This is a genomic window from Bartonella sp. MR100HLJHH (genome assembly GCF_042194215.1).
Taxonomy (GTDB): Bacteria; Pseudomonadota; Alphaproteobacteria; order Rhizobiales; family Rhizobiaceae; genus Bartonella; species Bartonella grahamii.
Map to the genome: position 1 here is coordinate 192,664 of NZ_JBHIMR010000002.1, position 57,671 is coordinate 250,334.

Sequence of the window (57,671 nt, forward strand, 5' to 3'; positions counted from 1 at the left end):
AGCAGTATCCGTTGAGGGGAAGGGTGCACTCTTTTGAGGGCTGGAGTGCATCCTCTACAGTTTGGATGCTGCTTTATCAGGGTTGAGCAGTATCCGTTGAGGGGAAGGATGCACTCTTTTGAGGGCTGGAGTGCATCCTCTACAGTTTGGATGCTGCTTTATCAGGGTTGAGCAGTATCCGTTGAGGGGAAGGGTGCACTCTTTTGAGGGCTGGAGTGCATCCTCTACAGTTTGGATGCTGCTTTATCAGGGTTGAGCAGTATCCGTTGAGGGGAAGGATGCACTCTTTTGAAGGCGGAGTGCATCCTCTACAGTTTGGATGCTGCTTCATGAGAGTGAGCAGTATCCAAAGGGAAAGGCCTATTCCGTAAAAAACAGGGATAGCCAAAAGATTTGTTTTTATATTTTTATTGATAGGTTGCAGTATTTGTTAGGGCTATTCATTCTTTATTCTCAACATTTAAGATGATTATGTGATCAGGGTTGTTCGTCAATACAATCGTAAAAGACGCTGAGTATTTTTATAATAATTAAGATATTTTTGTGCCTTTTTATTGTTTTTTTTATGTTTACACAAGATTTACACTGCTTTTCAACAGTTTGTTTTTTTGCTTCGCTAATGGCGTTGGTTAAACACTTTAATTATTTTAACTGTTTCAACACCGCCTTAAAATAACAGTGCTTTATAATATGACAAAATGAGCTGTATAACGTTTGATTCTTGAGGGATGCTAGAAAGAGGGGGGTGTTAGGAGAGATGTTGTATATATTTTTAGTTTATCTTTTAAAGCAGGAAGATCAACATATTTGAGAAGAATATGAAGTGCTATGGATAAAGCTTCCCTCCGTCTTTCCGAGATCTATGTTTTATGCGGTTTGACGGTTAAAGAGCAATAGCTGAATGGAATCACGCTTGCTTTATGTTTTTATCCTCACGCTTTAGATTTTTTCTCGTGGGGATGCCAGTTTTTTAATGGGGTTTTACGCGCCTTACGTAAAACAGAATGTTCTAAACAGAATATACTTGTGTTGCACATTTACGTCCTTATTTAAAAAACATCATGTTGTCTTATCTCACAATAATGTTGGTGAATGGGGATGTTGGTGAATGGGATAATGGGGAAATCTCTCGTGAAGTGGAGAAGCCCTTCTTTAAAAGCTCATAAGGGGAAAGCCAGCACTATCATACTATTCTAGTGCCTAATGTGATGACAGCCTTTAGTGCTTGAGCGTGTTTATAAGAGGCATTTTGATTCTTTATCTTTGAAGTGTTTTATTTCATATGTCTCTCATGTTGGTAATGTGCAAAAGACATGGCGTTGATTCTTGCAACCTGAAATAAATTTAAAATGAGAGAACCCTTATGATATTCGGGTCTCTTATTTTAATATGAAGAACGGGTGATTATAATTATAAATCAATATGGTGTCGTGATACATCAACCTTTTGGTGGGGTACAGGATAAAGAAAGTCATTAAATATAAGTCATTCTGTTATGTCGTAAAACACTGTCATTTGCGGTTTGGTGATATGAGAGCCAGCCGCCTTGGATATATTGAAGTGTTTTTTTAAGGGTGCGGTGGATTTTTAGGGCAGAGCTTGTTTTGTCGCACCTTGAGTTTAGCTGAAAACCCTGAATGGAAAATCAAGAGTGAAGTCTATCCAAGCTGTTTGTAGATCAGATTGGGTTAAAAAGCTTTGTTCTTTGAGGATGGAACGCAAGCCAATTTGACAAAAGAATGATCCATTTTGCGGGGAGATTTTATGGAGGAATATAACAAAGCTCATAAGAGAGTGATTTAAGACAATACAGTTATAAAAAAGTACAGTCGTAAAAAAAAGTCCCCTGTTGTAATCAGAGGACTAAAAGCAGGAGAATTTTAACATTGGCTAGTAGGACATGTTAAAAAAATGAACTCAAAAGACTGTATTCAATCCACAAATTCATACTTACAAAACTATTACGCTATAATTAGCAGAGAATTGAAAAGATATCAATATAAAAAATACTTTTTACAAAAAAGAAGATTATGTCATTTTGCATTAAAAATTAATGAATACTTTTTTCAATTGAATATTTATTTTGAGATTCGATATTAATTAAACAATTAAACTGTATTTAAAGCTGTTATGATGCATGCAAGCATCTTAAACAAAACGTATTCTTCAATAAAAAACGAATAAACGTAAAAGCACCCCATGATTACAGGACTGGTGTGGGGGAAGGATTTTTGTTTTTAAGGGTGCGGAGTGTATTTTGAGTGGGTGTGGAGTGAAGTATTGTCCTTTTGGGTGTGTGGGGGGGTGAGGGGATGGAAGAGGTGGGGGGGAGCTTCTGGATGGTTGAGCCCGTCTGGGGGGCTTTAGAGGGGGCAGCAACATGGGAGGTAGCTTAGAATGGCGAGGAGGGGGATTATTCAGAATGTTTATGGTTTGCATATCCCCAATGAAATGCTAACAAGTCTAAACAATCTCGTAAATGATCGGCAAGGGAATTTTGTTTGCGTTTTGAAGAACTTAATTCTTTGATTGCTTGTCCATAGCCGATAACGCGTTCAAGCAGTGAATAGCCAAGAATACCCAGTTGAACTTTGATTGTTTTTAAATGATTGGATGCTTCTATTTGACGTTCAATGGGGTGTGTGTACCCTTGGCTACAGGAAACCTTTTCACGGGTGTAGTCAAGGCTCATGTGGAGATCGGCTTGACTTTGACGCCAGTAAAAATAAAAACGTTCTGCCGCTTTATATTGGGCTTTGCTGAGATGTCCTTTGGCATATAAAAGTGCAATGGGATGGCTTTGTGCATTGGCAATGGCATTGATGGTACGCGGATTGCTGGAGTTTTCTGGATGATTGGATTGAAAATAAGGATTGCTCGTTTCAACAGGGATTTCTTGCGCCTTTAAATGACCAATGTGCCTTCCTTTATCTTGATGGTCAAGCGGGCAGGTTTGCGTATTTTTTCTCTCTTGATGGGTCATATCATCTCCTTAAAAATTATCGTTTGCTTCTCGTTTTTAAAAAATGTTGCTTGCTCTAGGCAAAACAGGGGGATTAGAGGAAGACATGTGTTGGAGTGTGCGTGAGGGTTTGTGCGCTCTTGGGGGTGACTTGGACTGTTGCGTTTGTGTGGGGGAGCCCCATGGATTTGACTCTTGAAAAGAGGGGTGTTTTGTTGCATGGTGGATTTTCCTTGAATGGCTTGATGGGGGAGTGGAATGATGTTGCGCGGTGCTTTGTCTTTGAAAAGACTAGTATTTTTCTGCATTGTGGTTGTTGTCTTTGTGTCTGTTTATATGGAAATGAAGGCGTTGGGGATGACGTGGGGCGTATTTTTACGGGCTGTGGTATTTTATGGCACTCCTGGCATTTTCCTTATGTTGGGTTATGAAGTAATGCAGCGGCGTGGTGTAAATCAGGGTTTGTTCTTCAAGATGTTGTTGTTGAGCTTCATTTTTGCTGCTGTCATTGATTTTATTTATGCGCAAGCTGAGCTTTTTGGTTTGACTTGGGTGTGGTTCTCAAACAGGTGGGTGTTTAACATTCTTTTTGGCGTTGTCTTTGGTCTTGTCCTTGGGCTTATTTATCGTGGGGCAAGGCGTTTTGGGTTTAGGCTTTCATTCTTTGAAAAGGATTGATCTTTTGCTGCATTTTTGGCATGGTCTCTGATTTTTACTTAATAAAGGAGCGGGGCGTATGGTGGTTGCGCGGGACATGTTTTTGAAGGGGCTGGCGTTTTTCTGCATGATGAGCGTGACCTTTAATTTTACTGCTGTGGGGGATATTGATGCCGCATGATTTGTTTTTTTTGCCATGGTTGGAGGTTTTCTGCTTTGTTGCTCTTGTCTTTGTGTCTGTTTATGCGGCAATGAGGTCTTTCGGGGTTACAAGGAAGGCTTTTTTAAAAAAAATGGCGTTGAGCTTCATTATTATCACTGTCTCTAAGTTTGTTTATGCGCAAGCTGAGCATTTTGGTTTGACTTGGGTGTGGTTCTCAAACAAGTGGGTCTTTCACATTCTTTTTGGCGTTGTCTTTGGTCTTGTCCTTGGGTTTATTTATCTAGGGGCAAGGCGTCTTGGGTTTAGGCTTTCATTCTTTGAAAAGGATTGATCTTTTGCTGCATTTTTGGCATGGTCTCTGATTTTTACTTAATAAAGGAGCGGGGCATATGGTGGTTGCGCGGGACATGTTTTTGAAGGGGCTGGCGTTTTTCTGCATTTTTGGCATGGTCTCTGATTTTTACTTATGAAGGTGCGGGGTAAGGGGATATCGCGTGGGGTATCTTTTTTGAAGTTAGCGGTGTTTTCCTGCGTTGTTGGAGCTGTTGTTGGATTGGTGCATAATGGGGCCAAGCATATGGGGGTTCGCTGGTTTGTGATCTCGAACAATGGGGTGTTTGCGGGCACTATTGGACTTGTTCCTTTTTTTGCTCTGGAGGGGGTACGGTGTGTGCGTGTACTGTTGGGGGGCTTAAAAAAATGAGCATTTCTCTTCTCTACGGGCGTGATCTTTGATGTTCTTTCTATGAGGGGTATTTGATGTCGAACGATGTGATGTTTTGGCTGTTGTTGGTTTTTTTCTGCTTTTTTGCTCTGGCCTTGATTTTTATTTATGAGGGAGCAAAGCGTCGCTCTGTTACAGGGTGGATGTTTTGGAGGTGGGTGGTGCTTTATGGCATTGTTGCCACCTACCTTGGTTTTGTTTATGTGGGCGTGGGCAGTCGCGCTGTTGGTGGGGAGCTGTTTTTGAAGGGGGCGGTGTTTTCTTGCATTTTTGCAACTGTCCTTGGTTTGGTGCATCTGGGCGTCAAGAGTATGCCTGTGGCGGGGCAAGTGTTCTTAAAGGCGGTCATGTTTTGTTGCATGATGGGCTTTATCCTGTGGTTTGCTGCTGTGGGCGTCAGGGATATGGATAGCGTAAGGGCGGTATTCTTAAAGGGATTGCTCTTGACTGTATTGTTGAAAGTGCTCTTGGGGTTCTTTATACGCGAGCAAAGTGATACGGTGTTACAGAGGTTGTTGCGTTCTTTGAATTTTGTGCTGTTTTGCTGCATTTTGGCACTAATCCTTTTTTTTACTCGTGAAGGAGCAGAGAATCTAGGGTTGAGCTGGCTTTGGTTCTCGAAGGATTGGGTGTTTTTATTCATTTTTGGATTTCTTTCTCCTTTGATTTATCAGGGTGTAAGGCGTGCGCGTGTTCTAGGGGCTTGGTTCTTGAGGTAGGTGGTGTTTTTTTCTCCATGGGTGTGACCTTTAATGTGCTTGCTGTGAAGGGTATGTGATGTCGAACGATTTGTTTTTTTTGCTGTTGTTGGTGTTTTCCTACCTTTTTATTGTTGTCGTTATTGGTACTTATAAAGTTTCCAAGCGCTTCGATATTCCGTGGTGGCGGGCGGCGTTTTATTGTATTTGTGGTATTTCCCTCTTTTTGAAGGAAGTGCTGTTTTACTGTATTTTAGGAGTCGTCTTTTTTTTGGCTCTTTTAGGGGATGGAGAGTATGGATATACCGTGGGGACTCCTGTCCTTGATAGGGATCGTGTTTGCTGTAGTGTTGGAGTGGTTCTTGATTTTGCATATGAGGGGGCGGCAAGATGGGGTGCTGACGCGTTGTTTGTGGCTATTGAAGGGGCTGGTGTTTTGCGCCGTTGTTGGAGCGATCTTTTTTTGTTTGCGTTTGGGAGCAGAGAATATGGGGTTGGGCTGGCTTTGGTTCTCGAAGGATTGGGTGTTTTTTATCATTTGTGGATTTATCCTTCCTGTTGTTTCTGTGGGAGCAAGGCGTGCGCGTGTGAAGGCGGAGGCGTTTTTAAAGAGAGTGGGGTTTATGGAGCATTACAGATAACGTCGAGGGAATGATTGTTCAAAAGAACAGCGATAGCGGTAGGTTTGAGGATCAAACCAGAGCCCTATTTTGCCTTCAAAATCACCAGAACGTTGTTTGGCAATATTCATAATGACGCCAGGGCGTTTGGCTAAATCTGCTTTTTCTTGTGCTAGAGAGGCGGCAAAGATTTTGTCTTCTAACGATCGATTGCGCCAAATGGTGATGATATTAAAGGCATTGGCGCCAATTTCTGAGGCACCTTTAATGTCTTCTGTGCTGGGGATATCTTTATCCAGACCGCCTTTGCGGGCATGGGCTACAAGATGAATGTGTACACTGTTTAAAACAGCCCAATCAACCATTTTATAAACGGCTTGTTCTTGTCTTGCATAATCATCAGAGGCAATGCCAAGCCGCATGAGACTGTCGATGATAAATTGATCGCAGCCATAGCGCGCACGACAATAGTCAAAGACATCAAGCAAGGTGTCAACGCTTGATTTGCCAACATGTTCATAAAGAATAAGCCCATCGTCTAAAAAATGAAGAATCCGTTCAATCGTCTCTTTTGTAGGCTTTTCTAAGCCGCCTGTTTGTTTGGTTAAGCGCCGTAAAGATTGTTCTCCTTTCATTTCTAGAGACGCTAAGCAAAGGCGACTCTTTTGCGCAATCCAATGGGGAATACAGTCTGATAACAATTGGCTTTTTCCTGCACCACTGGCACCACTCCAAAGCGTTAATTCTGCTGGGCGGAAATGCAATTTGTCCTTCAGTTTAGGATAGGGAACCGTATAACCAAGATGTTTTTCAGGCTCTGGCCAAAAAAGCCCAATCACTTGATCTTTATAGTCTGAGGCGCGCCGTAAACCTTCTGGTGCAAAGCTTTGTGCTGAGGAAAAGGCGGCTTTTATGGTGGCTTTATCAATCCCTGCGGTTAAACAATCATTGGCATCTTTAAGGGGTAAACGTACACGGTAGCAACGGTGGCGTCCAAGCCTGCTGGCAATCTCGAGGGCTGCTTCTTCTCCGGGCTGGTCCATATCTGTGGCTAAAAAAATCGTTTCAAAAGATTCTAAATGATCAAATTCATTTTCAATCCAGTTGTGTTTGCCTCCACTTCCTCCCCCAAAGGGAACAGAAACCGCCGGATATCCATAGGCAGCTAAGGAAAGTGCATCAATTTCTCCTTCAGTGATAACAATTGTACGGTTTGTTGAAGAAAAAGTGGGAAACGGCGCGTGCTGGGTTGCCTGTTGGGCCGTGTGCGTGGAGGCGGGGTGGGCTGAGGCGGTGTTTTGGGATGCGTGTGTAGAGGCGGGGTGGGTTGAGGGTGTATTTCGAGATGCCTGTGCAGAGGTTGGGTTGGTTGAGGGGGTATTTTGGGATGCGTGTGCAGAGGTTGGGTTGGTTGAGGGTGTGTTTTGGGATGCCTGTGTAGAGGCGGGGTGGGTTGAGGGGGTGTTTTGGGGGGGGCAAAGGGCTTGCCAACCAAACAAAATCGGTTCACATTGAGAGGCTGTTGGTTTGCTTTTTGCTCCTGCTTGCGCGAGCCGTTCTTTAACTAGAGCAAGGGTGCCATCGGGTTTATAAAAGGGGAAAATGATTTTTTCACCATTTTCTCCTATGCGGTAACGCTTTATAACCTCTAGAGGAATGTGGCGTTCTTTGTGGAGATAGTTTTTTACGAGATTCTGCGGGGTCTGCCCTGTAGGAACCGGTGGACGGCGATAGGAACGATGAGGGACCATAAAGGGTTTTGGGCGTGTCAGATTGAGAGTTGCGCGTGCTTCTTCTAATGCTTGAGAGAGGCTAATGCCTTTGACTTCACACCAAAGGTCTAAAAGATCTCCTCCAGTGCCTTCTGCAAAATCATACCAAAGTCCTGCTTTACTGCCACTCAAGCAAATTGATAAACTTTGACCAGCTTCACCACGTGTGTTGCCTACAATCCAATTGTTGCCTCGTTTGTGCCCTTGGGGAAGAAGCATTTCTACTATTCTATCTGCTTGTGAGATAAGTTTTTGTTTGATTTCAAAAATTGTGCTCATGGTCATTCGTGATATTATTGCTGTTTTTCTCAAGATTTAGGAGATGAGGACTCTCTTTTGCTGTTCTAGCCGTTCGATCTGATAGTGAAATCCGTGGTGCTATGGGGCTTGCCAGTCTACTTTGAGAGCTTCTTTGTCGCTCTTTTCTTGCCAATGGGCTTGGCTCTCACTCAAACCTTCTGAAACTGCTGCCTTGATGTCTGCTTGCTAATGCTCAGGAAGACGGTACCCCTTTTGGCAAAGGCGGTAATTGGAAGAAGGGTGTTTCTCGAGAAAGAGGGGGTGGATGCTGAAAGGCTGACGAGCGTTGTTTGAAGGGTATGATCTTTGCTGAAAGTTTCTGAAACTGCTGCGTTGATAACTATTTTCCAAGTGCATGGAAGACGGTGTCCTTTGGCAACTGAGGCGGTGATTTTTTTGTTGGAAGAAGGCGGGATGGATACACAGAGGCTGGAGAGCGTTTGTGTTCCTTTGCGTGCAAGAGATGAGGCGTGTGTAGGGCGAGCACTTTTGTGATGAGAGTTGTAGGGGTGGTGTTGACTTGTTTTGCTGTATGAATAGCTTATTTCATTGTTGTTTTTGTTGTTATTTTTATGGTTTTGAAACATTTTTTGTCCCCGCGCGTGCTTGAAAAATACGTTGTTCGTGTGATGTCAAGAATTGTCGCTATAGTTGATCAAACTGCGGTAAAGCATGTCGTTGTTCTCAGAGATGAAAGATGAGGAGCTTCCCTGTTTTTGCTGTTCTAGCCGTTCGATCTCACGGCGAAACCAGTTGCGCCATGTGGCTTGCCAGTCTACTTTGAGAGCTTCTTTTCCGCTCTTGGCTTGCCAATAGTCGCGAAACTTCTTTTCTTGCCAATAGGCTTGGCTTTCACTCAAACCTTCTGAAACTGCCGCCTTGATGTCTGCTTGCCAATGTTCAGGAAGACGGTGTCCTTTGGCAACTGAGGCGGTGGTTTTTTTGTTGGAAGAAGGCGGGATGGATACAGGAAGATTGCTGGGTGGGAGATTGGTGGCGGATTTTGTTTTTTCCCCCATGACAATTTGCGCAATAGGGGCGGGGGCAAAATCGGCTTGTGGAGTGTTTAGGGGAGAGGCGTTTTTTTGCTCCGCTTCTTCTTGTGGAGGGGAAGGGAGAGCAGAATCAAGAGCTAAAGAGAGAGACTGGTGATCGCTTTGTTCAAAGTTTTCTTCGCAGGAAAAACAAGGTTCTATCTCATCACACAAAATTTTCTTTTCAAAAACACCGTGAGGTGTTTTCTTTTCTTCTGTCTTTTGAGCTTCTAAGCTTTGTGCAGCATCTTTTGTACTCTCGTTAAGCAGTTGTTGAATCTCAGCATTGATTTTTTTACGCTTTTTTGCCGAAGAACGACCCGCAAAGGATTTTTGTTCAAGCAATTTTTCACGCTCTTGAAAAACATTTTCGCAACGCTTGTTCCATAATCCATTGGCTAAATTTAAAATCTTACCCTCTTGGATGAGCATTTCTAAAACATTAACAAAAGTTCGCTTGTCACAACCACAAAGACGCGCTAAACGTTCTTCCGATATTTCTAGAGGACGACCGCGTGCATACATTTCATTGAGAAGAATCGTATAGATTCCAATCTCGTGTGCGCGCATCCCACGAACACCTCCTAGAAAGTCATTTTGATACCAACAAACATACGGAAGCCTGGACGATTCATAATGAGGAGTTTCTTGTTGATTAGCGTGTTTCATACTGCAGTCTACTTTCTTTTTTTTATACATTCTTATTGACGATAAAAGCGCAAATAGGGATTCAGCTTGTGTTTTGTTTGGCTCTGTTTGATGATGACGAGAGGCTTCTTTACGACGTTTATAAATGATTGGGTGTGCTTGAAGTGCATGCAAACTTACGATTTAAGATTGCGGTGATGGAAAAAATAAAGAGTACCACACATTTTCAATATATCTGCTTTTGGGCAGCAACTTTTGGAGGTGGCTTTTATATCCTTTGGGGTGGTTAAAGTGTTTTTATGATCCAAAAATAAAAAATTTTCCCCCTAAAAAGTAAAATTTGTTTCCTTAATTTTATCCTTTTTAGAGGATAATGCAAGCCAATTTTATAAAAAGGACGTGTTTTTTGTAAAAGACGCGCTATATGGTGAAATTATGAATATCGATGGTTGGCGTCAAAGATTAAGGATCGCTTTGGAAAAAAGTGGGCGGTCAAAAAGATCTATCTCCCTCTCTGCTGGTAAAGGTGCGGGATACCTTCATTCTATTCTTTCTGAAGGAAAAGAACCAACAATCGAATCTCTTTCGCGAATTTGTCACGAAATTAATATCAGTATGAATTATATTCTTTACGGTAAAGGGGCTAGCCCTGAAGATAAAGAATTTATAGAGCTTATTTCAAAACTCTCTCCGCAAGAGAGACAGGCGATTTTGACTCTTTTGCGGCGACCCGTTGACGAAGCTCCAAAATAAGTTCCTTCTGTGCTTTTGAATCAAGACGACTCCAGTATTTTATTAATATTATATCACTCATTTTATCTCTCCAGCGTGTTTATAATTGCAATCGAGTAAGAACAAATAGAGAACAACAAAGGGACATGAGAGGAACAAAGAATAATAGATTTTTATTTACATATGTCATTTGAACCCCGCAGAGATTTAAAATATATCTTTTATGAAGGATAAAATGGTTGACATCTCTCCTATAGAGGATATAAGACTAACGCTATATTTAGTCTTGTCAAGACAAGGCTATGCTTTATCAACTATCTAAAGGGGGAAATCATGAAAAATATTCCATTCGTTAAAGAGGATGAAATCATTATCGTTTTATGCGAAGAGGAAAATCCTAATACTTATGAAGGACCAATCGATGAAATCGAAGAAGTGCTCGAACTGATTGAAGAATGTGAAACTGTTTATAGAGTTTTACGACTCGATCTGACAACTTCTCATGCTGAAGATGTTACGGAACAAATCGCTGACTTTTATGTCGAAAATCATGAAATGAATGAAGAAAATACGCCATTGCAGCCCTTCGTTTTGAATAGTGAAGCTTATCATGTTTGTTTAAATGAAAGAGCCGCTTGCGATTATGAAGATAATCTCTATGGCTCTTATGAAAAACAGCATCGTTTACGCCCATGTGATGTCTTGACAGATTATTGGTGGTAAACATGCCAAGTTATCTCAAGACTTCTTATCAAGGGGTTCCACTTTATTATGCTGGAAATATGCGAAATTTAATCAGACTCGAACCACAAAAACACAACGCTATTCTTTTCATATCGCAAGAGGTGGCTCAGTTTATGGTAAAAAAATTGGAGGAAGAATATTGCCGCCATGATTTTTCCGTCGTGCAATAGCTAGATTGAAAAAGGGAGCCGCAATGATGGGCCCAAGTGCTTTTTTATTGCGGTGACCATGATGCGCGTTATGTTTTCCTTCTTGGGGGGGGGGAGCTTGGGGGAAAATTTTTAGCCGATATGGGAAAGGGGATATGAAGAAAAGAGCCTATGGATGAGAAATTGCGGGAGCTTTGCGAGGGGAAAAGCTGTCGGCTGGGTTCATTGGGGGGATTGAGGAAATTGGGGGGAGAGGTAACTATCAGTGGCTTGGAGTGATACGTAAAGCATGTTGGAAAATGGAAGGAGATGTTTGAAGGGGGAATTAAGACCGTTAAAGCTTGTTTAGACGTATTGGGACACGTGTGTTCTGGGAGCTTTTATATTGAGTGTTAAGGGGGCATTATTTTACTCATGAAAGGGCAAATGCTTTTTTATTGCGGTGACCATGATGCGTGTTATGTTTTCCTTCTTGGGGGGAGCTTGGGGGAAAATTTTTAGCCGATATGGGAAAGGGGGGCATGAAGAAAAGAGTCTGTGGATGAGAAATTACGGGCGGTTTGCGAGGGGGAAAAGTTGTCGGCTGGGTTTTTCATTGGGGTGATTGAGAAATTTGCGGGGGGATGTTGAGGGGGGCAGCAGTTTTTTTGTTTTAGGGGCACAATACTTGAGGGATGCATTGAAGGATGCTGTCGCCTTTAGTCCGTGTGAGGGATACAGGCTTAAACAATGTGAATGTTTCAAAGAGGATATATTGCAAAAAACACTTTAAAGATGAAGGGGAGAAATACTATGCCAATCATTATCGATTGTATTCAGGGAACGGAAGAATGGCAGAAAGTACGCAATGGTTTGATTACGGCTTCTTTGTTTGAGATGGTTATGGCACAAAAAAAACAGGGGCAAAAAACTTCACGATATCATAGTGTGATGATGAAATTGGCGGGAGAAAGAATTACAGGAAAAACCGTTGAGGAAGGAACAACGGTTTCTCAGCGACGTGGGACAGAATTAGAACCAATCGCACGACAACTCTATGCAAAACTTACGCATACAGAACCTGAATGTATTGGCTTTGTTTTGGCAGATGATCGCGGACAAGGATTTTCTCCCGATGCTTTTGTGGGAGAAAATGGCTTATTAGAAATAAAAACAAAAAAACCTGAAATTTTGATCCCTCATTTTATGCAAAAGACTTTTCCAGCAGAACATAAAGCACAATGTCAAGGAGGGTTATGGATTTCTCAACGCGAATGGGTGGATTTAATGCTCTATTGGCCTGATATGCCACCTTTGATTAAACGTGCTTATCGTGATGAAGCGTATATTTGCAAGCTTGAAAATGAAATTAGCCGTTTTAATGAGGCTTTGGAGAAGATGGTACAGCAAATTAAGTGTGTTGAGACAGGTTTTAGTATAAGGACAGAAATTGCTTTGAAGGAAAGGAAAAACAGAGAGCGGGGAGTGAATGCAAAGCGTCTGCTGGTGGGCAAAACAAGAATGAGGCGGGCAAGAAAGGGATCTGTACAGCATTGAGCAGGGGAAAAGTTTTATAAAAAGGAAAGAGCAGAGGGGGAAAAGCAAGTGGGGTGTTTGAGGAGAGCGGCAAGTAGGGGGCACAGGAAGCGCAGGGGATTTGGAGTGAAGATGAAAACTTGTTGGGAAATGGAGGAAGATGTTTGAAGGCGAAGTGGGAGCGTTAAAGTTTGTTTAGACGTATTGGGACACGTGCGTTCTGGGAGCTTTTGTGTTGAGTGTTAAGGGGGGGAGGTATTATTTTACTCATGAAAGGGCCAAGTGCTTTTTTATGGCGGTGACAATGGTGCGCGTTATGCTTTTGTTTTTTGGGGGCTATCTGTTTTAGTCGGTATAGGGAAAGAGAGGTATGAAGAGCCTATGCATGAGGAACTGTGGGAGGCGTGTTGGGGAAGTGAGACAGGAGACGTATGGGGCGTGGGTTTTAGCTGCTTTTATGTTGAGTGTTAGATGTTGAGTGTTAGGGAGGCACTAATAAATAAGGCAAGAGCCTTTCTCACTGGGGAGAGAATGCTGCGCATGATACTTTCGTTGATGGAGGATCAATGGAGGTGATTGATGCTTATAGAAAAGAGGAGAGGGGTAGGAGAAGAATAAACAAAAGAAGAATAAAATGGTGCTGCGAGAGAGGATTGAACTCTCGACCTCTCCCTTACCAAGGGAGTGCTCTACCACTGAGCTACCGCAGCCCCTTTTCAATCTTTGCGCTGTCTTGTGCCATATTGTCAGAAAATAGGCAAGAGAACATTTGTATATTCTTGCAAGAAAACGTATCTTATGTCATGACATATGTTTCTTATATGCTTAAATATTTAAGGTTATGAGTTGCTTGGATAGAAGCTCAACACTGTTTAAAAGGTTGCGCAATGACACAAATGCATCAAAAACAAAAACAAAATGAAATGAATCATCAAAATGAAAAAGCAAAACGGCGTCAAGAAAGATTGGCGCAACAATTGCGTCAAAACCTGAAACGTCGAAAAGAGCAAAGCCGACAAAGAGCGCAAACAGAGCTCTAAAATGCAAAAAAATGTTTTTTAGTGAAGCTTTGCAACTAAACTTCTCAATAATTTGTTCTCATATTTAGAATGCGTTCTAAAACGATTAATAAAGCATAACTTCCCGAAGGGGGAAAAACCTTTGGAAGGGCAGGCACAAAGGAAAAGAGGGAAAACACTATGGATTCTATTCAAATTGTTGGGGGGAAAAAGCTTAAAGGAACCATTCCTATATCAGGGGCAAAAAACGCTGCATTGCCTCTTATGATTGCGGCGTTTTTGACAGAAGAAACGCTCACTTTAGAAAATATCCCTCATCTGGCCGATGTCGAACTGCTTATTCGTATTCTCAATAATCATGGTGTTGGGTATGCTGTTGATGGACAAGAGTTTAACGATGAGTGTGTGAATTCAAGAACAATTCATTTTACTGCGCAAAAAATAGCGACAACACGTGCGCCGTACGAACTGGTGAAAAAAATGCGCGCAAGCTTTTGGGTTATCGGACCTCTCCTTGCACGATGCTTAGAGGCTTATGTGTCGCTTCCTGGAGGATGTGCTATCGGAACAAGACCTGTCGATTTTATCCTTGAGGGACTCAAAACTTTAGGCGCACAGATTACGATCGAAAATGGATATGTTCATGCAAAAGCACCAAGGGGGTTAAAAGGTGCTCACTATCGTTTCCCTAAAGTCACAGTTGGTGGAACCCATGTAATGCTTATGGCGGCGACACTGGCAGAGGGAACAACCTTTCTTGAGAATGCGGCTTGTGAACCAGAAGTGGCAAACCTTATTCGAACCCTGAATGCTATGGGGGCTCAAATAACTGGTGAAGGAACAACAACGCTTACAATTGAAGGGGTTAAAAAACTTAAAGGAACAAAAATACGCGTCATTGCTGATCGAATCGAAGCGGGGACATATGCAATGGCTGTTGCTATGACAGGAGGCGATGTCTTTCTTAAAAATGCAAATCCTAATCATCTTACAAAAGTGCTTAAGGTACTTCAAAAAACAGGACTCGAGATTCAAATAGAACCTCAAGGAATTCATGTTAAGCGAAATCCAAAGAACACAAAAATTATGCCTGTTGATATTAAAACAGGACCTTATCCTGCTTTTCCAACCGATCTCCAAGCGCAATTCATGGCGCTCATGACACGGGCTGAAGGAATCTCGCATATTACAGAGACGATTTTCGAAAATCGTTTTATGCATGTTCAAGAACTCAATCGTTTAGGGGCCTCGATAAAGCTTGATGGGCAGACAGCAACTGTCTATGGAACAGAGAATTTGCAAGGGGCTCCTGTCATGGCGACGGATTTGCGCGCTTCTGTTTCTCTTGTGATTGCAGCATTGGCAGCAAAGGGAGAAACAATCGTCAATCGTGTCTATCATCTTGATCGTGGATTTGAGAGATTAGAGGAAAAATTAGTCCGTTGTGGCGCAAAAATCCAACGTATCACAGTGTAATTCCCTTTGAGGGTATTCTTTAATCTCTCTCTTCGGGGGGCTTAATCTCAGAAAACAAGGTTTGTTAATCCTCTCAATAAACGTGGGGTTTATCTCATGGTTTTGGAGTTTTTACGAGCGGGCATAAGTGTTTGAGAGGCGGGTGGAGCTCATAAAACAAAAAAAGATTTGTATCATTGTCTAAATGTCGTTTATGGCGCTCATAACACGGGCTGAGGGAACCGCGCATATTACAGAGACGATTTTCGAAAATCGTTTTATGCATGTTCAAGAACTCAATCGTTTGAGGGCGTCTAGAAAGCTTGATGGGCGAGAGGGCAACGCATCTCATGGAACAGAGAATTTGCAAGGGGGGCCTCATCATGGCGACGGATTTGCGCGCTTTTTGTTTCTTTTGTATTTGTGTTATTTGTATTATCATTGCCAAAGAAAATAATTCAAAATGATAGTAAACGTTCACAATATTTATTGTTTTTTAATATAAAAATATGATAATAAAATAATCTATGTATTTTATAGTGTTTATAATTATTCAAGGAAAATGAAATGAAGCAGACTTTTAAATTATTGAGTGCTTTATTGATTATGATTGGATGTTATCAAGCTCAATTGCCTCAAACCATTGCAGGTACATGGAAAAAGTCTGGTGTAAATCAACTTGAAAAAAAAGTTCTTTATGGTGCTTCAGAAGATTTTCAGAATGACCCTGCTTATATAGAATGGTGTATAGTACATGACAAGAATCCGGAGTGTAATCCTTTAGAATCTCGCAATCCACGGAAGTTTAGTAGAACTCTTGGGCACGGGTACTGATGAAAAGGGCAATGTAATCTCTTTAATTGATGAAAAAACGAATATGGAAAACCTATAAAAGACAATCATAACAAAAAAGTATCTTCATTCTTTAAAAGCTGAGGATGGCATTGTTAATGGGGCGCCGATAAAGCGCTATGGATTAGAGGGTAGCGCATCTCATAAAACAGAGAATTTGCAAGGGGGGCCTCATCATGGCGACGGATTTGCGCGCTTTTTGTTTCTCTTGTGATTGCAGCCCTCTTATCTTGTTACATTGGCAGCAAAGGGAGAAACAATCGTCAATCGTGTCTATCATCTTGATCGTGGATTTGAGAGATTGGAAGAAAAATTAGTCCGATTTGGCGCAAAAATCCAACGCATCACAGTGTAAATCTGTAAGATGTCTCTCAAAAATGGCTTTGGGAGGGGGCTATATGTTGTTAGGTGTGCTTTTGGGAGGCTTGATCTCAAAAATAAAGGGTTATTAGTCCTCTCAATAAAAGTGGGTTTTATCTCATGGTTTTGGAGTTTTTACGAGCGGGCATAAGCATTTGAGAGGCGGGGGTGGAGCTCATAAAATAAAGACTGTTTTAAATTTTATTGTAAATTTCCTGAAATTGCTTTATTGGTAAGAGAATGTTTTGGTCGTCTACGCAACGGCCAACAGGGAATGAAAGACCCGAAACTTGAGACACGTATTTATCCAGCTTTATGGATATCCCGGATTTCCGGGAGCTTTTGTTATGTCCAGGTGCTCTTTAGCACTAAAAGCAAAAGGCTGAGTCAAGTTTCAGCTCTTTCAACTCCCGGAATACCAATGCGAGGGCGCTCGCAACCGGCAGGGGAGCTTGAAGTGAAAGCTAAAAATCCACACTTTAATGACATTTCGATAGGCAGAAAAATTCGCTTTAAAAGAACAATGCTGGGAATGTCGCAAAAGCAATTAGGTAGCCAGTTAGGTGTGACTTTTCAACAAATCCAAAAATATGAAAAAGGCTCCAATCGTATAGGGGCGGGGCGTTTACAAGAAATTGCTGATATTCTCAATGTTCCCATTTCCTTTTTTTACGCTGATCTCTCAACAAAAGAAAACGCCTTGTATCCTTATGATGAAAGGATCGGAAGTAAAGAAGAGCAAATCCTTTTGAAAAGTTTTAGAGAGCTCAAACCTAAAAAGCAGAAAGCAATTTTGTGTTTGATTTCTTCCCGCTCTACGCTCTAAAGGATGCATATTCCTGACTTAAGGGCTGCTCTGTAAACAGTCCGGCTTCTGTTGGCAGGGGGGGGGTGACCTACTCCTAACCACTCATGTGGTTCACTTTAAAAAGGCTCTACGGGGCAAGCCATGCCCATTTATTACACACTCTAAAAACACTTAATATGGAAAGTTTTACATGCCTTATATCACCGCTCTAAACAACAATGTTTTACGGCACAACATGATAAACCGCGCTTTTTTTCAGTGAACACTAATGCGTATTGTTATTGGTTTTTTTTCTGTTAAGAAGCGTATACAGTGTCGTAAAAGAGTTAAGTAAGAAATTTAAATAGCGCGTGAAGCATCAAAGAAACTTTGGAAAAATTCTTGAAAAAATTAGTTTAGGGGAGCTTTTTATAAAAGCCCGTCTTAGAGAGGCAGATAAGTCTTTCATCTTAAGATGGTTTGCTTTACGTTTCAAAACTTGATAAAAATTCAAAAATTTCGAAAAAAATAGGAAGAGAAGCTTTTTCTGGTATGCAGGGGGGAAAATGGTCAATAAATTAGACAAAAAACAGATTATATTTTTAGCATTGCCACTCATCTTTTCAATCATTGTAGCTTTTTTGGTCAATATAACCATCAATAACATTACAGAAAATGGAACGACGCCTGATGCTTATTGGTTTGTAAGATCAAAGCCACTGGATATTTTAATCCTTATTGCACTTTCATGTTCTTCATTCATCTTATTACAAAAAAGGCATACCAGAAAAAATATCATTATTTCGTCCATGATCATCTTTGGTTTGTTTGCAACTTATTATAGTGCAAATGAATATATCAGACTTAGTCCCTATGTAGGTCAAGATAATATGACATGGGCGGATGTTTTTCCTTTCTTTGATAGGATGGTTTTAGGGGGTGTTATTATTGGCATTGTTATCCTTGGTTACACGATAAAACTATCATTACCTAAAGCTTCACCTTTGAAAATTTCAAAAAATACGATCTTTGGTGGTGTTCAATGGATGAGTATGAAAAAGATTGAAGAGATTTTTCCTCGTGATGGTGAAGTCGTCATAGGAGAGCGCTATAGAGTCGACAAAGATATTGTTAAAGATGTCCCTTTTAATCCTAAAGACAAAACAACATGGGGAAAAGGTGGTCGCCAGCCATTGTTGACATATAAACTGGATTTTGATTCAACCCATATGTTATTTTTTGCTGGTTCTGGTGGTTATAAAACAACCAGTAATGTTATTCCAACTTGTCTCAAATATTCCGGTCCACTGATCGTTTTTGACCCTTCAACTGAAATCGCTCCAATAGTTAAAGACGCAAGGGAGCAGTTAAAAAGAAAAGTATACGTTCTTGACCCCCATAGTTCTTCAACAGAAACTTTTAATCCTTTAGATTGGCTGTTAGATGAAAATCTCCCCCTTTATGAAAGAGAAGCGGGTGTGGTTGAAGTTGCTAGACTCCTTCTTTCTGAAAACTACAAATCAACTTCGACAGACCAATTCTTTGTATCACAGGCACATAATTTGTTAACAGGAATACTTGCGCATGTGGTCTTTTCTGATGAATACACATTACAGGAAAAAAACTTAAAAACCCTTCATACGATCATGTCAATGCCAGAACCGTCTGTGATTGGAAAATTGCGTTCCTTACAGGCTTCATCGCCATCCCAATTTATTCGTGAAACTCTTGGGGTGTTTACAAACATGATTGAACAAACTTTCTCAGATGTCTATTCTACTGTTGCAAAAGATATACAATGGCTTTCCCTCTCTAATTATGCAGATCTTATCAGTGGTTATAACTTTAAAACTAATGATATAACAAAAGGAGATATCGATATTTTTTTAAATATCCCCTCAAAAATTTTAAAATCTTATCCAGGTGTTGGGCGTGTCCTTGTTGGCTCTTTTCTCAGAGCTATGGAAGCTGCTAATGGTAATTATGCAAAAAGAGCGCTCTTTATTTTAGATAATGCTGATCTTTTAAGATATATGAACATTTTAGAAGAAGCACGTGATCATGGACGCAAATATGGCATATCTCTCATGCTTTTTTACGAGTCTGTAGAGCAAATAGAACGTTATTTCGGTTCGTTAGGCGTTATGACATGGTTTGAAAATTGTGCTTTTGTAAGCTATGCCGCAATAAAAGATATTAAAACTGCTGAAAATATATCTAAGGCATGTGGTCAAATGACCATTGAAGTGAAAGATTCAAGCATAACTCTGGGAACATCAGGCATAGAAGGAACAGAGTATTTAAGTTTGCGACAAAGACCCTTAATATATCCACATGAAATAACACAAGAAATGCGAAAAGACGAACAGATTATTCTTATGCAAGGAGAGCTCCCTATCCGTTGTGGACGCTCTATCTATTTTAGACGTAAGGATTTAACAGCTCTTGCTAATGAAAATAGCTTTTCTTCTTAATAAAGCACTTGTTTTTTAGTTAAAATGAATAAAGCATTATTGTATTTTGGGGTGATATAATTAGAGATAAATTATTTTTATAGTACATTTTTATAGTACAGTGGCTTGAAAATGGGAGAAAGTCATAAACGATCTTTCTGCTAAGAAGACAAACACCAAAAAAATCAAGACATAAAAAGAGTATCTTATCAATTATAATGTGTGGGGTGTTCAAGATAATACGTAGAATATTGGCTGTGATAGTTAAAAAGTTGCTTTACGCAATCTTCCTTATTCTATTATTTATTCGTAAACCAGTTTTTGCCTTCTTAAACTTCTTTGCTGGTGGCTTGATTTTATTCCTATTTTTTCTTTTTTGGGGATATACAGCGAGAGTTGCACCCTATGAACACCAAACAGCAATGGTCATTGGTGGTATCATCATGATATTTCTTTGCTTGTTTGCTAATGATGTCTATGAAAGGCTTTTACTACGAGCTAATACGTCTAGCATCTCTTGATTATGATCTTATACTTATTTCAATAAATAGCGCTCATTTCGTTCGTATATAATTTAATCAAAAAAGAGAGGTGGGGTGCCTCTGATAAAAATACAAATAAAGACTGTTTTAAATTTTATTGCTAATCTTCTCCAATTCCTTTATACCTTAAAGGGTGACTTTGGTCGTCTACGCAGCGATCAGTAGGGTCTGAAAGCCCTAAAGTTCGATCATAAAATGAACCTACTCTTGTAGGTATCCCGGAATTCCGGGAGTTTTTGCCATGTCCAGGTGCGATGAGCACTAAAAGCAAAAAAAGCTGATTCGAACTCAGTACTTTCAGACTCCCGGAATACTTATGCGAGGGCGCTCGCAACCGGTAGGGGAGCTTGAAGTGAAAGCTAAAAATCCACACTTTAACGATATTTCGATAGGCAGAAAAATTCGCTTTAAAAGAACAATGCTGGGGATGTCGCAAAAGCAATTAGGCAGCCAGTTAGGTGTGACTTTTCAACAAATCCAAAAATATGAAAAAGGCTCTAATCGTATAGGGGCGGGGCGTTTACAAGAAATTGCTGATATTCTCAATGTTCCCATTTCCTTTTTTTACGCTGATCTCTCAACAAAAGAAAACTTCTTGTATCCTTATGATGAAAGGATCTCGAGCAAAGAAGAGCAAGTCCTTTTGAAAAGTTTTAGAGAGCTCAAACCTAAAAAGCAGAAAGCAATTTTGTGTTTGATTGTCTCATGAGATAAGAAACACTGTTTTAATTTTTATTGCTGGTCTCCTGAAATTATTTTATGAACAAGAGCCAAGGTTCTCGTCGTACAGTGTGGTTGAATGGTGGAACCTAAAGCCTGAGAATTCAAGCTGAGACATTAGCCTGCTTTATAAGTATCGCGAGATTCCGGGAGTTTTTGCCATGTCCAGGTGCGCTCTAGCACTAAAAGCAAAAAAGCTGACTCGGATTCAGTGTTTTTGACTCCCGGAATACGCATAAGAGGCGCTCGCAACCGGTAGGGGAGCTTGAAGTGAAAGCTAAAAATCCACACTTTAACGATATTTCGATAGGCAGAAAAATTCGCTTTAAAAGAACAATGCTGGGGATGTCGCAAAAGCAATTAGGCAGCCAGTTAGGTGTGACTTTTCAACAAATCCAAAAATATGAAAAAGGCTCTAATCGTATAGGGGCGGGGCGTTTACAAGAAATTGCTGATATTCTCAATGTTCCCATTTCCTTTTTTTACGCTGATCTCTCAACAAAAGAAGACGTCTCAACCTGTGATGAAAGGATCGGAAGTAAAGAAGAGCAAGTCCTTTTGAAAAGTTTTAGAGAGCTCAAACCTAAAAAGCAGAAAGCAATTTTAAGATTAAATTTTCGTTAGAATTAAAAAAAAATTAAAGAGGCTCTTGCTAAATAATAAATTATTATATAAACCCTTTTTCAGAGAAGGGGGTTAGCATTTCTCCCTCCCCCCCCCCGCAGAAATGTCCAAATAAAACCTCCTTCTCATCGTTTTAACAATCACGAAAAATTTTATCCTTTATCCTTTATTTTTTTTAAAAAGAGTGACTTATTTGTGCTAGAAAAGTTGCTGTATTAGGCAAATTGGGGGGTGGGGTGTTTTTAGGATTTGGGAAGGGTTTGAAAAATCGTCTTGCCAAATAGAGTTCTCAAAAGGAAACAGTGGAGAGCGATCACCAAAGGGCGCACAGTGGAGAGTAATCATCAAAGGGGCGGCTTAAAAGAAGCTACCAAAAATCTGGAACTTCAGGCTTTAAATGAGGACCAATCCGTACCGCCGAGACCTTTTCTGCTAAACCTGTGCGATCTGAAATCTCAACCGCTAAACCACAAAGGGTGGCGGGACCACACGCCGGTTCAAAACGATCTTGCTTCGTCTTATAAAGAAAACGGTGTAAGGGTTCTTCTTTATCCATTCCAAGAGATGAATTATAATCTCCACACATGCCTGCATCTGTTAAATAGGCGCTCCCACCTTCTAAGATCTGCGCGTCAGCCGTGGGAATATGCGTATGTGTGCCAACGATAACACTCACACGACCATCAAGAAAATGGCCAAAACATTGTTTCTCGCTTGTCGTTTCTGCGTGAAAGTCAAAAATAACCGTATCGGCTTGCTCCATCAATGAACAGGCAAGCAGAATATTTTCCGCTGTTTCAAATGGATCTTCTACTTTGCACGGCATAAAAACGCTGCCCAACAGATTGGCGACAAGAACACGGGCTCCATTTTTTGCCGTAAAAATACCAACACCTCTTCCGGGAGTTTCTTTCGAAAAATTGGCAGGGCGTAAAAAACGATCGCTCTCATGGGCATACTGCAATGCTTCTTTGTGAGAAAAAGCATGATTGCCCGTGGTGACAACATCAACACCGGCTATCAAAAGATCTTGATACGTTTCTTGTGTGAGACCAAAACCACCAGAGGCATTTTCACCATTTACCACAACAAAATCAAGCTGCCACTTCTTAATCAGTTGAGGAAGGTGTTCAAAAACAGCTTTACAGCCTGTGTTACCAACAATGTCACCTAAAAATAAAAAACGCATAGGCACTTTAATCACATTTTAACATTTTAAGAAACCTTTTTCTGTAAAAATTCCCTGTACCTGTAGATCATGTTCTGCTGCGGGAATAGAGGAAACCTCCTGACATGAAAATCCTATGCCCCATAATGTCATTTGATGCCCTTGTTTTTCAAGAGCTTCAACCGCACGGTCATAATATCCTCCTCCATAGCCAAGACGGTGACATTGACGATCAAACGCAGAAAGTGGAACAATAATATTATTGGGGACAACAACACCATTGTCGGCACTGGGACCAAAGGTGCCAAAGCGCATGGGCTCTAAAATCGTGCTGGGCGAAAATGCACGGAAAACCATGGTGGTGGGATCAAGTACTGCTGGTAAGGCTAAACGTCCGCCGCGTAATGCTACAGCATCCAGTAAAGGACGCGGGTCAATTTCCGATTTAATGGGCCAATAGCCTGCCAAAATGAGGCGTGAAAAATCTGTCCCCTTTTTTTCAAGGTATTCAATAAAGTGGCAACAAGCACGCTGCGAAAAGAGTGTGCGCTCTTCTATTAAAAGAGCATCACGACGCGATAAACCGCTTTTGCGCTGCTGTGTACGAAGGGATGAAGCAGATTCACAGAGGGGATTTTGTGTCATTGTCTCGCCAGTTGTTTTATAAGATGCTGGTATTTTATCTATTGTTGGCGTTTTGTAAATCTCTGTTAAGATAAGAGCTGTGCTCATGAAAAAAAGCATGAAAAAAGTGTGTGCTCTTTAGGGGGTATCTTGGTGCGACAAGCCGCTTTTGCGCTGCTGTGTACGAAGGGATGAAGCAGATTCACAGAGGGATTATTTTTGTTAAGTGCTGTCTGTTTCATAAAATAAAGCCCCTCGTAATTTTTATTTTTTGAAAAGAGAGTATCGTCATTAGTCTTATGTAAAAGGTCGCTCTCAATTTTTATCTGGAAAAATTTTATTGATGTAAAAAAGGGTGATCCACAACAGCCGATGGAAAAAGCTGATCCCGGGAACCTATACAAATAGGTGGGCGCCATATGAAAAAGCCCACGGGCTTGATCAGGGACAGCTCCCTTGGAGATCATTAAGGTCTCAGGAATACGTTATTTCCTGTCGAGAAGCGCAGAACACCCTCCTTAATATAAAACAATTTCAGAGTTTCTGCTAGAGATAAAATAACCGCAATCTCTTATTTTTCATAAAGTTTTTTCAAGATGGTTTTACAATCTTGCTGGTGGCTGCTGGAAATGGCTGTATGATATATAGAACGCTTTATTCAAAGTAAAAAAAGCAAAAAATATGAGTGGGGGTGAGTGATTGAGTGACGCAGAACGGTTTATTGGCAATCGCTTGATTTTTATGTTTCGCGGGAATGCTTGGAGGAGCTTTGAAGGGGAAAAGTTTCTTATTCAAGGATGTTTGTTTAACTGACATTGCGTCTTTGAAGTTTTTTCCTTGTAGGGAATATTTCAGTGCTGTTTTATCAACTTTGAGGGGTGGAGGAGAGCCGATACGGTATGTGCTCCGCTATGGTTGAAGCTCATAAAAATAAAAAAAGACGATGACAGTTTATCAAAGGTGCTTAGCGATGTTTTAAGCTTTTTTCAAAAAATATTTTTTGAGGATCGTATTTACAAATTTTTTATCCATGATGGAGGGATGTAAAAAAAAGAGGTGGTGTGAAGAAGACTCAGGTGTGAAGCGTTTGCTTGCTATGAGAAGAAATTCTGTAGAGGGTATATTGGAAGTGTTTGGAAGCTGCCTTCAATACAAAACAGGTCAAAATTCAAAAAAGACATTGTCAATTGCGTGGTGGGGGGTGATGGCGTGGTTATAAGCAGGGGGCTTTTAGTTTATTGAGTGGAATGTGAAGCCGGCTTGCGTTTTATCTAAGTTTGAAAGGATGTCGTAAAGCGTCTCGTTCTTGAATGGTTTCAAAGAGCTTGTGGTGTTTGTTCGTCTAACAGAGCTTGCACGCGCTTTTGAATCCTGCGCATTTGTGGGTAATACTCTAATGCTGCTTCATAAGCTTTAAGAGCAAGTTTTGGACGCTCTGTTGCCTCCATGGTAACGCCAAGTTCAAAAAAAGCTATATAGTTGCGCGGCTCAAGTTCAAGAGCATGGTTGAGATCAAGCATGGCAAGCTTGAAGTCGTTTAGTTGAATGTGAATCCAAGCACGTCTTACCCAAGCTTCAGCGTAAGTAGGTAAAAGTGCAAGAGCATTATCAATATAATCAAGCGCAAGTCCATAATCGTCGCTACTGATCGCATTTTCAGCCCATGACATTAAAAGATCAATTGTATCGCTCCCCGATTGCGACCATAAAAGTTGAAGTTGTTGACTGATCTTTTTCGCTTGAGAAACATCAGCACAATATTTCAATTCTTTCAGTAAACGTAAAATTTCGGCTTCTTTGCGTTGCTTAACTCTGTCAACATGGGAAAGCTGCTCTTTGTCAAAATCTTCAAGAGTAATCGCAGACAAATCAGAATCAGAGGGCATTGAGGAAGGGGCAGGAGAATTGGGAATAAGATCATCTAACGGTAAAAGCGATTGTGGAGAAGGACGATCTTCAGGAAGCGAAGGAGGATTTTGCCCATAGCTAGAGGGAACAAAACAAAAAATGCCAACAAAAAAAAGAAAAAAAATGTGCTGGAAGATACAGAAAAAACGCAGCTGAAAAAATCGAAAAGCTTTTAGAAAAATAGAAGAATCCATAAAAACAAGCCCCCAAAAGATAAATCACCAAATATTATCAAACAATGGACTCGTAACCAACGGACTTATAACCAAAAAAACCTTAAGAAAAATTTTTAAGCCTACAAAAAGTAGGCATAAAAACATTAACCCTAAAAGAATTAGCCCTGACGCGCTCTAAAACGTGGGTTCGTTTTATTAAGAATATAAATACGACCTTTACGACGCACCAAACGATTGTTACGGTGGCGCTCCTTTAGTGCTTTAAGCGAATTTTTAATTTTCATCATATTCACCGTTAAACAGTTTACGTAACACAATACTATAATACAACATTAAAACACGAAAATACAATATTACAACCCCAATACACTGCTCACACTATGAACATTGCATTGCGATATCGTACTTGCATCATAACATCACACGACACACTTTTTCACTGTGATCACAAAAAGAGAAGCACACTCTTAAGGTACGCATTAACCACTTCATTAGCACAACGAATAAGTGAAAATTGCAAAAAAAGTAAGAAAGATTTAACAAGAAGTCTTATTCTTGTCAAGGGTGTATTATACATTTCCTATGGTGGGTTAATGGTTGCCTTGAAGGTAAAAATATTCTCGCAAAAAAGAAGAATAAAAAGTGGAAACAAGTAAAAGCTTCTCATTTGTGAGAAGAGAAACCTGTTTTTCCGTAAAATATCATCGTTTAGGCGGTGTAGAAGGCTTATGTAAAATTTATACCATGATGTGTTTTTTGTTAGTGTGTGAGGATATTCTTAAAGTTTGCTCTTAAAACCTAGAAAATAAATTGCATGATGAAGACAAAAGGGATGAATTGATAAGGATCAATTTCTACTGTTCATAGTAGACATAGCAAACTTAAGAGTCTCGCATAGTGTTATGGTTTTCTCATTACAAATCTATGTATCTTTAACCATAGCATTTGCTGCCTGCATATCACAAGCGGGATTGGTGTATGGGTAAAAACACTTGAAGAGTAAGGAATAAAACGGTCTTTTATAAATGCTTTCAAGTGCAAGAGAGTGCTGCAACATTGGGGACTGGCAAAACGGTGTGATGAGGCTGGCGTTTACGCTTCATAAGCTTGAAGAAGGGGTGGTGCACTATAAATGTTTAAGCTATTATCGAGAGCTTTTATACTCTATGATGAGGGGCTGTTGTGAAGTGGTGGCAATGTGCATTGGCCAAGTGTTTCTTTAAAATAAGTGTTTCTCTAAAATAAGTGCGTAAATTGGTAATACAAGTGTCTTCTGTTTGAGGCTTTTTATTTTACGTGAGGGCTGAGAGGATGTTTGGGAATGGATAAGCTTAGTGCTGTAATCACGTCCTGTAATTATATCTTTGACGTGGAGATCAGGAACGGAGTGGCGCGCTTGGAACTTCTAATGGGGGATTAAATTTGTGCTATTAGAGTGAAAGATTCTGCATAAATTTCTCTTTGAAGTCAATAGCTTATGATTTTTTGCAACCCAATTATTTCTACGTGTATTTCTACGTGGGGTGGATTGCTGGATATTGTCAAGCGGATGGGGAATTCAAACCATCCGGTGAGAGAGCCAGTATACTGAGAATACACTTTGGCTCTTGAATGTGGATGGTTTGAATTCCTTTTAATATCCATGCTGTAGAAAAATTTGACCTTCCCAAGGGTGGTCTATGATGATGTTTATTGAAAGAGTGAAAGGTTCACATTGTCTGGCGATAAACGTAATAAAAGCATGTCATAATACCAATTTATATACATGTTGCAAATGCCAAAGAGAGCTGACACAATGATCATTGGTATCCCGATCGATAGGGGCAGTGACTCTCTTCCTCCCATAAGGCATGCTATACAAAGAATTCCTGTCATTAATAAAAAGCCTATTGCGAAGACTTTCGTTACGAGAACAATGGGTTTACGAAAGATTAAAAGAAAGAGGAATAGCATGTGTCTGAATGGACCCCCTCTCCGTTTTTTTTGGGAGGAACAGGCTGTGCCTCATTTAAAGTTGCTTCATTATTTTTAGAAATGTTGCTTCATTATTTTTAGAAATGAAGTATTTTTTCGCTAAATGAGCGTTTTAAAGGCAATGATAGTATTAAAAAGTATAATTTAGCTTTACTAGGATAATAAAATAAACATTTATACTTAGTCAATTAAGGGTGCTGTTAGGTGCTCTTGAAAGAAGCTTGGAGCGCGAAAAAAATTGAAACTTCGTGAAGTGTGCGGGTCTGATGGTCTTGATGAATGTCATTGTTGAGCAGGATAGAGAGTTACAGAGAGTCTTTTGTGGGTGAGAGTATGCGTAAACAAAGTACGCTTACGATAAGGGAGTTCATAAAGAACTGTGCGGGATGCAATAAAGATATGCCATAAAACCCATGAGCATTATACGGTGGTGATGCGCCTTATAATTTATTGTCTTAACAAGCTTAAAGAAAAGGTGGGAAAATCGATGCGCTGAAAAGAGGGGGAGCGTGAGAGAAGAAAAATTGATTTGTAAAGAAGAAATTTAAGCCGTTGGGGGACGTTGAGGAGACTTTTTCGAGAAAGATGTTGAGCGGATGAACAAAAGAAGAAGGTCCTCTATCCGTTAAGGAAAAAAGAGAGAGAGGAAAGTTGCTATGCTGGAGGGGCTATCTTCTGATCAATATTGGGCTGCGTTTGCGAGAGTTGTTTGGGTAGAGTAATACGTTTTACCTCTCAGCGATTTTATGAGAAAACAAAACTCATGCTTTTGTGAAAATGCTTTTGTGCAAAAATAAACATAAGAAGAGAGGCTAGAGGCAATAAAAGCGCATCGTGGATTGGTATCTATGGGCGCAATCGATCAGTCTCTTTCCTAAAGATTGGGATTAAAAGGAAAATGAAGGGGCTGCCTCTATCATGGGGAATAATGATGCCTAGAGGTAACATGTTGGATGAGGCGGTGATGTTGGATGAGGGGATGATGTTTTTGAGAAAAAAAGGGGGACAGAGTTTTGGGTGGGAAAGAAGGGTTGAAAGGGGTTGGGGAGCGTTTGTTGAGCCGCATGGATAGTCAATCGGTGTGGAGTGAAGATTTGTTTTTGAGGGGGGATGAGATGTGAAACGGTTTGTGGGCGAGAAGAGGTGATGTTTTTAAAAGAGCAGGGCTTGTAGGAGGGTGTGAAGGGGGGAGAAGCCCCCATATGTCAGGGGAAAGTTAAAAGGTCAGGGGTGTGCGCGATTTGAGCCGCTGGATATCGGTGTGAGGGGAGAGGGTGCTTTTTCTGTCTTCACTTGGGTGAAAAAGCGTTTTTATATGTGAGCGTTAAGATTTGCTCGCTGGTCCCATTAATTGGATGACATGCCCCATTTTGCGGTAGGGTTGAACAGTGCTTTTGCCATATAAATGGATTGAGGTGCGCTCTTGCGTGAGAAAATATTTTAACGTGCTTAAATTGTTCCCAAGAAGATTTGTCATTTGGCAATCGCTATGACGGTATGTGCTGCCTAAGGGAAGACCGCAAATAGCACGGATATGCTGTTCAAATTGTGAAGTTATGCATGCTTTTTGTGTCCAATGACCAGAATTATGGACACGCGGCGCGAGTTCATTCACTAAAAGATGACCATCCGTTAAGACAAAAAGTTCAATACAAAGAACACCAACATAATCGAGGGCATCCATTACTGTTAGGCTGATTTCTTGGGCTGCTTTTTGCACGTCAAGTGGAATATGGGATGGAACAAAGGATTTATGAAGAATTCCGTTTTTATGTTGGTTTTCAGGGCAATCATAAAAAATATGTTCCCCTTGTTTTGTGCGAGCCGAGAGAACTGAAATTTCTGATAAAAAAGGAACTATTTCTTCCAAAATACAAGGCTGCTCCTGAAAAGTCCTTAAGGCTTCGTCAAGGGTTTGTTCATTGGGGCGGTCAAGTTTGATCTGGTTTTTCCCATCATAACCAAAACGACGCGTCTTTAAAAGACCACGTTCGCCTAAGGCATCGAGAGCGGAAAGAAGAGAAGAAGAATTGTCAACAGCATACCATGAGGCGGTTCCAATCCCTTGATCACGTAAAAATTGCTTCTCAAAAAGTCGATCTTGCGTGATCTCTAATGCTTTGGAAGAAGGATAAACAGGCTTACTCTTCTCTACATATTGAACCGTTTGAAGCGAAAGATTTTCAAATTCATAGCTGACAACATCACACTGAGAAATAAAATGATCTAAAGCTGATGTATCGTCATAGGAGGCAACAATATGGCTGTTTGCTGTTTGAGCGGCTGGGCAATCGGCCTCAGGGCAAAAAATAACTGTTCGAAATCCTAATTCTGCGGCCGCTATGGCGAGCATCCGTGCTAATTGTCCGCCCCCGATTAAACCAATGACGCTGCCTGGAGGTAATATGTTAGGTGAGGGGGCGTTGGACGAGAGGGGCGTGTTGGATGAGAGGGTGGTGTTGGATGAGAGGGGCGTGTTGGATGAGAGGGGCGTGTTGGATGAGGGGGTGGTGTTGGATGAGGGGGTGGTGTTGGATGAGAGGGTGGTGTTGGAAAACGGTGCCATTTTAAACCTCCGTTACAGGCGTTTTGGCGACATTGGCTGTTTGTTGTTGACGCCAATCTTGTAATCGCTGGGCGAGATCATGATCATAAATGGCCATAACGGCTGCGGCTAAAAGTGCTGCATTAATTGCACCTGCTTTGCCAATTGCTAATGTGCCAACGGGTATCCCTGCTGGCATTTGCACAATTGAAAGCAAAGAATCTTGACCAGAAAGAGAATGAGAATGCACTGGAACGCCAAAAACAGGAAGAGGCGTAAGGGCTGCTAGCATACCAGGAAGATGCGCTGCACCCCCTGCACCGGCAATTAAAACTTTAAACCCTGCGTCTTTTGCTTCTTTTGCAAATTGATAAAGGCGTTCAGGAGTTCGGTGTGCTGAGACAATATGCGAACTATGAGAAATACCAAGATTCGTCAAAATATCTGCACTATGGCACATCGTTTGCCAATCCGATTGGCTCCCCATTAAAATCGCGACATCACATGATTTTTTCATCATTCACCATCCTTTTCAAAGGTTCAATGCGATTCTTTATCATTATTTTTTTAAAAGTTTTATATTCTCTTTGCAAAGCCAATTGATGACAGAGAAACAGTTATTTTTCAAATAAGATGGAAAGCTAAAAATTTAAAGGGGGATCTCGAGAGTTGAAAAATTAAAGTATTGAAGGTTATGAAGCACTTCTTTTGAGGGGGAGGGATGAATTTTGAGGGGGGTGTTAAGGGGTGGTGTGGGACCTATGAGGCTGTTGAGCTGCGGGATTGTCGTTTATTTAAGGTAAGAGGAAAAAATACATCGGGGGAAAGCCATTGATTGTAAGTTTTAAAAAATGTCTCATTTTTATTTGCTAAAATAAACATGGTCACCATATATTATAAAATCTGCTGCAATTTGAAAAATTGCTTATGAGAAAAAGAGATTTTTATGGCGAAAATGCGTTGCAAAGTGAGGATATTCTTTTGAGAAAAAAGAGATGTCGCTCTCTTAATTTCAAAGGCTATTTATTTTGCTGTTCAAGTGATTCTATTAATTGAGTGGGGGAATATGCTCTTTGTAATCGTTGATATATTTTTAATAATAGCTGATATAAAGGGAAGCGAATAATCAACGCTTTTGTGCTTTTGTTAAGATGTGTTTCTTAGCGATTATATGGTTCTGCGTTTTTTCACTTAAATATAATGACAAGATAAAGTGAATGACGAATTGTGAATAATAAATCCATGGTCTCTTTTTTGCCCAATTTTGTAATAATGGTGAACGCTGAAATAAATTAAAAGTTAAACACCGGATGTAAAGGAGATTTAAAGCTATGTTTTTTCCATTTTTAATCGCTTTAGGTACTGCAATAACGACTATGTATGGCAAAAAAAATATAAGTTATGCTTTGTGGGCAATTTTATTCGTTGTCATTCTTCTCACTTTCAATCATCACGCAACTTCTACTTTAAATTTATCTTTTTGAGAGAATAGCCATGGAACAAGTTGAACAAAAAAACCCTCATTTCGTCATCTTTATGAATACGCTAGGACTCATTGGGTTATCTATTGTCTTGGTGGTGGCTTTTTATTATCAATTGGTAAAGTTTGAGTTACCTTGTCCCCTTTGTTTGCTACAGCGCGTTGGATTGATGCTGGCAGGTTGTGGGTTCTTGCTCAATATTCACCATAAGGTGAAAAATACTCATTATGGTATGGTTATTCTCGGTTGTATGGTAACGAGTGCCGTTGCAGCACGGCAAGTATTTTTGCATATAACACCTGATGATTTGGGATATGGTTCAACGTTCTTTGGATTGCATTTTTATACTTGGGCTTTCATTATTTCTGTCCTTTGTATCTTTGCTGTCTCATTTGTCATGATTTTAGGTGAATTGGCACATAAGTTCAAAGAATTTTCTCCTTTTCCATTTTTGAGTAAAACGGCAAGTTTTTTATTTGTGTTTTTGATTGCGGCAAATTTGATTTCTACCATACTGGAATGTGGTGGTGGACAATGTGCTGATGATCCTGTAAGGTATGAATTGTTATCAAATTGGTTCCCTTCACAGTCTTGAATTTTTAATAATCCCTCATCGTGATTTTATTGTTAAAGAGGCGGAAATGTTAAAAAAATCCGCTTCTTTTTTATTGATTGGGAAGACATTTTAGCAAGATTATTCGATAATCTGATCTTTTATGCCAACACTGGCTTTTATGAGCGCTTGCGATTGATGTTTTTTAAGCGAAGACTTGCTCTGTGAACCTTTTATACTGTCTTTTGAGGGAGATAAAAGGATTGGTTGCAGGTGTTTTTAGAACAATCCCAGATTGTTGAGCTGCGTGGGTTAAAAAGCTTCGTTTTTTAAAGGTGCATTAACGATAAAAAATTTTTATTCTTGATTTTTCTTAACATTGCGTTAAATAAGTTATTGTATTCATTTTGATGCTTCTGAAGTATCTTTGCTGCTTTTAGAGGGATTAATTTAAAATTTTGAAAATTATCTGAATAATTTTCTGCAGAGGTTTGTTTATTAGAGGCAAACCTTTTTTTTTTATCTAATTTTTAGATCTTTTCTTTTCAGTGTGAAGCCTTTTTTAGAAAAAATAAAGCGTCTGGATGACTCTCTTTTTTATTAAGATGTTGATTTATAATGATAAATTATCATTTCCAACGTGAAGCACAACGCTGAAAAATAATAAGATTTTCTCATCACCCGTTCTCTCATATTGAATCAATTAAAATTACTTGCTTGCACATCATGAGCGGGTGGGCCATGTGGGTCAAAACTGTACAAGAAAGGCATGCCTTTAATGAATTGGCTCTTGAACTGAAGGCTGTCCGCAACATTGGGAGCTGGCAGAGTTTTTGTGATGCTGCCAGTGTGTTCCTCCATAAGCGTAAAGATAGGGGGGCTGAATGGATTTTATACATTTCATGGGGGGGGGATTTTGCCATTCCTATCATGGATAGCGTTGGCGAAATGGGTGTGATGAGCGTTGAGAGATCTGTCTTTAAAACAAGCGTGTGAATATGCAACGCAAGTATATTGTGTTTTGTGCGTTTTGTCTTACGAAAAAATACTGTGACTTATAAGGATAAGTTATCGTTGCGGATGTTGAATGAGAAAAACGAAAAGGTTCTCTCATTTCAAATTTTCTTATAGTCAATCAATTAAATGTACTCTCGTACGTTACAAGAAAGCACTGGATGTAAATAAAAAATCTTTTAAAAGTCGTAAAATGCTTCCTATAAATCCTTTTGATAGCTAGAAGTTGTCGAAAAAATTTATGCTGGTCAATGCAAATAATAGGGCGGTTTATATCTATGATTTAAGTGAAAATAGAGGGATTTAAATGAAAAGGGAGGCGAGATTTTAATGACAGTTGGTGAAAACGTTATTGTGTAATGCATTTTTTACAGATTTTCTGCTTTCTGTAATGACGTAAAAGCGTAAAAACGGAAATGTGCAAAAAAGTAAGCTGCGATTTTATGTGTGGTGTGTGATTTTATCATGGCATGGAATGTGAAGAGAAGATTGGGGTTTGGGGATGAAGAGTCTGTGAAGGGAGGGGAAGTTTGGATGAAGAGGCGGGTGCGTTGATGAGAGAGAAGAAGAGGGTGTGGGAGAATAGAGGGGGAAAGTTGCTTTTTGAAGAGGGAGTGAACGGGTGCTTTCAGTGATCTTGCTTTAGGGTGGTGAAGGGGCAAGAATATTTTAGAATAGGACGTATCTGTCGCGTTTGATGAAACATCATCTTTTGAGGGGTGGGTGATCTGAAGTTTATAGGGGGAGTTGGATATTGGCAAATAATGTCAATTGTTACTCTTTTGCTTAATCAGAAATCAGCCATAAGATTGCTTTTTGTTTTTTCGCTTTGAGTTCTCTAAAGTTTTTCAAAAGGGTGTGTTCTTTTTCGCTGTATGTTTCTTGATCATAGTGTGCGGCATGTGTTGAAAGATTTTCTTTTGTGGCAATATCTGCATAAAAAAAGCTTATGGGAACATCCAGTTTTTGGGCGATTTCGAGTAAACACCCTGCGCTTACACGATTTAAGCCTTTTTCATATTTTTGGATTTGTTGGAAACTGACGCCTAAATAGCTTCCTAATTCTTTTTGGGAAAGTCCCATTGAAATGCGTCTATGGCGGATTCTTTTGCCTATCAAAATGTCGATAAAATTTGGATTTTTAGTTGGCACTTAAAGCCCCCTCCGGTTGCGAGCGCCCTCGCATTGGTATTCCGGGAGTCTAAAAGTACTGAATCCGAGTCAGTTTTTTTGCTTTTAGTGCTTAAAGCACCTGGACATAGCAAAAACTCCCGGAATTCCGGGAAACCCACAAAAGTGGGCTCAATTGTACGCTCGGATTTAGGGCTTTTAGTTCCCTATTGGTCGTTGCGTATACGACCAAAATTACAGTATTCATTTATAAGGCAATTTCAGAAGATTGGCAAGAGAAATCAATATGTCATAAAACGGCGTTATTTGGAGGGGCGGTGATATCAGGCATATCAATTTATCAAGGTGTTTTTTAGAGTGTGATGAATATTTAGGCTGGATTTCTTTGCCTGGCCTGATGAAACAGTCTCGTTTGAGGGGTGGGTGATCTGAAGTTTATAGGGGGAGTTGGATATTGGCAAATAATGTCAATTGTTACTCTTTTGCTTAATCAGAAATCAGCCATAAGATTGCTTTTTGTTTTTTCGCTTTGAGTTCTCTAAAGTTTTTCAAAAGGGTGTGTTCTTTTTCGCTGTATGTTTCTTGATCATAGTGTGCGGCATGTGTTGAAAGATTTTCTTTTGTGGCAATATCTGCATAAAAAAAGCTTATGGGAACATCCAGTTTTTGGGTGATTTCGAGTAAACACCCTGCGCTTACACGATTTAAGCCTTTTTCGTATTTTTGGATTTGTTGGAAACTGACGCCTAAATAGCTTCCTAATTCTTTTTGGGAAAGTCCCATGGCAATTCTTCTTTGACGAATTCTTTTGCCTATAGAAATATCAATAAAATTTGGATTTTTAGTTGGCACTTCAAGTCCCCTCCGGTTGCGAGCGCCCTCGCATTGGTATTCCGGGAGTCAAAAATACTGAACCTAAATCAGCTTTTTGCTTTTAGTACTCATCGCACCTGGACATAGCAAAAACTCCCGGAAACCCGGGAAACCCACAAAAGTGGGATAAATTTATGTTTAGGTTTCGGGTTTTTGATCCCCTATTGATCGTTGCGTATACGACCAAAGTTACAGTATTCATTCATAAGGCAATTTCAGGAGATTGGCAAGAGAAATCAATATGTCATAAAACGGCGTTATTGGGGGGGTGATATCAGGCATATCAATTTATCAAGGTGTTTTTTAGAGTGTGATGAATATTTTAGGCTGGATTTCTTTGTCTGGTCTGATGAAACAGTCTCGTTTGAGGGGGGGGTGATTTGAAGTGCGTGGGGGTGTTGGGTAAGAAGCTGGGTTGTAGAGCATTGTTTTCAGAGCAGCGCGGGGGTGGTGATGTGGAAGTTTCATTTGGCTGCTTTCTGTGAATGTATAAAAGCGTAAAAACGGAAATGTGCAAAAAAGGAAAAGGATTTATGTCGTTAGGGGGCGTTGTGGTTAATGAGACGGAATGTATAGGGATCGTGTTTTCAAGCTGGGAGTGCAACATAAATAGAAGGAGTGGCTTAGATGAAATGTGTGGAGAGAGGAAAAATGGGTCAGGCTGTGCGGGGAAATGCATAGAGAGTGGAGAGGGCTGTGGAGCATGTCGTGGATGGATTTGTGAAGGATGTTTTTGAAAAAAGGAGAGGGCTTCTGGATGGGGAGAGGTGTTTGCATTTATCCCAATGGCGCGTGTTTAGGGTGTGGAAGGCGGAAGGTGAGGAAAAGTTGGAGGGATGAGGATTGTTTGTAAGTCGTGGAGATAGTCAGAGGCATTGGGAAAACGCTTGAGGGGGAGAAATTTTAGCGCAATTTCTCGTCACTCTGAAATCAAGATCATCCTAAAAATTGGAGGAAATGGGTGGGAAAAATTGGTGGAGAGAAAGTTTTGAGCCTCAATGTGTGTGGTGATATGTGTGGTGATGTTTTTTGAGCGCATGAGAGAGTAAACTTGAAAAACCTTTCTCTTTTTGTTGAATTTTTATTCACAAACTTAAGAAAATAGGATATGAACGCTGGAAATAACGCACAGCTTAATAAAATATGTGCACTGTAAAGGAAATGTTTGTTTATGTCAAAAGAAGAAGTTTTAGAATTTTCTGGTATCGTTACTGAACTCTTACCGAATGCAATGTTTCGTGTGAAACTGGAAAATGATCATGAAATTATTGCGCATACTGCTGGTAGAATGCGGAAAAATCGTATTCGCGTGTTGGCAGGTGATAAAATCATGGTGGAAATGACACCTTATGATTTGACAAAAGGGCGCATTACATATCGCTATAAGTAGCCTAAGGGGTGGCTTGCGCTTTTTTGTAAAAGCCATCATATTATTTCTATTATTTTTTAACAGTTTTTAAGCTTGCTTTTCATGAGTGAAAAAAGGGGAGTGTTTGAATGGCATTGAAAAACTGTAAAATCAATGCGGAAAAAAGATAAGGAGATTAATGGCGCTTAAAAAGGGGGCGCGTAAAAGGGGCGAGAGGGAAGTCGATTGTGAAGGGGTGGAAATGAAAAATATAAGAGAGTGGGGGAAAAAACGTTTGGCAGATGCTCTTACAGAAGGAATTCATTTGGTGCTTGCTTCTGCTTCGCCAAGACGTTTAGCGCTCTTAGCACAAATAGGGATTGATCCTCAGCAGGTTTGTGCAAGCGATATTGATGAAACGCCAAAATTAAAAGAACATCCTGCAAATCTTGCCAAACGTTTGGCAAAAGAAAAAGCGCTGAAAGCCCAAGAAATTTTGCGCTGGTACGATCAGAATGGTCAAGAAGAGTTGCAGAATGGTCAAGAAAAATTACCTCAACAGAAAATGATTATCTTGGCTGCTGATACGGTGGTGGCTGTGGGGCGCACCATTCTCCCCAAACCAGAGGGTGAAGACGAGGCTTATGAATGTTTGCGATACCTTTCTGGGCGTTCGCACAAGGTCTATGGCGCCGTTTGTGCGCTCAATGAACGTGGAAAAATAACCGTAAAATTGGTTGAAAGTCGTGTCCGTTTTAGACGCTTAACTTCTTCCATGATGAAGGCTTACCTTGCTTCTGGTGAATGGCAAGGGAAAGCTGGTGGCTACGCTATTCAGGGAAAAGCCGGTGCTTTTGTTGTCTATATCACGGGTTCTTATTCTAATGTTGTGGGATTGCCTTTGGCTGAAACAGTCGATCTCTTGACCGCTTATCACTATCCACTTTTCACTCATTGGGTTGAAGAAACGCATTAGAAAAACTTTAAGGCAAGATCAATGCAAGGTGAAAAGCAACAAAAAGAAAAAAGCAAAAATGAAAAAAAAGGAACAGAAGAAAAGTTAATGAAGGAGCAGATGACAAAGGTGCGCCAAGAAAAAAAAGAGCTAAATTTGCAAAAAGAGACTCGTCCTCCGCATCCTTGTCCTATTTGTGGTCAAATGTCACAACAAAACGCCTATCCTTTTTGTTCCACACGGTGCCGAGCCATTGATCTTAATCGTTGGCTTTCAGGCGCTTATATTTTACCGCCCCCGCCGCAGAAAAGTGATGAAGAAGAATAAAGAGTCCTCTTGAGGAGAGAATGCTCAGAGCGTTTTTCGTGTTGGAGCTGAAGGTGAGGGCGCGCGGGATTATCGTAAATGGATTCAAGAGCTGGATTAACGGCTTGGTTATTGTCGTCATTCGCAAAGACGCAGATTAAGTTCAATCAATGATGAAAGTTTTAATACATATCTAAGACTTAGCACCAGTGGTTTTGTAATTATAAATTGCTTTGTTGCGGAAGGTCGTTGATGCCTTTAGGGTGTGAGGGAAGAATTGATAATCCAATCAGTATTGCTAAGGAAAAAGAGGGGGGCGTGTTTTAGTGCAAATAGACGGGGCAACAAACAATCGCTTGTTGGTGCTTTTGCTGGGTAATGGCATGGTGTCATTTGGGGGCTGGATTGATTATATCGTGATTTTGACCGTATCTGTGTTCATCTGGAAAGCTGATCAATATGATGTCGCTTTCATTGGAGCGGCAACATTATTACCGGGTATCGTTCTGTCTAAGCCAATTGGAATGTTGGTAAGTCATCGTTATATGATACATTGGTTGCGTGCATCGTTGTTGTTACGGGCGTTATGTACTGTCGTTTTATTGATGGCGACGAGTCTGCAGGGATTTATTATACTGGCAGTTATTCGAGCGACATTCAATAGTCTAGCCATTCCAGCAATTTTCGTTCTCAGTGCAAATTCTGTGCCTAAACACGAACGTACTCGTTACTATTCTGTGCTTAACATGATCAATAGCATGGCGAAGATGATAGGACCTGCTTTGGGGAGTACGCTCTCTGCGTTTTTGTCAGATACATATACTTTATTGTTTTCTGGATTTCTGACGTTGCTAGGCTTTATAGTGTTTTGTTGTATTGGTGCACAACCTGTCTCGTCGCTCATAGTAAAAACAGCGAACACCATGAAATCACAGCATAGGCTTTATGGGACAACTTGGTATGCCTATGTGGCGGTGATGTTTGTGTATTTTGCCATGATCTTTATGGTGAATAATCAGTTGCCTGTCATCCTTAATGCACTGAAAATGAATAAACAGGCTCTTGGGATGTTGGTATCTGCTTCAGGGATTGGTAATTTTTTATATGGGTTTTGGAGAGTGAAACAATCAAAGCATAAACCCCTTACAGGCAAAATATCAGAGTTGTTAATGCCTGCAATGTCAACAATGGTTTGTTTTGTAATGATTTCAGTGTGCTTTTTTTACTTGGATTTACTCCGTATTGAAACTTTGTTTTTCTGTTCTTTTCTTGTTGGAATGGTTAGTGCCTACTTTTCCATATCTTCTAATGTTTATCTGGTAACCAATTTCAATGAACAGATTGGGTTGGCTTCTGGATGGGTGCAGTCTATACAAAATTTAGCTATGTTGGTGGCTCCCTTTGTTGGAGCGTTTGTTTTAGGTCACACTTCGGCTGGGCAGTTGTTCCTTTTTTCTGGATTGAGTGGGTTATTCTGTTTATTGGGTATCAGGATATTGGTAAGCCGTCCTTTGTTCATTATTCATTCTGAATGATTGGCTCATCAACGAAACATGTGTTGTAAATCATTTTTCTGAGATTTAGAGGACGTGGAGATAATCCAACATAGAGCAGCTTTTTCAACGTTATAAGCTCAATCTTTTGATTTTTACTTAACCGCTCATATGTTTTTTTCGGGGCTTTGCCTTCTTGACACTGTTCTACCGTCTCATAAACTCAAGCGGAGACATGGTTTTGAGTAACGATTGCACTGTATTGAACCCTGTTATGCTACGAATAGTTAAACTTTCAACCCCAGCCACTGATCCTCAATCAGCTTGGCTTGAAGCAATAACGGAAACAGAAAATGAGCTATAGTATAAATTATCCTACATGCCGTAAAATATCACTCTTTGAGGGGTGTGGTGATATCAAGTATGGGAAATTTTAGGCAGGGGGTATGTTAACTGTTGTGCTTTTGCTTAATCAGAAATCAACCACAAGATTGCTTTTTGTTTTTTCGGCTGGAGCTCTCTAAAGTTTTTTAAAAGGGTGTGTTCTTTTTCGCTATAGGTTTCTTGATCGTGGTGTAAGAGAGTGTCTTTTATTGAGATATCTTCTTTTGTAGCAAGGTCTGCATAAAAAAAGCTCATGGGAACATCTAGTTTTTGGGCGATTTCCAGTAAACATTTGGCACTTACACGATTGAAGCCTTTTTCATACTTTTGGATTTGTTGAAAACTGACACCTAAATGGCTTCCTAATTCCTTTTGGGAAAGTCCTATTGAAATGCGTCTGTGACGGATTCTTTTGCCTATCAAAATGTCGATAAAATGTGGATTTTTAGTTGGCACTTAAAGCCCCCCTCCGGTTGCGAGCGCCCTCGCATTGGTATTCCGGGAGTCTGAAAGTACTGAGCTCTAGTCAGCTTTTTGCTTTTAGTGCTTAAAGCACCTGGACATAGCAAAATCTCCCGGAACCCCGGGACACCCACAAGAGTGGGTTCATTTTTACGCTAGAGCTTAGGGCTTTCAGTTCCCTCTTGATCGCTGCGTAGACGACCAAAATTACACTTTAAGTGATAAAGTAGTTTCAGGAAATTGGCAAGAAAAATTAAAATAATATCAAAGACTATAAGATTGGGTACTTTTTAAAAAAGTGCGAAATATGGATTATAAATCGCGTTTTTTGCTTAATCAGAAATGTCGATAAAATGTGGATTTTTGGTTTGCACTTCAAGCACCCCGCTGGGGGCGAGCGCCCTCGCATTGGTATTCTGGGAGTCAAAATACTGAGCTCTAGTCAGTTTTTTTGCTTTTAGTGCTGGTAAGCACTTGGACATAGCAAAAACTCCCAGAATCTCAAGATATCCGCAAAGTGGGTTTGTTTTTACGCTAGAGCTTAGGGCTTGTTTTCCCTGTTGATCGCTGCGTGGACGATCAAAATATCTTTTAAGTGATAAAGTAATTTCAGAAAATTGGCAAGAAAAATCAATATGTCATAAAACGGCGTTATTTGGAGAGGCGATGATATCAGGCATATCAATTTATCAAGGTGTTTTTTAGAGTGTGATGAATATTTAGGCTGGATTTCCTTGTCTGGTCTGATGAAACAGTTTCGTTTGAGGAGTGGGTGATCTGAAGTTTATAGGGGGTGTTGGGTAAGAAGTTAAATTGTAGAGTATTGTTTATAGATCACTGCGGAGTGGTGAACCTTTCATTTGGTTGCATTCTGTGAATGTGTAAAAGCGTGAAAACGTATATCCGTACAATGATGCGGAGGATTTGTGGATTTATGCATTGTGCGTGTTTTTGTCATGTTTGGCTTTTGTCTGGCGTGGAATGTGTTGACAGGATTGGCGAGCTGGAGGGTGTGCAGACTGGAAAGGAAATGAAAGAATGCTGTTAGGGGCGTTGGTTGGAGAAGAGTGTGTAGGGGGAAATGGGGGAATGATCTGAAACGAATGGGTGGTCAGTGGTGGAAACTTGCTATGCAAGCATTTGAATTATTTACAGACTATTGTTTATAGAGTGGCGTGGGGTGCTGGTTTGGAAGTTTCGTTGGCTTCGTTCTGTAAAGATGTAAAAGCGTAAAAATGTGAATCTGTAAAAATGAAGCGGAGGATTTGTCCTTTGTGTATGCTTTTATCATGGCATGGAATGTGGTGAGATAAATGGGGGGTGAAGAGACTGTGAATGGAGGGGGGAAAATTGAGATGAAGAGGGGTGTTAAGTCGTAAGTATATGACGGCGAGGAAGGGGTGTGTGGAATGGAGGATAAAGAGAGTGCGTATGGACAAAGAGAGGGGGTGGATAAGAGGCGGGTGGTGCAAAGGGATGCGTGAAGGATGGTGTAAGGATGATAGAGAGGGAGGTGAGGATTCTATTAAAAGGGTGTTGTGGTTTTGAGAGGAGGGTGAGAGTGGAGAAAATGTGCTGGAAAGCATGGTGATGAGGTAAGCTAAAGGGTATGGGATGAGAGAAGGGGCGGAAAAAGGAACTAGAAAATGGAGAAAAACAGTGGTGGGGAAATGAAAAAAGCTACCTCACCTCCCCTTTGTTTTCAAAGGGGCGTGAGGAATTTATGTTTTATCAAGAAGAAAAAGCTTAGTTTGCTTTCATAATTTTCCAAGTTTTTCCATCAGACATATACATGATTTTTTGGCCTGTGGTTACTTTTCGTATCTCATGATCGGTACGAATTGAGGAACTTGAAGCTGTGCGGTTGTCTACGAAGATTGATTTCCACATAAATGGGCCGGGGAGTGGGAAAAAGATATTGGGTGCCCAAGCACCATCTTGTAAATGAACGACGACAAGCTCTTCTTTTTTCAATTTATCCGAAATAGTTTGTGCAGAGAGGTCTTTCCCATTGGAAATGGGGACTTTCGGCTCAGCTGTGGGGGAGGCTAAACCTCTAAGGTCGCTTATACTATTCATGCACTGAATTTACATAATATTTGGACGACGTGAGGATCTTTACAGTGTCCTTCAGCAGAGGCATTTATGAACGCTTGGTATTTGTAATCAGCTATAGGGCTGAAAAAGGTGGAACTTTGTGGACTTAACACATAACAGGAGGAAAGATGCCTCTTCCAACGAGAATGGTCTTCAACAAAACTCGAAGATTTATAGAGTTTGCCAAAAGTTTTTGGAACTTCGATAACACCGACTATTGTTGCTTTATCAGCTATAAGGTCGATTATTGTTCCTGTAACTAGATTTCCATTCTTGGAAACATCCAATCTATATCGATGTCCAATTTTCCAAGGAAATTCAATATCACAGCGTACTCCTGAGCCCTCATGGGTAAAATGTTTACATTTCTCACTCTTCCATCCCGTGGCATTCCGGATAGAAAAGTGAATGGTGCGGGTGCCTCTGTTGAATAAACCAATATAGCCACTTTTTCCATTTTTGAATTGAAACTCGTTTCCCCAGAAATAGATGGAATGAGGTCCACCATCATAAGTTATTTGCTGAAAAAAAGAAAATGTATCAAATGACCTATTTTGAGACCATGTGTGTTGCATCGTGACAACTTTACCAGCAAAAACAGCGTAGCTTGGCTTGCTTATGAGACAAAATAGAATAATTATAAGAATATTTTTTACTTTACTGTACAAATTAACCTAATTTCATTTAATAAATTTGAAATGATTCCATAAATAGAAGTATATTTAATGTATTTTAAATAGAAAATATAATAAATACTTTTTATTTCACTCTTAACTACATGTCGTAAAATACGCTTTTTAAAAATCAAAAGGTGTATTTGCTTTCATTTAAATTCAATTAATTAATAATGATGTACTGATGTTGTGGTTTTACTTGTGAGGCTGTGCTGGAGGGGGCTGTGCTGGAGGGGGCTGTGATGGTGGGGGTTGTGCTGGTGGGGGCTGTGATGGTGGGGTTGTGATGGTGAGGCTGTGCTGGTGAGGTTGTGGTGGTGGGGTTGTGCTGGTGGGGTTGTGCTGGAGGGGGCTGTGCTGGTGGGGCTGTGCTGGTGGGGTTGTGCTGGTGGGGTTGTGATGGTGGGGTTATAGGGGAGTTGCAGTTTTTATTTAAATAATGACAGTGCGCCTTTCTCTCCCTCTTGCTATAGGGCTTGTGAGGACCCATATTCTTTTTAGCACTACGGTTCTTCTTCATGCGGCATCATTTGCGGTGTTTTGTGGGGATTAGTCGGTCCTTTGAAGATGTCTCTTTTGTGGAATGTTGGGGGAGTTTAAAGTGCGGCGGTGGCTTGAGATTTAAGGAAAAAAAATGAACTTGGAAAAATATAGCGAACGGTTGCAAGGTTTTTTACAATCAGCACAAAATAGTGCCCTCTCTTCTGATCATCAGCAATTTATGCCGGAGCATCTGTTGAAAGTGCTGTTAGACGATTCTCAAGGGTTGGCGGCATCACTGATCCAAAAAGCGGGTGGTGATCTTACTCTTATTCGAAAGGCGCTTAACAAAGCACTTGATGCTTTGCCAAAAGTGCAAGGGGGAAATGGACAGCTCTATTTGTCTCAGCCGTTGGCAAAAGTCTTTAACATGGCTGAAGATCTGGCGAAAAAAGCCGGTGATCAATTTGTGACTGTGGAGCGTGTGTTGCAAGCACTGATCATGGAAAAGACCGCAAAAACCGCTGATATTTTAACAAAGGGTGGTTTGACAGCGCAAGCGCTTAATCAGGCTATTAATGATTTGCGGAAGGGAAAAACAGCAACAAGCCCCCATGCCGAAAGCCAATATGATGCTTTGCAAAAATATGCTCGTGATTTGACAAAAGATGCTCGTGAAGGAAAACTTGATCCTGTTATTGGGCGGGAAGAGGAAATTCGCCGCACTATTCAGGTGCTTTCACGGCGGACGAAAAATAATCCTGTGTTGATTGGGGAGCCTGGGGTGGGGAAAACAGCTATTGTGGAAGGGTTGGCATTGCGCATTGTTAATGGCGATGTGCCTGAAACTTTGCGTGATAAACAGCTTCATGCGCTCGATATGGGAGCGCTTATCGCTGGTGCAAAGTTTCGTGGGGAATTCGAAGAGCGCCTCAAAGCGGTGCTGGCAGAGGTGCAAGCTGAAAATGGACAGATCATTTTGTTTATCGATGAATTGCATAATCTCGTGGGGGCAGGAAAATCCGATGGTCCTATGGATGCTTCCAACCTGCTAAAACCTGCTCTCGCACGCGGAGAACTCCATTGTGTGGGGGCTACGACTTTGGATGAATATCGAAAATATGTCGAAAAAGATGCTGCTCTTGCACGCCGCTTCCAGCCTGTCTTTGTGCCTGAACCTTCTTTAGAGGATACTATTTCTATTTTGCGCGGTATTAAAGAAAAATATGAACAACATCACAAAGTGCGCTTGGCAGATAGTGCTTTGATTGCGGCGGCGCGTTTGTCTAACCGCTATATTACGGATCGTTTCTTGCCTGATAAAGCTATTGATCTTATCGATGAAGCGGCGGCACGGTTGCGGATGCAGGTCGATTCAAAGCCGGAAGAACTTGATGCACTTGATCGGCGTATTTTACAGTTGAAAATTGAACGTGAAGCTTTGAAAACAGATGTCGAGCCAACAGCAAAAGAACGTTTGAAAAGCGTGCAGGATGAACTGAAAATATTGGAACAACAGTCCGCTGAGATGACAACGGCTTGGCAGGCTGAGAAACAAAAATTAGGGCATGCTGCTGATTTGAAAAAACAACTCGAAGAAGCACGCAATGCTTTGGCTATTGCACAGCGTGATGGACAATTCCAAAAAGCTGGAGAGCTCGCTTATAGTGTTATCCCTGAACTCGAAAAACAATTGAGCATCGCTGAAAATGATGACCAACAAAATCATCTCGTTGAAGAAACGGTCACTGCTGAACATGTGGCACGGATTGTTTCACGCTGGACCGGTATTCCTGTTGATCGAATGCTGGAGGCAGAACGGGAGGCGCTGTTGCGGATGGAAGATGAAATTAGCAAACGTGTGATTGGTCAGGGAGAGGCTGTTCAAGCTGTTTCTCGCGCTGTACGCCGCGCGCGCGCAGGGTTGCAAGATCCCAATCGTCCGCTTGGCTCTTTCATGTTTTTGGGTCCTACTGGTGTGGGAAAAACCGAATTAACCAAAGCTCTGGCCGCTTTTCTTTTCCAAGACTCCAATGCCATGTTGCGCATCGATATGTCTGAATATATGGAAAAACATGCTGGGGCGCGGCTTATTGGGGCGCCGCCTGGATATGTTGGATATGAAGAGGGAGGCGTGCTGACCGAAGCCGTACGCAGAAGACCTTATCAGGTCATTCTGTTCGACGAAATTGAAAAAGCACATCCTGATATTTTTAATCTCTTGTTGCAAGTGCTCGATGAGGGACGTTTGACCGATAGTCAAGGACGTACCGTTGATTTTCGTAATACCTTGCTGATTATGACTTCTAATCTTGGCGCTGAATTTTTAACCGCTTTGCCTGAAGGACAAACAACTGATCAGGCAAAAAATGATGTCATGAATGTCGTCAAAGCGGCTTTTCGTCCGGAGTTTTTAAACCGTATTGATGAGATTATTCTCTTTCAAAGATTGCAACGCCACGATATGGAAGCGATCGTCGATATTCAGATAGAACATTTGCAAAATTTGCTCAATGAACGCAAAATAACTTTGCAAATCGAGCCAGAGGTGAGGAAATTTCTTGCCGATAAAGGCTATGATCCCCTCTATGGTGCACGTCCGCTTAAACGGATTATCCAAAAAGAAATTCAAGACCCACTGGCGGAAAATATCTTATTTGGAAAAATTCACGATGAAACAACGGTGAAAATTATAAAACAAGGTGATCGGTTGGAATTTTTGCCTGAAGATTAAGTTTGAAGAAATTCACGCTATAAAGGGCGGTGATAATCCTATTATGTGATAAACACCGCTCTTTGAGGCGTGCTGATTTAGAAAAATTCACGATGAGACAGCGGGTGTTTTATTGCAAAGCAAAGGGAGTGGTCGGTGTTTTTGCATGTTAAATGAGTGTTCTCGAATATCGTAGGATTCTTTTACTTCTGTTTGTAGTGAAAACTATTTTCTTGCAATGTAATGAGTGAAGTCACAAGCGGGATTGCTTTATTGCTTTATTGCTTTGTGCGTAAAAGCGTTAAAGAGAAATGCCGTTTATCTGCCGTAAAACATTGCTCTTTGAGGGGGCTGATCTGTGACATGGGGAATTTTAGACGAAGATATTTTGACGATGGATTGGAGTTTTGCTGTTTAAGCAAAAGGTGGAGGATGCGGAAAATGCACTGCTCTCTCATTTTTTTCGGTGCTATGCGTTTTTCTGCTTTAAAATTTTGCTAAAAGTTTTTTAAAACTGTTTGATTGATCACAACTCTATGTTGGTGGCTCGTAGATAATGAAGCATGATTATCTGCACAATCAAGTTTGCTCCTTTGTAATTTTTTAATCAAGATAAAGACTTAAAAAACAAGACCTCTAACCTGTTTTTTGTTAAAATTTTCTCTATTCGCGTTATAAAAGCAAGTTTAAGTGGAGGTGTATAATAAAAATATCATCTATATCTTAATTGAGTCTATTTTTACCAATAAGCTAAAATACGGTAAATATTAAGTAAAACAAAAAGATAATGAACTTTTTTCAAGAGTTTTAATAAAAACTGTATTGGAGTTTATTGATCAAAAGGATCATTTGAAATTTAAGCGGGGGGTATAATCTCATGAACTTAGCCACAAACTTAGCCACAAACAAGGAATTAATTAACAGCTGGTTTGCAGAGGGCGTTAAGAGTTACAATCGGCGTATTCCAAAAGGCTTAAAGGATTTCTATGAGGATAGGAAAGATTCGTTAATAAGTGATGATAAGCTTCAACAGGAAATTTTGGACTCTTTAATACAGCGTATATCGTTAACACCGGATGATTCCAATCCATTAAAGATGTTTCTTGAACAAGGCATTTCTTTTAGGGAGGAGCAAGGGGCGAGAGTTTTTGATACTATTAGAGGTGAGCATTCGATATCTGTTAAAAGTGGAGAAAGCGTTGATCCATTTAAAGTGAATGATCCAGAAATTGACGCATCATCTATACCGGACAAACGAGAAAATACCCATACATTTACGATGACGTGTGATCGAAGAGAGCGTGCTTTTAGAGAAGAGTATGGGCTGGACAATCTTTTAGAAGAGATCAGATCGTTCTTCCGAAATCAGGATAATATTGAGAGTTACAATTGGTTAGAAAAGCTTATTGATAGTGCATTAAACAGTGAAGTTGCACCGTTACAAGAAACACAAGAAATCTACATTCCAGATATTCGTAATCTTCGTTTAGATGAAAAATCATATGAGCTCGCTATAAAAATCATTCGACAAGCAGTCAACTGTCTTGGGATTCACTCACGTTTGTACAATGCTTGTTATTTTCAAAAAGCTTGTTCTTTGCGTGATCTTGTATTCATTTTTGGCATAGGTGCTCAATTTGACATAAATGATCAAGTTCTTAACGAAGTCATGAATATATCGACAGTTTGTGACGCTAAAAATAACCTTTTAAAAGTGAAAGATTTTGGTGAGAAAAATAGCGATGTTATTGGTCTTGCTATGTCAAAAAAAGCGATATCTATCGATGACTTAAAAATAAAAAGGTATAGCAAGTTTGATCCAAGCAATTCGCGCACGAATATCTTGTTTCATATTTCGCAATCGTCATTATTTCGTCCGTTTGAAACAATGATTGTCTTTAAAGCAGGGACTGATGATCAGATTGAAAAAACAATAAAAAGGTACGAAGGCGCCAATGACATGAAGTTAAAAGAAGAAGCAGAGAAAGAAGCTTTAAGAAGAGTAAAAGTGCTATAAAAAAGATTAATAGAGGCATTCAAAAGTCATTGGAAAATTATAAGTGAAAACAAAAATGCAGCTGATTATTCTATCTGCCGTAAAACATTGCTCTTTGAAGGGGCGTGGTGTGCTAGAATATTTGAGGGCAGGGCTTGAGTTATTGAGCCTGATGAAGTGCTGTTGTTTGAGGGGGAAGCTGGTTTGAATTTGACTTAAGGGGGGGATATGAATGGAATAACGTTGATCGTTGCGCTGTTGCTTAATCAGAAATTAGCCACAAGATTGCTTTTTGTTTTTTAGATTTGAGCTCTCTAAAGTTTTTTAAAAGGGTGTGTTCTTTTTCGCTATAGGTTTCTTGATCGTGGTGTAAGAGAGTTTCTTTTGTTGAAAGATCTTCTTTTGTGGCAAGGTCTGCATAAAAGAAGTTTACGGGGACATCTAGTTTTTGGGCGATTTCGAGCAAACATTTTGCGCTTACACGATTGAAGCCTTTTTCATATTTTTGGATTTGTTGGAAACTGACACCTAAATGGCTCCCTAATTCTTTTTGGGAAAGCCCTATTGAAATGCGTCTGTGACGGATTCTTTTGCCTATCAAAATGTCGATAAAATGTGGATTTTTAGTTGGCACTTCAAGCCCCCCTCCGGTTGCGAGCGCCCTCGCATTGGTATTCCGGGAGTTAAAAACACTGACTTGACTCAGCTTTTTGCTTTTAGTGCTAAAGCACCTGGACATAGCAAAATCTCCCGGAATTCCGGGATACCCGCAAAGCGGGATAAATTTATGTGTCAAGTCTTCGGGTTTTTAATCCCTATTGGTCGTTGCGTAGACGACCAAAATTACACTTTAAGTGATAAAGTAATTTCAGAAGATTAGCAAGAAAAATCAAAATAATTTCAAAGACTATAAGATTGGGTACTTTTTAAAAAAGTGCGAAATATGGATTATAAATCGCGTTTTTTGCTTAATCAGAAATGTCGATAAAATGTGGATTTTTGGTTTGCACTTCAAGCCCCCTCCGGTTGCGAGCGCCCTCGCATTGGTATTCCGGGAGCCTGAAAGCACTGACCTCGAATCAGCATTTTGCTTTTAGTGCTGAGAAGCACCTGGACATAGCAAAATCTCCCGGAATTCCGAGATATTCGCAAAGCGGGTTCGTTTTTACGCTAGAGCTTAGGACCTTTAATCCCTCTTGATCGGTGCGTAGACGATCAAAATTACACTTTAAGTTAAAGGAATTTCAGAAGATTAGCAAGAAAAATCAAAAATTTTCTATTCTATTACGCCGTAAAACACGGCTCTTTGAGGGGGAGTGAAGAGCTGGAATATTTGAGGGCAGGGCTTGATTTGTTGAGCCTGATTAAGTGCTGTTGTTTGAGGGAGATTTGAAGTTTAAGGGTACTAGGCAAAAAGCTTTGTTCGTTTGCAGAGCAGTGCGGAGTGGTGGTTTGGAACTTTCGTTTGGCTTCGTTCTATGAAGATGTAAAAACGTGAAAATGTGAATCTGTAAAAGCAAAGCGGGGGATTTGTGGATTTATGTGTAGTCAAGATGATTTTAAATTTAAAGTACTAGGTTATTCAGCTAGTAAAGCAGAATTTCCTAGTACAGAAAAAAGACTAATACTGTACAAACAGTTCTATATTTTGATGATAAAAAAGTTCTATTTGTTATAGCAAGAACAGCTATTCGAGATTTTTTTTGATATTGTCTCTAAATTTGGAACTACCAGTCAAAATATGGGTCTAATTTATCAGTAAAATTAACTAAATCTAGTAACAATAATAGAGCTTACTATGTAATAAAATACACGGTATTGCTAATGAGACTTGACTTTAAAATAAGAATGCAAGTTCAATTTTCTAATCCAGAAACAAAAAACTTATGAGTTTAAAGATTATGAAATTTTAAACAGATATTTTAACACTGAAAAATTTATTAATCTATTACAAGAAAAAGCAGGAGCTATAATTACATTAACATAAAAATAAGCCCTCTGCTGTAACAGAGGGCTTTAAAAGCGGAAAAAATTCTCAACATTGGGGAAACAATGTCAAAAAAATCAAACTTACAAAATTTAAAACATCTTATAAATTATGCAAATTCACATCTTAGTACTTTATAGATATAAAGGCGATGGAGGAATTCGTACCTTCGGAAACCGTCACTACTAAGAATGTGTGTGAAGCTAGCAGAGAATTAAAAAAATGGCAAGCAGAAAAAAAGTTTAAACAAAAAAAGAAAACTTTGCTGTTCGTGCCCATAAATATAATGAATTAATTCCAAATAGTGCTTTTTATTGTAAAGCGTATCCAGAAACTGAAAATCAGTTAATTCACTACAATAAATATAATAACAAAATTAAACAGAAATATTGTTAAAGATAGAAGTTCTAAAAGACTGATTTAAAAAAATAATTTCTCAAAAGCTAAAGATGATATCATAAAAGATATGGTTAAAAGACATTTTATTAAAAAAGGATATTTTAAAAAAAATACGATACTTTACCAAGCCCTGTAATGAAAAATTTATCGGGAATTACAAAAGCAACTTTTTAACACCTACTTTAGAATTAAATGATGATGAGATATTAAAAAATGCATATAAAGGTGGGCTTTGTTTTTTAAATCAAGAAATGGGGACATATATATAATGGAATTGAAGTATATGATGTTAACAGTATGTACCCAGCTATGATGTTAAAACTGTTACCTATAAGTAATTCTATCTACAAAAAAGACGAAATATTCACAAATTCATATTGTGCGTGTTTTTGGTCATGGTATGGAGTGGTGCGAGGATTGGGGGAAGAGTTTTCTTGAATGGAGGGGGAAGTTTAGAGGAAGAGTGCTGTTCAGTTGTTAAGTGTGTGATGGGAGAGAAAAGGGGGAATGGAGGATGAAGAGAGTGCGCATGGATAGGAGGAGAGTGGGCTTGATTTGTTGAGCCTGACGAAGTGTTGTCGTTTGAGGGGCGGTTGGGTGTAAGCTTTGTTCTGTGGGGAAAGCTGCTTTTTGAAGTGGGGTTGTAGACCAGTGCTGGTTGGGAATTTTCATTCTTTGAGATGTGGGCTGGAAGTCAATATAATAATATAGCAGATTTTGATCTCATAATTTTTACATTCTTTCTTTTTTAAAGCAAATAAGAAAGAAAAATTAATATATTACTTGATATTGGTCTAAATGCTTATATCAAGAGGAGTATTTCTTTAAAAATTTTCACTTAACTTATTAAGCAATTTGTTAGAGTAAACAACTCTTTTGAAGTTCATATCACCAATTGTATTGAAGGGAGTGCAACTTTAACTGTAGAAAAGTTTAATATCGGATGGTTGATATGAATTTATTTTTAAAAAAGAGTCCTTTAGCTCTTTTTTCCTCTCTCTTTATTTCTAAAGTTGGTGATTATGCTTATGAAGTTGTTTTTGTTTTACTGGTCTTAGAATTAACAGATAACATCTTTTTTACAGGTCTTGTGTATTTTTTTCGATTTATCCCTTTTCTCTTTTTTGGTCCTATAGGAGGTTGGTTAGCTGATAATTTTTCTTTGAAGAAAAATATGATCTTAAGTGAACTTGTTAGATTATTAGCCTCATTATTCGTTTTTATAACCACTATAACAGGGACTGCACATATTATTGTTCTTATTTTCGCAGCAATATGTACAACGATAGGAAGAAGTATTTTCCAACCAAGTTTTCAAGCTGCTATTCCCAGAATGTTCTCAGTAAAGGATCTGACAAAGGCCAATAGCATTGCACAAATTATAGAGGAAACTGCATCCGTCATGGGTCCTTTAGTTTGTTCCCTACTGCTTTTTTTAGCAAATAAATCGGCAGTACTCATTTTTGATTTTTTTACCTATTTTATATCTATTATAGTGTTATTTAATCTCATGAATTTAAATTCAAGCGAGAATAAATCATTCAATTTTATAAAAATTTATCGAGAAACAGCTTCCTATCTTAAATATATTTCTAAAGAAAATAATAATTTATTTATTACGCTCGTTGGCTCGTCGTTTGCTATTCTCTTTACTGGTGCAATTTTAAGATTTTTAATTCCAGCTTTTGTCCTCTCTATAGGGGGAGAGGAAAGCCTTGTTAGTTATATTTTTTCTCTCATGGCTGTTGGAACTATTGTTGGTGGTTTGTTATATCATAAAATTATATTCAAGATTACATCGTTGAAACTCATGGTATTTTGGCTTCTTTATGGGGTTATTCTGTTTGTTATGCCCTTAGCTGCAGAACTTTATTTAAAACTCCTTCTCGTGTTAGCATTTGTTTTAGGATTTATTGGTGCATTTGTGGATATTAGTTTAGTCTCAGCTATTCAATTATACTCTCGTCGTGAAGATTTTGGTAAGAGTTTTGGAACTTTTTCAACTTTAGCGAACTCTGCGGAAGCAGTGTCTGGCTTTATTGCTGGACTTTTTGCACTCGTGGGATTGTTAAGCTCCTTTTTAGCTATGTCTGCATTAATTATTTCCACGGGAATGATTGGCATTTTAAAAATTAAGAAAAATAAAGATACAACATCTCTTAATACGACAGTAGATGACGACCATTGATATATTTAATATCTCCATGCCGTTTCTTTTTTCTAAGACGGTTCGTTAATTATCCTGTTCATGATGTAAAAACATCGCTCTTTGAGGGGGGAGTGAAAAGCTGGAATATTTGAGGGCAGGGCTTGATTTGTTGAGCCTGATGAAGTCCTGTCGTTTGAGGAGGGGTGTCTGAAGACTGTGGGGAGCGGATTGGCTGGGCAAAAAGCTTTGTTCGTTTACAGACCAGTGTGTATAGAGCAGCGTGGGGTGGTGAGCCTTTCCTTTGGCTTTGTTCTGTAATGACGTAAAAGCGTAAAAATGTGAATCCGTAAAAGTGAAGCGAAGGATTTGTGGATTTATATATTGTGCGTGTTTTTGGTCACGTTGGGCTTTTTTGGGCGTGGAATGTGGTGCGAGGATTGGGGGAAGAGTTTTCTTGAATGGAGGGGGACGTTGGGAGGAAGAGGGGTGTTAAGTTGTTAAGTGTATAATGGGGGGGAAAAAGGGGGAATAGAAGATGAAGAGAGTGCGCATGGATAGGTTAGGAGAGTGTGGATAAGAGGTGGTGGTGCGAAGGGATGAAGGATGATGTGTGAGGGGTAGATACCCTCCTTGGGATGGAGAAAGAATGAAAAGGGGTGGGGATAAGCTTGCCAGTGGAATTTAAGTTGTGAAGTGTTTTGTTTTTATCAAATTGTTGCGTGGTGTTTTGAAATTTCATTCGTTGTTTTGGGGTAGAGCTTCACAATTGTCTCAAAAAACACATAAAATAGCTAATGATGAGCGTAAATGAAAAACCAAAAGAAACAATATCGGTACAAATTGGTAGATAGTGGGGAAGTCGGGATCTAAATGGCCCGTAAAAACCTAAATATTCAAACAATAATTACTCTTCGAGCAAGTGATAATTTCAATGTTATGGGGATAAAAAATATCATTTTTATTGCTTGGAAAGTCATCCAATGTTTGTGCTTCTTTAATGATAAATCTGTCTTAAATAATATGTAATACAGAAAATCATGAAAATAAGTATACATATAGTATATGTATACTATATTCTTTACATATGTTTTGTGTACTTTTAACATATATATTTTTTATGTTAAGCATAAGCTTTGAGTACTATTAGAGATGGTGGTTGTTCTTTTACAAGTGAGAAATTGATTAACTAATGTTTGATTGTAAAGCAGTATGTTGTTAATGCTATTCTTAGAAAGGATGCTCTTATTTCTTGTGTAGGAGCTTCTCAAAAAAGGAAATACAATTTATAGGGGAAGTCTAGATGTCAAAATATTTATTTCCGTTGCCTCTTGTCTTGGTGGCTGGTTGTGCATCTATGAGTAATTATTCATCAAATTATGTCAGTCCTAATGTTACGAAGAGTGATATAAAATTAATTGCTAACGATTTTGTTCGTAATCTTAAAAAACCTTTACCACCAGCTACAACAACACTTATTGTGAAAAAAAATAAAACAGAAGACAACTTTACTCCTGTATTTATTAATCTCTTGCGACGGAATGGATATAACGTGATCTATACAGACCAACCAAACAAACAGCAAAATGGTGTAATCTTGACTTATCAAATAATGCCAATAAAGACAGGTATTCTGTCTATGGTTTCTTATGATGAGGTTGGAGTAACCCGTTATTATTTCCGTACTTATAATAGATGAAACCCCTTTGCCGGTTTGTCTCAAAGAAGTAGATAATGAAGAAATGTGTTTCAGGGGAAATGTTGGGATTGAATTAATCAATAAAAATTTACAGATGTGAAAATTATATATTCAGCTGACAATTACCAGTCGTCTCGTTTACAATTTCAGTATTGTAATGAAAAGAGATATCGTTTTATCTGTTCGCAATTCTTCATGTTCTGTCTCAGTTATATAGCGCTTTTATCATTTCTGTCTTATAGAAAATTACTTTCTGTTCTACAGCTCTATATGCCAATTTAATAGTCAGATCTAAACAATCAAATTCATATGAACTCTTTACGGAAATCTGTTGTTTGAGATTGTTGAAGGGTGTTTTGTTTTTATCAAATTGTCGCGTGGTGGTTTGGGAGTTTCGTTTGGCTGCGTTTTGTAAAGATGTAAAAGCGTAAAAATGTGAATCTGTGAAAGTGAGGCGGGGGATTTGTGCTTTGTGTATGCTTTTATCATGGCATGGAATGTGGTCAGAGAACTAGGGGGACGCGTTTGTGAATGGAGTGGGGAAAGGCTGGGATGAAGAGGGGTGTTAAGCGTGTTGACTGGAGAAGAGCGTGTGGGGAATATTTTAGGGCATGGCTTATCTGTCTTGTCTGATGAAATAGCCTTCTTTGAGGTGTGGGATAGCCATATGAAATAATCAACAGGGGAATCTGATAGACGAGAAATCAGATTGTTGCAGACCAGTGTTTATAGAGCAGCGTGGGGTGGTGAGCCTTTCCTTTGGCTTTGTTTTGTAATGACGTAAAAGCGTAAAAATGTATATCCGTAAAAGTGATACGGAGGATTTGTGGATTTATATATTGTGCGTGTTTTTTGTCACGTTGGGCTTTTTGGGGCATGGAATGTGGTGCGAGGATTGGGGGAAGTGTTTTCGTGAATGGAGTGGGAAAGGCTGGGATGAAGAGGGGTGTTAAATGCGTTGACTGGAGAAGAGCTTGTGGGGAATATTTTAGGGCAGGGCTTATCTGTTTTGTCTGATGAAACAGCCTTCTTTGAGGTGTGGGATAGCCATATGAAATAATCAACAGGGGAATCTGATAGACGAGAAATCAGATTGTTGCAGACCAGTGTTTATAGAGCAGCGTGGGGTGGTGAGCCTTTCCTTTGGCTTTGTTTTGTAATGACGTAAAAGCGTAAAAATGTGAATCTGTAAAAGTGATACGGAGGATTTGTGGATTTATATATTGTGCGTGTTTTTTGTCATGGTATAATGATAAATCCATTGAGCACTCCTATCTTTACGCTTGTGAAGAAGCAAGCCGGTATCATCATTATATTTGCTAGCTCGTGGGTGTTGGCTACAGCCCTTGGCACTTGAGACGGTTCATAAGAGCCATTTTTATTCCTTTCTGAATCGTTTTTTATCCACACGGGCTCTCCTTGCTTTTGACGTGCAAGCGAATGATTTTGATTGATTCAACATGGGAGAGATTTGAAATGAGAGAATCTTACGATGTTTGGAACTCTCAATCAGTATCAATAATGCTAAATTATTTCTTATAAATCAATATATTGTTATGGTATGGAGTGGTGAGAAGGAGGGGATGAGGCGAAGAGTTATGCAAACTGGAGGGGAAATGAAGAGTGCTGTTCGTGTGTTGGTTGGAGAGGAGAGTTTGGGAATAGCTGTGAACAGATTGAAAGGGGGATGTGTAAAGAGGGGATGTGTAAAGAGATGTGAAGAGAGAAAAATCGTGGTTGGCTTTTATATTCTATGCGGAATTTAACAATTATATTTGCGTCTATATTTGTATGGGGGATATCCGTGAAATGGGTGTGAGAAGCATTGAGAGATGTTTTTTTAATAAGTGGGTGAATGAGAAATATAATGGTAATCTTATTTAGAGGGGTAATCCTATTTAGAGGGGAAATCCTATTTTAGCTCTTGTTGTTTTGGACATTGTGTTTTTTATGAGAGGCGTTTTGCTGGAACGGCGTTTTGCAAGAGAGGTGTTTTGAGGGATGTGGCTCCCTTAAAGAAAAACACAAAAATATCAAAAGAAAAATATAAAAACTTGACAAGGTAAATGTAAAAAGGTATCATAATGATACAATCGGAATTGTGCGTTTAAATCAGAGAGATCTCTTGATAGAATTCTGTGAGAGGGGTGGGGATATTTTCCCAAGGTTTTGGTGTTTGTTATCCTATTTTGAAGTTTGTCATCCTATGATGTCGTAAACCGGTGCCGTAAACCGTTTTTTGAGATGTGGTGGTATCAGGCGGGCAAGGCTTTAGGCAGAGGGGGATATTGGCGAGGGATGTCGATAGGTGTGCTTTTGTCTAATCAGAAATCAACCACAAAACTGCTTTTTGTTTTTTCGGCTGGAGTTCTCTAAAGTTTTTCAAAAGTGCGTGTTCTTTTTCGCTGTATGTGTCTTGATCGTAGGGTAAGGCATGTTCCTTTGTGGGAATATCTGCTGTTAAAAGGTCCGCATAAAAAAAGTTCATAGGAACCTCTAGTTTTTTAGCAATTTCGAGCAAACACCCTGCGCTTACACGATTTAAACCTTTTTCGTATTTCTGGATTTGTTGGAAACTGACACCTAAATGGCTTCCTAATTCCTTTTGAGAAAGTCCCATTGAAATTCTTCTATAACGGATTTTTTTACCTATTGAAATGTCGTTGAAATGTGAATTCTTAATTTGCACTTCAAGCTCCCCTCCGGTTGCGAGCGCCCTCGCATTGGTATTCCGGGAGTAGTAAAGTACTGAGCTCTAGTCAGCATTTTTGCTTTTAGTGCTTATCACACCTGGACATAGCAAAATCTCCCGGAATCCCGGGACACCCACAAAGTGGGTTCATTCTTACGCTAGAGCTTAGGGCTTTACTATCCCTTATTGATCGCTGCGTAGACGACCAAAATATCCTTTGAGTGATAAAGTAATTTCAGAAGATTGGCAAGAAAAATCAAAATAATTTCAAAGACTATAAGATTGGGTACTTTTTAAAAAAGTGCGAAATCTGGATTTTTAGTTGGCACTTTAAGCCCCCCGCTGGGGGCGAGCGCCCTCGCATTGGTATTCCGGGAGGTTGAAAATACTGAACTCGAATCAGCTTTTTGCTTTTAGTGCTGACAAGCACTTGGACATAGCAAAAACTCCCGGAACTCCGAGATACCTACAAAGTGGGGTAAATTAACGTTTGAGTTTTCGGGCTTTCAAATCCCTATTTGACCGTTGCGTGGACGATCAAAAACACAAGCTCATCAATAAAGTAGTTTCAGAAGATTGGCAAGAAAATTAAAATGTTTGCTATACGGTTATAGTGTAAAATAGGGATGTTTGGGGGCGGTAATCTGATGTTAGTAGGGGAATTTACTGGGTAAGAGGTTGGATTATAGTTTAAAACCGGTGCGGGGTGGAAGCTTTATTCAGCAGAGTAAAATTTGCTTTTTGAAGTCAAATTGTAGATCAGAGCTTATCTGGCGTGTTTGATGAAACACCAATCTTTGAAGTGTCGTGATAGCCATATGAAATAATTAGCAGGGGAATCTGATAGACGAGAAATCAGATTG

General features: G+C 39.7%; 48 protein-coding genes, 1 tRNA gene, 1 other RNA gene and 1 pseudogene. 33 read left to right on the forward strand and 18 right to left on the reverse strand.

Going from position 1 to position 57,671, the window contains the following annotated elements; genetic code table 11:
- Positions 1-2,413: 2,413 nt before the first annotated feature.
- Positions 2,414-2,983 (reverse strand): hypothetical protein, encoded by a 570-nt coding sequence (locus ACFIJ7_RS02135; RefSeq protein ID WP_375635598.1) that lies wholly within the window; start codon positions 2,981-2,983, stop codon positions 2,414-2,416.
- A gap of 237 nt (positions 2,984-3,220) precedes the next feature.
- Here ACFIJ7_RS02135 and ACFIJ7_RS02140 point away from each other — a divergent pair, with 237 nt between their 5' ends.
- From ACFIJ7_RS02140 to ACFIJ7_RS02160, 5 genes are all read left to right on the forward strand, one after another.
- Positions 3,221-3,640: a hypothetical protein gene (locus tag ACFIJ7_RS02140; protein ID WP_375644509.1), complete on the forward strand. Its 420-nt coding sequence runs from the start codon at positions 3,221-3,223 to the stop codon at positions 3,638-3,640.
- A gap of 149 nt (positions 3,641-3,789) precedes the next feature.
- A complete protein-coding gene (locus ACFIJ7_RS02145) occupies positions 3,790-4,113 on the forward strand; it encodes a hypothetical protein (RefSeq protein ID WP_375639137.1) in 324 nt (107 codons plus the stop codon).
- Between the two features lie 177 nt (positions 4,114-4,290).
- Positions 4,291-4,485, forward strand: coding sequence for a hypothetical protein (locus tag ACFIJ7_RS02150; RefSeq protein WP_375644510.1), 195 nt, complete (start codon positions 4,291-4,293; stop codon positions 4,483-4,485).
- A 56-nt stretch (positions 4,486-4,541) separates the two neighbouring features.
- A complete protein-coding gene (locus ACFIJ7_RS02155; RefSeq protein WP_375644511.1) occupies positions 4,542-5,225 on the forward strand; it encodes a hypothetical protein in 684 nt (227 codons plus the stop codon).
- A gap of 58 nt (positions 5,226-5,283) precedes the next feature.
- Entirely contained in the window at positions 5,284-5,859 is a 576-nt protein-coding gene (locus tag ACFIJ7_RS02160) for a hypothetical protein (protein WP_375644512.1), read from the forward strand.
- Here ACFIJ7_RS02160 and ACFIJ7_RS02165 read toward each other — a convergent pair.
- Positions 5,836-7,875 (reverse strand): toprim domain-containing protein, encoded by a 2,040-nt coding sequence (locus ACFIJ7_RS02165; protein WP_375644513.1) that lies wholly within the window; start codon positions 7,873-7,875, stop codon positions 5,836-5,838. The two genes, ACFIJ7_RS02160 and ACFIJ7_RS02165, sit on opposite strands and share 24 nt — an antisense overlap.
- Before the next feature lie 327 nt (positions 7,876-8,202).
- Between ACFIJ7_RS02165 and ACFIJ7_RS02170 the strand changes: the two genes are divergently transcribed.
- Complete coding sequence (locus ACFIJ7_RS02170) at positions 8,203-8,391, forward strand: hypothetical protein (RefSeq protein WP_375644514.1); 189 nt, start codon at positions 8,203-8,205, stop codon at positions 8,389-8,391.
- A gap of 137 nt (positions 8,392-8,528) precedes the next feature.
- Here ACFIJ7_RS02170 and ACFIJ7_RS02175 read toward each other — a convergent pair whose 3' ends face one another.
- Positions 8,529-9,599, reverse strand: coding sequence for a YdaU family protein (locus ACFIJ7_RS02175; protein WP_375635609.1), 1,071 nt, complete (start codon positions 9,597-9,599; stop codon positions 8,529-8,531).
- Positions 9,600-10,013: 414 nt separating this feature from the next.
- Between ACFIJ7_RS02175 and ACFIJ7_RS02180 the strand changes: the two genes are divergently transcribed.
- From ACFIJ7_RS02180 to ACFIJ7_RS02195, 4 genes are all read left to right on the forward strand, one after another.
- The gene (locus tag ACFIJ7_RS02180; protein WP_015857134.1) at positions 10,014-10,331 is read left to right on the forward strand and encodes a transcriptional regulator; all 318 of its coding nucleotides are present in this window, start codon (positions 10,014-10,016) and stop codon (positions 10,329-10,331) included.
- 312 nt (positions 10,332-10,643) lie between these two features.
- The gene (locus ACFIJ7_RS02185) at positions 10,644-11,033 is read left to right on the forward strand and encodes a hypothetical protein (RefSeq protein ID WP_015856872.1); all 390 of its coding nucleotides are present in this window, start codon (positions 10,644-10,646) and stop codon (positions 11,031-11,033) included.
- A 2-nt stretch (positions 11,034-11,035) separates the two neighbouring features.
- Positions 11,036-11,224, forward strand: coding sequence for a hypothetical protein (locus ACFIJ7_RS02190; RefSeq protein ID WP_375644515.1), 189 nt, complete (start codon positions 11,036-11,038; stop codon positions 11,222-11,224).
- 771 nt (positions 11,225-11,995) lie between these two features.
- Positions 11,996-12,739, forward strand: coding sequence for a YqaJ viral recombinase family protein (locus tag ACFIJ7_RS02195; protein ID WP_375644516.1), 744 nt, complete (start codon positions 11,996-11,998; stop codon positions 12,737-12,739).
- 614 nt (positions 12,740-13,353) lie between these two features.
- Here ACFIJ7_RS02195 and ACFIJ7_RS02200 read toward each other — a convergent pair.
- Positions 13,354-13,428: transfer RNA gene (locus ACFIJ7_RS02200), tRNA-Thr, on the reverse strand.
- Between the two features lie 177 nt (positions 13,429-13,605).
- Here ACFIJ7_RS02200 and ACFIJ7_RS02205 point away from each other — a divergent pair.
- The 8 genes and pseudogenes from ACFIJ7_RS02205 (at position 13,606) to ACFIJ7_RS02240 (ending at position 21,530) form a co-directional block, all read left to right on the forward strand.
- Positions 13,606-13,758 carry a hypothetical protein gene (locus ACFIJ7_RS02205; RefSeq protein ID WP_375635612.1) on the forward strand — a complete coding sequence of 51 codons (153 nt, stop codon included), beginning with the start codon at positions 13,606-13,608 and terminating at the stop codon, positions 13,756-13,758.
- 159 nt (positions 13,759-13,917) lie between these two features.
- Positions 13,918-15,213, forward strand: coding sequence for a UDP-N-acetylglucosamine 1-carboxyvinyltransferase (murA, locus tag ACFIJ7_RS02210; RefSeq protein WP_375644517.1), 1,296 nt, complete (start codon positions 13,918-13,920; stop codon positions 15,211-15,213).
- 190 nt (positions 15,214-15,403) lie between these two features.
- Positions 15,404-15,596: pseudogene (locus ACFIJ7_RS02215) on the forward strand (UDP-N-acetylglucosamine 1-carboxyvinyltransferase); the annotation flags it as partial.
- Between the two features lie 163 nt (positions 15,597-15,759).
- A complete protein-coding gene (locus ACFIJ7_RS02220) occupies positions 15,760-16,026 on the forward strand; it encodes a hypothetical protein (protein WP_375635614.1) in 267 nt (88 codons plus the stop codon).
- 733 nt (positions 16,027-16,759) lie between these two features.
- Positions 16,760-17,230 (forward strand): helix-turn-helix domain-containing protein, encoded by a 471-nt coding sequence (locus ACFIJ7_RS02225; protein ID WP_375644539.1) that lies wholly within the window; start codon positions 16,760-16,762, stop codon positions 17,228-17,230.
- A 527-nt stretch (positions 17,231-17,757) separates the two neighbouring features.
- A complete protein-coding gene (gene traG, locus ACFIJ7_RS02230) occupies positions 17,758-19,665 on the forward strand; it encodes a Ti-type conjugative transfer system protein TraG (RefSeq protein ID WP_375644518.1) in 1,908 nt (635 codons plus the stop codon).
- 837 nt (positions 19,666-20,502) lie between these two features.
- Positions 20,503-20,895, forward strand: a complete 393-nt coding sequence (locus tag ACFIJ7_RS02235) for a helix-turn-helix domain-containing protein (protein ID WP_375644519.1) — start codon at positions 20,503-20,505, stop codon at positions 20,893-20,895.
- Between the two features lie 281 nt (positions 20,896-21,176).
- Complete coding sequence (locus ACFIJ7_RS02240) at positions 21,177-21,530, forward strand: helix-turn-helix domain-containing protein (RefSeq protein ID WP_375644520.1); 354 nt, start codon at positions 21,177-21,179, stop codon at positions 21,528-21,530.
- A gap of 367 nt (positions 21,531-21,897) precedes the next feature.
- On the opposite strand, the gene ACFIJ7_RS02245 is transcribed toward ACFIJ7_RS02240, so the two are convergent.
- The 5 genes from ACFIJ7_RS02245 to ykgO form a co-directional block, all read right to left on the reverse strand.
- Positions 21,898-22,719, reverse strand: coding sequence for a TIGR00282 family metallophosphoesterase (locus tag ACFIJ7_RS02245; RefSeq protein ID WP_375644521.1), 822 nt, complete (start codon positions 22,717-22,719; stop codon positions 21,898-21,900).
- Positions 22,720-22,737: 18 nt separating this feature from the next.
- Positions 22,738-23,343 (reverse strand): 5-formyltetrahydrofolate cyclo-ligase, encoded by a 606-nt coding sequence (locus tag ACFIJ7_RS02250; RefSeq protein ID WP_375644540.1) that lies wholly within the window; start codon positions 23,341-23,343, stop codon positions 22,738-22,740.
- A gap of 332 nt (positions 23,344-23,675) precedes the next feature.
- Positions 23,676-23,836: non-coding RNA, 6S RNA (gene ssrS / locus ACFIJ7_RS02255), on the reverse strand.
- A gap of 802 nt (positions 23,837-24,638) precedes the next feature.
- Positions 24,639-25,424: a tetratricopeptide repeat protein gene (locus ACFIJ7_RS02260; protein WP_375635618.1), complete on the reverse strand. Its 786-nt coding sequence runs from the start codon at positions 25,422-25,424 to the stop codon at positions 24,639-24,641.
- Positions 25,425-25,564: 140 nt separating this feature from the next.
- The gene (gene ykgO, locus ACFIJ7_RS02265) at positions 25,565-25,690 is read right to left on the reverse strand and encodes a type B 50S ribosomal protein L36 (protein ID WP_013545486.1); all 126 of its coding nucleotides are present in this window, start codon (positions 25,688-25,690) and stop codon (positions 25,565-25,567) included.
- Positions 25,691-28,311: 2,621 nt separating this feature from the next.
- On the opposite strand from ykgO, the gene ACFIJ7_RS02270 reads away from it, so the two are divergent.
- Positions 28,312-28,452 carry a hypothetical protein gene (locus ACFIJ7_RS02270; RefSeq protein WP_375644522.1) on the forward strand — a complete coding sequence of 47 codons (141 nt, stop codon included), beginning with the start codon at positions 28,312-28,314 and terminating at the stop codon, positions 28,450-28,452.
- A 252-nt stretch (positions 28,453-28,704) separates the two neighbouring features.
- Here ACFIJ7_RS02270 and ACFIJ7_RS02275 read toward each other — a convergent pair whose 3' ends face one another.
- Positions 28,705-29,946 carry a 5-(carboxyamino)imidazole ribonucleotide synthase gene (locus tag ACFIJ7_RS02275; RefSeq protein WP_375644523.1) on the reverse strand — a complete coding sequence of 414 codons (1,242 nt, stop codon included), beginning with the start codon at positions 29,944-29,946 and terminating at the stop codon, positions 28,705-28,707.
- Between the two features lies 1 nt (position 29,947).
- Positions 29,948-30,445, reverse strand: a complete 498-nt coding sequence (gene purE, locus ACFIJ7_RS02280) for a 5-(carboxyamino)imidazole ribonucleotide mutase (protein ID WP_015856858.1) — start codon at positions 30,443-30,445, stop codon at positions 29,948-29,950.
- 811 nt (positions 30,446-31,256) lie between these two features.
- Between purE and ACFIJ7_RS02285 the strand changes: the two genes are divergently transcribed.
- From ACFIJ7_RS02285 to ACFIJ7_RS02295, 3 genes are all read left to right on the forward strand, one after another.
- Positions 31,257-31,409, forward strand: a complete 153-nt coding sequence (locus tag ACFIJ7_RS02285; protein WP_015856857.1) for a DUF5993 family protein — start codon at positions 31,257-31,259, stop codon at positions 31,407-31,409.
- Between the two features lie 10 nt (positions 31,410-31,419).
- Positions 31,420-32,001 (forward strand): disulfide bond formation protein B, encoded by a 582-nt coding sequence (locus tag ACFIJ7_RS02290; protein WP_375635621.1) that lies wholly within the window; start codon positions 31,420-31,422, stop codon positions 31,999-32,001.
- A 699-nt stretch (positions 32,002-32,700) separates the two neighbouring features.
- Positions 32,701-32,955, forward strand: coding sequence for a hypothetical protein (locus ACFIJ7_RS02295; protein ID WP_375644524.1), 255 nt, complete (start codon positions 32,701-32,703; stop codon positions 32,953-32,955).
- An 804-nt stretch (positions 32,956-33,759) separates the two neighbouring features.
- Here the strand turns inward: ACFIJ7_RS02295 and ACFIJ7_RS02300 are convergent.
- Together ACFIJ7_RS02300 and ACFIJ7_RS02305 are read right to left on the reverse strand one after the other, a co-directional pair.
- Positions 33,760-34,125, reverse strand: a complete 366-nt coding sequence (locus tag ACFIJ7_RS02300) for a helix-turn-helix domain-containing protein (RefSeq protein WP_375635623.1) — start codon at positions 34,123-34,125, stop codon at positions 33,760-33,762.
- 465 nt (positions 34,126-34,590) lie between these two features.
- A complete protein-coding gene (locus ACFIJ7_RS02305) occupies positions 34,591-34,956 on the reverse strand; it encodes a helix-turn-helix domain-containing protein (RefSeq protein WP_375635624.1) in 366 nt (121 codons plus the stop codon).
- Positions 34,957-35,111: 155 nt separating this feature from the next.
- Here ACFIJ7_RS02305 and ACFIJ7_RS02310 point away from each other — a divergent pair, with 155 nt between their 5' ends.
- From ACFIJ7_RS02310 to ACFIJ7_RS02330, 5 genes are all read left to right on the forward strand, one after another.
- Positions 35,112-35,249, forward strand: a complete 138-nt coding sequence (locus ACFIJ7_RS02310) for a hypothetical protein (protein ID WP_375635625.1) — start codon at positions 35,112-35,114, stop codon at positions 35,247-35,249.
- A gap of 899 nt (positions 35,250-36,148) precedes the next feature.
- Entirely contained in the window at positions 36,149-36,367 is a 219-nt protein-coding gene (gene infA, locus ACFIJ7_RS02315; protein WP_004857577.1) for a translation initiation factor IF-1, read from the forward strand.
- A gap of 220 nt (positions 36,368-36,587) precedes the next feature.
- A complete protein-coding gene (locus ACFIJ7_RS02320; RefSeq protein ID WP_375635662.1) occupies positions 36,588-37,301 on the forward strand; it encodes a Maf family nucleotide pyrophosphatase in 714 nt (237 codons plus the stop codon).
- A 21-nt stretch (positions 37,302-37,322) separates the two neighbouring features.
- The gene (gene yacG, locus ACFIJ7_RS02325; RefSeq protein ID WP_015856851.1) at positions 37,323-37,607 is read left to right on the forward strand and encodes a DNA gyrase inhibitor YacG; all 285 of its coding nucleotides are present in this window, start codon (positions 37,323-37,325) and stop codon (positions 37,605-37,607) included.
- 305 nt (positions 37,608-37,912) lie between these two features.
- A complete protein-coding gene (locus ACFIJ7_RS02330; protein WP_375644525.1) occupies positions 37,913-39,121 on the forward strand; it encodes an MFS transporter in 1,209 nt (402 codons plus the stop codon).
- Positions 39,122-39,547: 426 nt separating this feature from the next.
- On the opposite strand, the gene ACFIJ7_RS02335 is transcribed toward ACFIJ7_RS02330, so the two are convergent.
- The 3 genes from ACFIJ7_RS02335 to ACFIJ7_RS02345 all read right to left on the reverse strand — a co-directional run bounded on the left by ACFIJ7_RS02335 (position 39,548) and on the right by ACFIJ7_RS02345 (position 42,597).
- The gene (locus ACFIJ7_RS02335; protein WP_375635628.1) at positions 39,548-39,919 is read right to left on the reverse strand and encodes a helix-turn-helix domain-containing protein; all 372 of its coding nucleotides are present in this window, start codon (positions 39,917-39,919) and stop codon (positions 39,548-39,550) included.
- 1,752 nt (positions 39,920-41,671) lie between these two features.
- The gene (locus ACFIJ7_RS02340; RefSeq protein ID WP_375644526.1) at positions 41,672-42,004 is read right to left on the reverse strand and encodes a hypothetical protein; all 333 of its coding nucleotides are present in this window, start codon (positions 42,002-42,004) and stop codon (positions 41,672-41,674) included.
- Positions 42,001-42,597 carry a DUF3472 domain-containing protein gene (locus tag ACFIJ7_RS02345; RefSeq protein WP_375644527.1) on the reverse strand — a complete coding sequence of 199 codons (597 nt, stop codon included), beginning with the start codon at positions 42,595-42,597 and terminating at the stop codon, positions 42,001-42,003. Before ACFIJ7_RS02345 ends, ACFIJ7_RS02340 begins: the two co-directional genes overlap by 4 nt.
- Before the next feature lie 733 nt (positions 42,598-43,330).
- Here ACFIJ7_RS02345 and clpB point away from each other — a divergent pair.
- A complete protein-coding gene (gene clpB / locus ACFIJ7_RS02350) occupies positions 43,331-45,910 on the forward strand; it encodes an ATP-dependent chaperone ClpB (protein ID WP_375635632.1) in 2,580 nt (859 codons plus the stop codon).
- Positions 45,911-46,766: 856 nt separating this feature from the next.
- Complete coding sequence (locus ACFIJ7_RS02355; protein WP_375644528.1) at positions 46,767-47,906, forward strand: hypothetical protein; 1,140 nt, start codon at positions 46,767-46,769, stop codon at positions 47,904-47,906.
- A 241-nt stretch (positions 47,907-48,147) separates the two neighbouring features.
- Here the strand turns inward: ACFIJ7_RS02355 and ACFIJ7_RS02360 are convergent, their stop codons facing one another.
- Positions 48,148-48,519, reverse strand: coding sequence for a helix-turn-helix domain-containing protein (locus tag ACFIJ7_RS02360; RefSeq protein WP_375635663.1), 372 nt, complete (start codon positions 48,517-48,519; stop codon positions 48,148-48,150).
- A 2,025-nt stretch (positions 48,520-50,544) separates the two neighbouring features.
- Between ACFIJ7_RS02360 and ACFIJ7_RS02365 the strand changes: the two genes are divergently transcribed.
- The 4 genes from ACFIJ7_RS02365 to ACFIJ7_RS02380 all read left to right on the forward strand — a co-directional run bounded on the left by ACFIJ7_RS02365 (position 50,545) and on the right by ACFIJ7_RS02380 (position 54,116).
- Complete coding sequence (locus ACFIJ7_RS02365) at positions 50,545-50,709, forward strand: DNA polymerase (protein ID WP_375644541.1); 165 nt, start codon at positions 50,545-50,547, stop codon at positions 50,707-50,709.
- A gap of 514 nt (positions 50,710-51,223) precedes the next feature.
- Positions 51,224-52,459: an MFS transporter gene (locus ACFIJ7_RS02370; protein WP_375635635.1), complete on the forward strand. Its 1,236-nt coding sequence runs from the start codon at positions 51,224-51,226 to the stop codon at positions 52,457-52,459.
- Positions 52,460-52,623: 164 nt separating this feature from the next.
- On the forward strand, positions 52,624-52,746 hold the full coding sequence (locus ACFIJ7_RS02375; protein ID WP_273788452.1) for a hypothetical protein: 123 nt from the start codon (positions 52,624-52,626) through the stop codon (positions 52,744-52,746).
- Between the two features lie 974 nt (positions 52,747-53,720).
- Entirely contained in the window at positions 53,721-54,116 is a 396-nt protein-coding gene (locus tag ACFIJ7_RS02380) for a hypothetical protein (protein WP_375635636.1), read from the forward strand.
- A 2,320-nt stretch (positions 54,117-56,436) separates the two neighbouring features.
- Here ACFIJ7_RS02380 and ACFIJ7_RS02385 read toward each other — a convergent pair.
- Positions 56,437-56,805 carry a helix-turn-helix domain-containing protein gene (locus ACFIJ7_RS02385; protein WP_375644529.1) on the reverse strand — a complete coding sequence of 123 codons (369 nt, stop codon included), beginning with the start codon at positions 56,803-56,805 and terminating at the stop codon, positions 56,437-56,439.
- Positions 56,806-57,671: the final 866 nt, after the last annotated feature.

Bases quoted from the DNA above. Each gene is read 5' to 3' on its own strand.
- ACFIJ7_RS02135 (WP_375635598.1), bottom strand. From the start codon at position 2,983: ATGACCCATCAAGAGAGAAAAAATACGCAAACCTGCCCGCTTGACCAT.
- ACFIJ7_RS02140 (WP_375644509.1), top strand. From the start codon at position 3,221: ATGATGTTGCGCGGTGCTTTGTCTTTGAAAAGACTAGTATTTTTCTGC.
- ACFIJ7_RS02145 (WP_375639137.1), top strand. From the start codon at position 3,790: ATGCCGCATGATTTGTTTTTTTTGCCATGGTTGGAGGTTTTCTGCTTT.
- ACFIJ7_RS02155 (WP_375644511.1), top strand. From the start codon at position 4,542: ATGTCGAACGATGTGATGTTTTGGCTGTTGTTGGTTTTTTTCTGCTTT.
- ACFIJ7_RS02160 (WP_375644512.1), top strand. From the start codon at position 5,284: ATGTCGAACGATTTGTTTTTTTTGCTGTTGTTGGTGTTTTCCTACCTT.
- ACFIJ7_RS02165 (WP_375644513.1), bottom strand. From the start codon at position 7,875: ATGAGCACAATTTTTGAAATCAAACAAAAACTTATCTCACAAGCAGAT.
- ACFIJ7_RS02175 (WP_375635609.1), bottom strand. From the start codon at position 9,599: ATGAAACACGCTAATCAACAAGAAACTCCTCATTATGAATCGTCCAGG.
- ACFIJ7_RS02180 (WP_015857134.1), top strand. From the start codon at position 10,014: ATGAATATCGATGGTTGGCGTCAAAGATTAAGGATCGCTTTGGAAAAA.
- ACFIJ7_RS02185 (WP_015856872.1), top strand. From the start codon at position 10,644: ATGAAAAATATTCCATTCGTTAAAGAGGATGAAATCATTATCGTTTTA.
- ACFIJ7_RS02190 (WP_375644515.1), top strand. From the start codon at position 11,036: ATGCCAAGTTATCTCAAGACTTCTTATCAAGGGGTTCCACTTTATTAT.
- ACFIJ7_RS02195 (WP_375644516.1), top strand. From the start codon at position 11,996: ATGCCAATCATTATCGATTGTATTCAGGGAACGGAAGAATGGCAGAAA.
- ACFIJ7_RS02205 (WP_375635612.1), top strand. From the start codon at position 13,606: ATGACACAAATGCATCAAAAACAAAAACAAAATGAAATGAATCATCAA.
- murA (WP_375644517.1), top strand. From the start codon at position 13,918: ATGGATTCTATTCAAATTGTTGGGGGGAAAAAGCTTAAAGGAACCATT.
- ACFIJ7_RS02220 (WP_375635614.1), top strand. From the start codon at position 15,760: ATGAAGCAGACTTTTAAATTATTGAGTGCTTTATTGATTATGATTGGA.
- traG (WP_375644518.1), top strand. From the start codon at position 17,758: ATGGTCAATAAATTAGACAAAAAACAGATTATATTTTTAGCATTGCCA.
- ACFIJ7_RS02235 (WP_375644519.1), top strand. From the start codon at position 20,503: ATGCGAGGGCGCTCGCAACCGGTAGGGGAGCTTGAAGTGAAAGCTAAA.
- ACFIJ7_RS02245 (WP_375644521.1), bottom strand. From the start codon at position 22,719: ATGCGTTTTTTATTTTTAGGTGACATTGTTGGTAACACAGGCTGTAAA.
- ACFIJ7_RS02250 (WP_375644540.1), bottom strand. From the start codon at position 23,343: ATGACACAAAATCCCCTCTGTGAATCTGCTTCATCCCTTCGTACACAG.
- ACFIJ7_RS02260 (WP_375635618.1), bottom strand. From the start codon at position 25,424: ATGGATTCTTCTATTTTTCTAAAAGCTTTTCGATTTTTTCAGCTGCGT.
- ykgO (WP_013545486.1), bottom strand. From the start codon at position 25,690: ATGAAAATTAAAAATTCGCTTAAAGCACTAAAGGAGCGCCACCGTAAC.
- ACFIJ7_RS02270 (WP_375644522.1), top strand. From the start codon at position 28,312: ATGCCTAGAGGTAACATGTTGGATGAGGCGGTGATGTTGGATGAGGGG.
- ACFIJ7_RS02275 (WP_375644523.1), bottom strand. From the start codon at position 29,946: ATGGCACCGTTTTCCAACACCACCCTCTCATCCAACACCACCCCCTCA.
- purE (WP_015856858.1), bottom strand. From the start codon at position 30,445: ATGATGAAAAAATCATGTGATGTCGCGATTTTAATGGGGAGCCAATCG.
- ACFIJ7_RS02285 (WP_015856857.1), top strand. From the start codon at position 31,257: ATGTTTTTTCCATTTTTAATCGCTTTAGGTACTGCAATAACGACTATG.
- ACFIJ7_RS02290 (WP_375635621.1), top strand. From the start codon at position 31,420: ATGGAACAAGTTGAACAAAAAAACCCTCATTTCGTCATCTTTATGAAT.
- ACFIJ7_RS02295 (WP_375644524.1), top strand. From the start codon at position 32,701: ATGTGGGTCAAAACTGTACAAGAAAGGCATGCCTTTAATGAATTGGCT.
- ACFIJ7_RS02310 (WP_375635625.1), top strand. From the start codon at position 35,112: ATGTTTAGGTTTCGGGTTTTTGATCCCCTATTGATCGTTGCGTATACG.
- infA (WP_004857577.1), top strand. From the start codon at position 36,149: ATGTCAAAAGAAGAAGTTTTAGAATTTTCTGGTATCGTTACTGAACTC.
- ACFIJ7_RS02320 (WP_375635662.1), top strand. From the start codon at position 36,588: ATGAAAAATATAAGAGAGTGGGGGAAAAAACGTTTGGCAGATGCTCTT.
- yacG (WP_015856851.1), top strand. From the start codon at position 37,323: ATGCAAGGTGAAAAGCAACAAAAAGAAAAAAGCAAAAATGAAAAAAAA.
- ACFIJ7_RS02340 (WP_375644526.1), bottom strand. From the start codon at position 42,004: ATGAATAGTATAAGCGACCTTAGAGGTTTAGCCTCCCCCACAGCTGAG.
- ACFIJ7_RS02345 (WP_375644527.1), bottom strand. From the start codon at position 42,597: ATGCAACACACATGGTCTCAAAATAGGTCATTTGATACATTTTCTTTT.
- clpB (WP_375635632.1), top strand. From the start codon at position 43,331: ATGAACTTGGAAAAATATAGCGAACGGTTGCAAGGTTTTTTACAATCA.
- ACFIJ7_RS02355 (WP_375644528.1), top strand. From the start codon at position 46,767: ATGAACTTAGCCACAAACTTAGCCACAAACAAGGAATTAATTAACAGC.
- ACFIJ7_RS02370 (WP_375635635.1), top strand. From the start codon at position 51,224: ATGAATTTATTTTTAAAAAAGAGTCCTTTAGCTCTTTTTTCCTCTCTC.
- ACFIJ7_RS02380 (WP_375635636.1), top strand. From the start codon at position 53,721: ATGTCAAAATATTTATTTCCGTTGCCTCTTGTCTTGGTGGCTGGTTGT.